This is a genomic window from Paraburkholderia phenoliruptrix (genome assembly GCF_019511605.1).
GTDB classification, from domain to species: domain Bacteria; phylum Pseudomonadota; class Gammaproteobacteria; order Burkholderiales; family Burkholderiaceae; genus Paraburkholderia; species Paraburkholderia phenoliruptrix_A.
Genome location: NZ_JAEUAV010000011.1, coordinates 115,344 through 173,014, shown reverse-complemented (window position 1 = coordinate 173,014; position 57,671 = coordinate 115,344). Strand labels below are relative to the sequence as shown.

Here is a 57,671-nt window from a genome sequence, read left to right as displayed (position 1 = left end):
CGCGGCTCGCCCATCTTCAAGGGACGCGTTCCCGGCGCCGACGCAACCAGCGTTGCCCGGCTAAAAAATGCCGGCGCCATCCTGCTGGCGAAAACGAACTTGCCGGAGTTCTCGTACTGGATCGAGAGCGACAACCTGCTCAGCGGTCGATCGAATAATCCGTGGGATCTCGAGCGCACGCCGGGCGGCTCGAGCGGCGGCGAATCGGCGGCGATCGCAGCGGGTATGTCGCCGCTCGGGCTGGGCACTGATCTGGCCATCTCCGTACGGGGACCTGCTGCGCAGACAGGCATCGTTTCGCTCAAGGCTACGCACGGTCGCGTGCCGATGACAGGGATCTGGCCGCGAGCGCCGCGCCGTTTCTGGCACGTGGGGCCAATGGCTCGCAGCATCCACGATCTCGCACTCGCGTTCTCGCAACTGGCGGGTCCTGATGGCCACGACGCTTTTGCGAGCAGCACCGTCGCCTTCGATGCCGGAGTCGGCCCCTCGCCCGATCGGCCACTGCGCGTGGGCTGGATGGTCGAGCCCGGGTTCGGACCGGTGGACCCTGAAGTTGCCGCCACGGTGCAGGCGGCGGCCGAAGCGCTCAGCGGCCGGGGCATGCTGGTGGAGCCCGTGCGCATTGCTGCGCTAGAGCGCGACTTTGCTCTCGATGTGTTCAACCGCCTGCACGTCATGGAAATGAAGCCGGCGTTCCAGGAAGCGACGGCCGGGCGCCATCAGGACGAACTCTACAAAATGGCGAGGACCATGCTTGCTCTGCCCGATACCTCGATGAAGGACTACATCGAGGCTGAACAGGCGGCCGAGCGTCTGCGCGACGGATACGCCGACTATTTCCGCACATACGACGCGCTAATCACCCATGTGCTGCCGATCCCCGCTCACAAGCATGGCGTGGACACGTTCACGATCAATGGCCGCACCGTGGATGCAACCTATCTCCAAGGCGCAACCGTACCGCTCAACGTCACCGGCTTGCCCGGCATCTCGATGCGATTCGGCACCAGCAAGGAGGGCTTGCCTATCAACGTGCAGATTGTCGGTAGTTGGCACGCAGAGTCGACCATTCTTCACGTGGCGTCGCTGCTCGAATCGGTCAGCCCTGTGCGCGGTCTGCATCCGAATCTTTGATGCGGCCGGCGGTTCGTGGGTTCGTCGAAAAAATGCGCCGCAGGGTCATGGACCGTTCCGCGCCAACTTCAGAGTACGAACAACCAGCCTCTTCCAGTCGTTGCCAGCCACTCGAAAACAAATCGAAAAACGCAGTAGACGATTGGTCTACGATTGTTCTTGATTCACTCTTTTGGAGAACGACATGAAAGTACTGATGGTTTTGACCTCGCACGATCAGTTGGGCAACACTGGCCGTAAGACCGGCTTCTGGCTGGAAGAACTGGCCGCGCCGTACTATACGTTCAAGGACGCAGGCGCCGAGATCGTGCTGGCCTCGCCGCAAGGCGGTCAGCCGCCGCTCGACCCAAAGAGCAACGAGCCGGCCAATCAGACGGAGACGACGCATCGCTTTGACAAGGACGCAGCGGCCAAGGCACAACTCGCAACCACGGTGCGCCTCGACAGCGTTTCACAGGACGACTTCCACACGGTGTTTTACCCCGGCGGTCATGGCCCGCTGTGGGACCTTGCCGAAGACGCGAATTCGATCGCGTTGATCGAGTCGTCTCTCGCGGCAGGCAAGCCCGTTGCGCTGGTATGTCATGCGCCGGGCGTGCTGCGCCACGTCAAGACGCCCGACGGCAGGCCGCTCGTCGAAGGCAGGAAGGTCACGGGCTTCACGAATTCGGAAGAAGCCGCGGTCGGTCTCACCGAGGTCGTGCCGTTTCTCGTCGAAGACGAGCTCAAGGCTCGGGGCGGCATCTATTCGAAAGCCGACGACTGGGCGCCGTACGTTGTCACCGACGGCCTTCTGATCACCGGGCAAAACCCGGCTTCGTCCTCTTCGGTTGCTGCCGCCCTGATCAAGCATCCGGCGCTCGCCGCACAATAGAAGCGCAGATCCGCCAACGGGCAGTGCCCTGCGGAGGTCGCGCGGCGTTTTCAGCAAAGAGCCGTTTGGCGGCTTGCATACGAAAAGGAGAAGGCGCAGCCGGCCAGGCCATCGACCCACCGCGATGCCTTCATGTCGCCCGGCCGTCCAGAGAACCCGACGGTTCGTGAGCCGAAATATTCGACGCTTGATGCAGCTCATCGCCAATCATCGCGATCAGCGCTTCAGCGGCCGCGCTCAACGGTCTTCGCGGATGGCTCACGCAGACCACATGTCGCACGATGCGCGGCGCGAGGATCGGGCACGCGCGCAACGTGCCATGCCGCGCCGCGCGCTCGACAACGATGCGCGGCAGGATCGTCGCAAAGCGAGTGCTTTCCACCAGTTTGAGGATGGTGGAAAGGACGTCGATTTCAAAGCGCGGCGCGAGCAGCACGTCTTCATGCTGCGCAGCGCTGTCGAGCACGCCACGCAGGCCGTGACGCTTGGTCGGCAGCACCAGCTCCAGTTCTGACAACTGCGCGAGTTCTATCGCGTGCGGCAGATCCGGGCCGTGCGCGGCGCTGGTTGCCAGCACCATTTCTTCGTCGAGCAATGCGCGCGAGTCGAGCGACAGACGCGCCCGCGGCTTGTTGATGATCGCCGCATCCAGCTGACCGCCGGCTACCCAGTCGATGAAAGTCGCGCTGTAGCCGTCGGCGATCGTCACTTCGACATCGGGATATTGCGCATGAAAGCGAGACAGCGAATCGGCGAGCACGCTTTCCGTGACGGACGCAATCAGCCCGATGTTCACGTGTCCCGTCACGACTTCGTCGCGCTGAACCAGTTGCTGCCGGGCGTGGGCGAGGTCGCGCATGATGGGCAGAAAGAGGCGATACATGAGCCGCCCCGCCGCGGTTGGCGCCATGCCGTGCGCGCCGCGCTCGAAGAGTTGCTGATGCAATTCGTCCTCGAGCTTGGCGATCTGCATGCTGAGCGCCGGCTGCACGATATTCAGCCGCTTGGCCGCCCGCGTCACCGAGCCGTCCTCGAACAGCGCGATGAAGTACTGGATTTGCCTGAGGTCCATTTCACCCTTAGTTGGTATCAGCGGCGCTAATAGCGGCGCCCAACCGTATCACGGCCGGCGCTGCGTTTTGTCGTTCGCGTGGCTGCGCATTCTTGCCGCGCGCATCGACCTGTTCGCGCCGCAGGACCTGGTCAATTGATACGCAACTATCAAAAACCTGTCATCGGGGCTAACACCGATATAAGAGCCAATGATCCGGCGCATCAAAAAACGGTATTAGAAGTTATGGCGCGATGTCGCTACGCTTGGGCCATCTCTCGCTACCGCGTCACGCGGCGAGGTACAGAACAGATGGAGACGTTGATGAACATTCGCGATGCCGCACAGCACGGCATGTCCTCACTATCATCGGCTGCAGACAGCCCGGACGCAGGCTCGCTCTCGCTGCGCGACTGGCTCGCGCATCTTGCGAAGACGGAACGCCTCGCGACCATCGACAAGCCGGTTGCGCTCGAACACGAACTGGCCGCTGTCGCCAAACGCCTCGACGGCAGGCAGGCCGCCTTTTTCACGCGCCCCGGCGGGCATGCGGTTCCGGTGGTGAGCGGCTTCATGTCGAAGCGCGCGTGGATTGCCGAAGCCATGGGCGTGGAAGAGGCCGCCTTGCTTGCACGCTTTTCCGCCGCTGCAGCCGCGCCGCTTGCGTCCAAGGTGGTTGCGCGCGAGGACGCGCCGTGTCAACAAGTGGTGCATACAAACGGAATCGATCTGCACGCGCTTTTGCCCATTCCCACGCACAGCGAGCATGACAACGGCCCGTACATTACCGCGGGTCTTGTGATTGCCCGCAATCCGCGCACCGGCGTGCAGAACGTGTCGATCAACCGCATCCAGGTGCATGGCCGCGATCGCATGGCGATCCTGCTGCTGCCGCGCCATCTGCATGCGTTCCAGCGCAGTGCCGAGGAAGCGGGCGAGGCGCTCGACGTGGCCGTTGCCATTGGCGTCGATCCGCTGACGATGCTCGCTTCGCAAGCCATTACACCGATCAATCACGACGAGCTGGAAATTGCGGGCGCGCTGCACGGTGCGCCGTTGCCGGTCGCGCAATGCGTGACAAGCGGCGTGCATGTGCCCGCGTTCGCGGAGATCGTCATAGAAGGGCGCATTCTGCCCAACGTGCGCGAACCGGAAGGCCCGTTCGGAGAGTTCCCGAAGTACTACAGCGCGCAGGAAGCGCGCGAAGTGATCGAAGTGACGGCGGTGACGCATCGGCGCAACCCGATCTTTCATACGATTGTGCCGGCCGAAATGGAGCATTTGCTGCTCGGCGCGATTCCGCGCGAAGCGACGCTCCTCGCGCACCTTCAGCGTAGCCATCCCGCGGTGAACGACGTGCATCTGTCGGTGGGCGGCGTGTGCCGCTATCACCTCTGGGTGCAGTTCGACAAGAAGCGCGAAGGCGAAGCCAAGAACGTGATTCTGTGTGCGTTCGGCGCGCACTATGACATCAAGCAGGTGGTCGTCGTGGACATGGACGTGAACGTGCACGATCCGGCGGAGATCGAGTGGGCGATCGCGACGCGCTTTCAGGCCGACCGCGATCTGGTGGTCGTGGCGGGCGCGCAAGGCTCGACGCTCGATCCTTCGACAACGGTCGGCCAGCCCGCCGACGCGCCGCCGCATCTGCAAGGTGTCAGCGCGAAGATGGGACTGGACGCGACGCGTCCGGTGGTCTACCCGGCGCATGTGTTCACACGCGTGCGCATTCCGGGTCAGGACACAGCAGATCTGACCACCCTCGTTGCCGCTGATAACAGCGCGCTCGACGCCTACCTGGCCCGCGATCATGGCTGAGCGGAAGAAGCGCATTGTCGTGGGCCTATCCGGCGCGAGCGGGGCAGTGATCGGCGTGCGGCTACTCGCTGCGCTGGGGCGCCTCGGCACGCACGAGACGCATCTGATCGCGTCGGCGTCGGGCGCGGTCACGGCGGCGCAGGAGCTCGGCCTCGCGCGCGGCGACCTCGACAGGCTCGCGGACGTCGTGCACAACGTGCGCGATATCGGCGCTGCCGTGGCGAGCGGTTCGTTCCTCTCTGAAGGCATGGTGATCGCGCCGTGTTCGATGAAAACGCTTGCGGGTGTCGCGAACGGCTTCGCGGACAACCTGCTGACCCGCGCCGCCGACGTCATGCTCAAAGAGCGCCGCCGCCTCGTGCTGGTCGCGCGCGAGACGCCGCTCAATCTCGCGCATCTGCGCAACATGACGTTGGCAACCGAAATGGGCGCCATTGTGATGCCGCCGGTGCCGGCCTTCTATGCGCATCCGCGGACCATCGACGAGGTTGTCGATCATACGGTCGGACGCATTCTGGATCTGTTTGGTATCGAGCACGGCGAGATTGCGCGCCGCTGGAGCGGTCTCGCCGTCGAATTCGGCAGCCGCGGTGAAGATGCAGGAGTGACGCCATGAACCAGCGCGAAACTGGTTTTGCCGATCTGAACGCACGCGTGGCCGACAGCGATGCCGCGCAGCCGCAGCGCCACGTGGGCCAGCCGATGCAGCGGCTCGAAGACCCCGCGATTCTCACGGGCCGCGGCCGCTATGGCGACGACATCGCCGTGAAGCCAGGCACGCTGCACGCAGCGATTCTGCGCTCGCCGCACGCGCACGCGGAACTCGTTTCTATCGACACCGAGGCCGCTTCGAAGCTGCACGGCGTGCGCGCCGTGCTCACGCGCGACGATCTGCGCCCGTGGTCGCGACCGTTCGTCGTCGGCGTGAAGTCGCCGATGGAGCAGTGGGCGCTCGCGATGGACCGCGTGCGCTACGTGGGCGAGCCGGTCGCGGTGGTGATGGCCGAATCCCGCGCATTGGCAGAAGACGCGCTCGAGCTCATCAAGGTCGAATACGCGATGCTCGATCCGGTCACCTCCATCGAACAGTCCGTGCAAGACGATGCGCCGTTGCTGCACGAACGCGTCGGCAGCAACGTCATCAGCGACCGGCATTTCCGCTATGGCGAACCGGAAGCTGCATTCGACAACGCGCCGCACCGCGTGAAGCTCGTCGCGCACTATCCGCGCAATACGTGCGCGCCAATCGAATGCGGCGTGGTGATCGCCGAGTATCTGTCCGGCGACGAAGGCTATGACGTCACCTCGAATTTCATGGGACCGTTCTCGCTGCATGCCGTCATGGCGATGGCGCTCAACGTTCCCGCGAACCGTCTGCGTCACAAAGCCCCGCGCGATTCCGGCGGCAGCTTCGGCGTGAAGCAGGCGGTGTTCCCCTATGTCGTGCTGATGTGCCTCGCTTCGCGCAAGGCCGGCGCGCCGGTGAAATGGGTCGAAGACCGGCTAGAACATCTGAGCGCGGCCACTTCCGCGACCGCACGACTTTCGACCATCGAAGCGGCCGTTCAAGCCGATGGCCGCATCGTGGCGCTTTCCTATGACCAGTTGGAAGATGTCGGCGGCTACGTGCGCGCTCCTGAACCCGCGACCTTCTACCGGATGCACGGGTGCCTCACGGGCGCATACGCGATCGAGAATCTCGTCGTGCGCAACCGCGTCGTGCTGACCAACAAGACGCCGACCGGCCTCGTGCGCGGCTTTGGCGGACCGCAGGTCTACTTCGCACTGGAGCGGCTCATTCAGCGTATCGCCGTCGAATTGAATCTCGACGTGCTCGACGTGTACCGCCGCAACTTCGTTCCCGCCGATGCCTTTCCGTACCGCGCAACGGCGGGTGCGCTGCTCGATTCCGGCAATTATCAGGAAGCGCTGCGCCGCTCGATCAGCGAAGGCGGCTACGACGAACTCGTCGCGCGGCGCGACGCGGCCCGCAAGGCGGGGCGTCTGTATGGCATTGGCTTCGCGGCGATCGTGGAGCCTTCGGTATCGAACATGGGATACATCACGACCGTCATGCCGCCCGACGCCCGCAAGAAGGCCGGCCCGAAAAACGGCGCGATTGCCAGCGCGACCGTGAGCGTCGATCTGCTCGGCGGCGTGGTCGTCACCATTGCGTCGACGCCGGCGGGCCAGGGCCATATGACGGTGTGCGCGCAAGTCGTCGCGGACGTGCTCGGGCTCGATCCCAAGGACATTGTCGTCAATGTCGAATTCGATACGCACAAGGACGCGTGGTCCGTCGCCGCGGGCAATTATTCGAGCCGGTTCGCGGGCGCGGTGGCCGGCACCGTGCATCTGGCCGCCACGCGCGTGCGCGACAAGCTCGCGCGTATTCTCGCGAAGCAGTTCGGCTGTGCGCCCGGCGACGTGCGCTTCGAAGGCGCGCGCGTGTTTCCGTCTGGTGTTGAAGAGCGTGCATTGCCGTTCGCGCGCGCGGCGAGCAATGCGCCGCACTGGGCGCCCGCGTTGTTGCCGGAGGGCGAGGAGCCGGGCCTGCGCGAGAGCGTCTTCTGGTCGCCGCCGCACATGGACGCGCCGGACGAGCAGGATCGCATCAACACATCGGCGGCCTATGGCTTTGCGTTCGACATGTGCGGCGTGGAAGTGGACCGCGCAACGGGGCGCGTGCGCATAGACCGTTACGTGACGACGCATGACGCCGGCACGCTGCTCAATCCAGCGCTTGCCGATGGCCAGATTCGCGGCGCCTTCGCCCAAGGCGTCGGCGCGGCGCTGATGGAAGAGTTCCGCTACGGCGCGGACGGCAGCTTCCAGTCCGGCACGCTCGCCGACTATCTGATGCCGACGACCTGCGAAGTGCCCGATCCGGTGATCGTCCATCTGGAGACGCCGTCGCCATTCACACCGCTCGGCGCGAAGGGGCTCGGCGAAGGCAACAACATGAGCACGCCGCCGTGCATCGCGAATGCGGTGGCCGATGCCCTTGGCGTCGACGATATTCGCCTGCCGCTCACGCCGTCCAGGGTAATGGCGCTGATCGGCATCGACGATCCCGAACCGTCGCGGCCCGAACTGCGCGAAGCGCCGCCGGCCACGCCCGCGACGCCGGGCGGCAAGGCGCTTACGGCGCGCGGCACGGTCGATCTGCCCGCGACGCCTGAAGCCGTGTTCGGCGTGCTGCTCGACCCGAAGGCGCTCGCGAAAGTCATCCCCGGCTGTCACGCGCTCGACGAGACCGCGCCGAACCAGTATCGCGCGGACGTAACGGTGGGCGTTGGCATGATCAAGGCGCGTTTCGAGGCGCGCATCGGTCTGTCGGAGATCGACGCGCCGCACCGGCTGCGGCTCGCGGGCGCGGGTATTTCGCCGCTTGGCAGCGCGCGTGGCAACGGGCTCGTCGAACTCACGCCGCAGGCAAGCGGCACGCGTCTCACTTACGACTACGAGGCGCAGGTGTCGGGGAAAGTGGCGGCAGTCGGCGGGCGCATGCTCGAAGGCGCGGCCAAGGTCGTGTTGAAGCAATTGTTCGAATCGCTCGGACGGCAGGCCGCCGGCCAGTCTGTCGAAGCGCCCAGGTCGTGGGTCGTTCGGCTTATCGAGCGCTTCAGGAGGTCAGCATGAAGCCCGCCCCGTTCGATTATCTGCGCGCGCTGACGGCGCAAGACGCCCTCGACGCGCTCGCGCAAACCGGCGACGACGCGCGCGTGCTGGCAGGCGGTCAATCGCTGATGGCGGTGCTCAACATGCGGCTCGCGCAGCCGCGCGTGCTGGTCGACATCTCGCGCACGGCCGAACTCGACGCGGTGCGCGTGGATGAGAAAGCGGACCAACTCGTCGTAAGCGCGGCGGCGACGCAAGGCAGCGTCGAATGGCGCTCCACGCTGCGCAGCGAAGTGCCGATGCTCGCGATGGCGTTCCCGCATATCTCGCACTTTCAGATCCGCAATCGCGGCACGGTGTGCGGCTCCATTGCGCATGCCGACCCGAGCGCAGAACTGCCGCTCGTGCTGGCCGCGCTCGGCGGCGACGTCATGCTGCGCTCGAAAAAGAAACGCCGCACGCTTGCGGCGCAGGACTTCTTTCAGGGAATGCTGATGACCGCGCGCGAGCCGGACGAACTTGTGGAGGCCGTGCGCTTTCCGCTCAGGAAGCCCGGCGAGCGTTATGCGTTTAGCGAGTTTTCAGCGCGGCACGGCGATTTCGCGATTGTCGCGTGTGCGGCTGTGGTGACCGACGAGTCGATCCGTATCGCGGTAGGCGGCGTCGCGGACCGGCCGGTGGTGCAAAGCTGGCCGCGTCTGACGGGCGACGACCTGCGCGGCGCACTGAACGACCTCAGTTGGCAACTGAACGCACAGGACGACGCGCACATCAGCGCGAAGTATCGGCGCAATCTCGTCCGGCAACTCGGATGGCGCGTGATCGAGGAGGCTACATGAGCAGCAACATATCGGAGAACATCATGCGGCAAGGGGAGCAGCGGCGCATCACGCTGACGCTCAATGGACGGAAGCGCAGCGGCCATTGCGAGCCGCGCGAACTGCTGTCGGATTTCATCCGCCACGAACTGGGCGCGACCGGCACGCATGTCGGCTGCGAGCATGGCGTGTGCGGTGCATGCACGGTGCAGGTGGACGGTGTGGCCGCGCGCTCGTGCCTGATGCTCGCGGTGCAGGCCGAAGGGCGGCGCATCGGCACAGTCGAAGGTCTTGCGCCCGAGCAGACACTCGGCGATCTCCAGCAGGCGTTCCAGCGCCATCACGCATTGCAATGCGGCTTCTGCACGGCAGGCATTCTCATGTCGTGCGCGGACTATCTGCAACGCGTGCCCGATCCGACCGAGGCGCAGGTGCGCGAAATGCTGTCGGGCCATATCTGCCGCTGCACCGGCTATACGCCGATCGTCGCGGCCGTGCTCGACGTCGCAGCGCGTCGCCGGTCCGACGCGCGCGCTGCGAAGGAGGGCGGACATGCTTGATCTCGGCCGCACCTTTCTGCAGAGCGTCGAGCGCAGCCCCGACGCGCTCGCGCTCGTCGATGGCGAACTGCAACTGACGTATGCGCAGTGGCATCGCATGATTCTGAATGTCGCCGATGCTCTTCGCGAACTTGGACTGCAACGCGGCGACCGCCTGCTCGTCGTGCTGCAAAACCGCTGGGAAATGGCGACGCTGCACTGGGCGGGGCAGTTTCTCGGCGTCGTGATCGTGCCGCTCAACTGGCGCGCGAAGCCGGACGAAGTCGAGTACTGCGTGACGGATGCGGGCGTGAAGGCGATCGTGTACGAACCTGTTTGCGCCGATGCCGTGGTGAACAGCGCCGCCGCGCAGCAGTTGCCGCGCATTGGTGTGGACGCCGCCGCGGGTAGCACGATGAGCTTCGACGCGCTGTTAGCCGACCGTGAACGCGCGCGCGGCGCCGACACCACTCACGCGAGCGCCGACGATATCTCGCTGATCCTCTACACGTCCGGCACGACCGGCAAGCCGAAGGGCGTGCCGCGCCGCCACCGGCACGAGCGCGCGGGTGCGCTCGCGCACGTTGCGCAGAACCTGTACCGGCGCGGCGAGCGCACGCTCGGTGTCATGCCGCTTTATCACACGATGGGCGTGCGCTCGCTGTTGTCAATGGCGCTCGTTGATGGTGTTTTCGTGTGCGTGCGTCGCTGGAACGCGAAACTCGCGCTCGAATCCATTGCGAAGTACCGCCTCACGTGCCTCTATCTCGTGCCGACGCTTTATCACGATCTGCTCGCGGACAGCGCGTTTGCCGACACCGATACGTCGTCGGTCAGAAAGCTCGGCTTCGCGGGGGCACCAATGAACGATGGGTTGCTCAAGCGCCTGTCGGCAGCGTTTCAGCCGGAACTGTTCGTCAACCACTATGGCTCGTCGGAGATCTACACGGTCAGCATCGACCAGGACGCAACGCGCAAGCCGGGCAGTGCAGGACGCGCGGGTCTGAACACGCGGCTGCGTGTCGTCAGGCTCGACGCCGAATCGCCCGACGAGATCGCACCGGCTGGCGAGGAAGGCCAGATCATTGCGGATCTGCTCGGCGACGAAGCCTTCGAAGGCTACTGGAACCGCCCGGACGCGAACGGCAAGTCGCTGCGCGAGGGCTGGTATTTCACCGGCGACACGGGCTATTTCGACCGCGACGGCGACCTGTATGTGACCGGCCGCGTCGACGACATGATTATCAGCGGCGGCGAAAACATCTCGCCGGTGGACATCGAGTCGGTACTTTCGCTGCATCCGGCCGTCGACGAAGTCGCGGTGGCGGGCGTCAGGGACGAACGCTGGGGCCAGCGCGTGGTTGCGTTCATCAAGCGCCGCGATCACGTGGATGCCGAGGCGCTCGACGCATGGTGCCGCCAGTCCGACCTCGTCAACTTCAAGCGCCCGCGCGACTACGTGTTCGTCGACGACATTCCGAAGTCGCCGGTCGGCAAGATTCTGCGCCGCAAGCTCTCCGCCGGCGAATACGCATCCGACGGCCACGCTCAACCTACACAGACCACCAAGGAGTAACCGATATGAGCGATCTGAACCATCGCGCCCAGACGCTGCTGCAAGACCTCGACGGCTTTTCGGTCGAGATCGACGCCGAACGCGAGCGTGCCGACATCATCCTGCACCGGCCGCCGTTCAACGTCATTTCGATGCATGCGCGCGACCAGTTGCGCACCGTCTTCGAGGCGCTGGACGACGACGAGCGCGTGCGCGTCATCGTGGTGCGCGCGACGGGCGAGCACTTTTCGAGCGGCGGCGACATCAAGGGCTTTCTGGAAGCGTCGCCGGAGCACGTTTCGAAGCTCGCCTGGAACATCGCGGCGCCCGCCCGTTGCTCGAAGCCGGTGATCGCGGCCAATCGTGGCTTCTGCTTCGGCGTGGGATTCGAGCTGTCGCTCGCGTGCGATTTCCGCATCGTCACCGACACGACTTTCTATGCGCTGCCGGAACAGAAGCTCGGGCAGATTCCCGGCTCGGGCGGCTCCGCGCGTCTTCAGGCGATGGTCGGCATCGGGCGGACCAAGGACATCGTAATGCGCTCGCGGCGCATTCCGGGCAAACAGGCGTACGAGTGGGGTATCGCGGTGGAGTGCGTCGCCGACGCGGAACTGGAAAACGCCACCAATGCACTCGTCGACGAACTGCGCGCGTTTTCGCCGCTCGCGCAGCGCACCGCGAAAAAGCTGCTGAACGATTCCGAAGACGCGCCGCTGTCCATTGCAATCGAACTCGAAGGGCATTGCTATAGCCGGCTGCGCACCTCGGACGATTTCCGCGAAGGCGTCGAGGCTTTCCACGGCAAGCGCAAGCCCGTGTTTCGCGGAAGTTGATAAGCACTGCCACAAGACACCAGGAGACAGGGAATGGAACGCTTCGATTACGTGATCGTGGGCGGCGGCTCGGCGGGATGCGTGCTCGCGCACCGGTTGTCGGCCGTGGCCTCGCTGCGCGTCGCGCTGATCGAAGCAGGCGCCGATACGCCGCCGGGCGCGGTGCCCGCGGCCATCCTGGACAGCTATCCGATGCCGGTCTTCTGCGGCGAGACGTATATCTGGCCGGACCTCAAGGCGAAAGCCACGAGGCACGCCGCGCCGCGCGTCTACGAGCAGGGCCGCGTGATGGGCGGTGGCTCGAGCATCAACGTGCAGTCGGCTAATCGCGGCCTGCCGCGCGACTACGACGAATGGGCCGCAAACGGTGCGCATGGGTGGGCATGGCGCGACGTGCTGCCGTACTTTCGCAAGCTCGAACGCGACGTCGATTTTCCGGGCGGCGAACTGCACGGCAGCGACGGCCCCGTGCCGATTCGCCGCATCATGCCCAACGACTGGCCGCCGTTCTGCCATGCGTTCGCAAAGGGCCTGCGGGCGAACGGCCTCGCGCAGTTGCAGGATCAGAACGGCGAGTTCGGCGACGGCTTCTTCCCCGGCGCGTTTTCCAACATCGACGACAAGCGTGTGTCCACGGCTATCGCCTATCTCGACGAAGCCACGCGCAAACGCCCGAATCTCACCGTGTATTCGAAGCTGCGAGTCGAGCGGATCGTGATGGAAGGCGGCGCGGCGCGCGGTGTGGTCGCGGTCACGGCAGGCGGCGAACGCGTGCGTTTCGAAGCGGGCGAAGTGGTGCTGAGTGCGGGCGCGTTGCAGTCGCCCGCGCTCCTGATGCGCGCGGGAATTGGCGACGCATGCGAACTTCAGGCGCTCGGCATTGCGTGTGCAGTGGAACGGCCGGGCGTCGGACGCAACCTGCAGGACCATCCGGCGCTCACGTTCTGTCATTTTCTCGAACCGCGCTTTCGCATGCCGCTCACGCGGCGCCGCGCCAGCATGATGGCGGCGCGCATGAGTTCGGGCGTCGCGGGCTGCGACGAGTCGGACCTGTATCTGTCGAGCGCGACCCGCGCGGCCTGGCACGCGCTGGGCAATCGGCTCGGTCTTTTCTTCCTGTGGTGCAACCGGCCGCACTCGCGCGGCCGCGTGCAACTGCTGTCCGCCGATAGCGACGCCGCGCCGCGCGTCGACCTGAATCTGCTCGACGACGAACGCGATCTGCAACGGCTCACCACCGGCGTGCGGATGCTCGCGCGCGTGGTGCAGGCGTCGGGGCTTGGGCGCGATTCGCGCGATTTCTTTCCCGCGGCGTTTTCACCGCGCGTGAAGGCATTGAGCCAGGTCAGCGAGCGTAACGCGCGTTTGACGGCAGTGCTCGGCACGCTGCTGGACACGCCTGCGCCGCTGCGTCGTTTCATGCTCGAGCGCTTCTTCACGCGTGGGCTGAATGTGGCTGCACTGGTTGCCGACGATCGCGCGCTCGCCGAGTTCATCCGCGCAAACGTGTTCGGCGTGTGGCATGCGAGCGGCACGTGCCGCATGGGCGATGTGCGGGACCGCGACGCCGTTACGGATGCCGAAGGGCGCGTGCATGGCGCGAAGGGACTGCGCGTAGTGGATGCCTCGCTGATGCCGAGACTGCCATCGGCCAATACGAACATACCGACCATCATGATCGCCGAGAAGATCGCCGACGCGATGATCGCCGCGCGGCGCGCGAGCGCGGCATCGGGCACGTGGAGCGCGGATGGCGCCCCGAGTGCATCCGGGCCCTCGCCGCTTGCCGCCGCGCACTGACGATTTTTTAACCTCGACAAGAGCACGTGAAAGACAAACGTGCCTACGACACCGGAACGATCGGAAGACGGCCCGGTGACACACAAGGAGATGCAAATGTCCGTAGCAGCGCAAGAAAGTGCCGCCGCGCTTGCCGTCAATCAACGGCAAGTCATGGGTGCGGTGTTGGCCTCGTGCATGGGTTGGGCGCTCGACCTGTTCGACCTGTTCGTCCTGCTGTACGTCGCGCCCGTCGTCGGGCGTCTGTTTTTCCCATCGCAACACGCGATGCTTTCGCTTGCGGCCGTCTACGCGTCCTTTGCCGTGACGCTGCTGATGCGCCCGCTGGGCTCGGCGCTGTTCGGCTCCTACGCGGACCGTCATGGCCGCAAAGGGGCAATGATCATTGCGGTCGTGGGCGTCGGCCTCTCGACGGCGGCCTTCGGCGTGCTGCCGACGGTTGCGCAGGTGGGCCTTGCCGCGCCGATCGCGTTCCTGCTGCTGCGGCTCGTGCAGGGCGTGTTCGTCGGCGGCGTGGTGGCGTCCACGCATACCATCGGCACGGAATCCGTTGCGCCCAGGTATCGCGGCGCGGTGTCGGGGCTGATCGGCGGTGGCGGCGCGGGTTTTGGCGCGTTGCTCGCGTCGCTCACGTATCTCGCGATGTCGGCGCTTTTCCCTGGCGATCTGTTCGACGTGTGGGGCTGGCGCTGCATGTTCTTCACCGGCATTCTGAGTTCGGTGCTCGGGCTCTTCGTATTCAATAGCCTCGAAGAATCGCCGCTGTGGAAGAAGCTCGCCGCGGAGAAGGCCGCCCGCGCCGCTGCCCAGCTCAAAAGCGGGAAAGTCGAAGTGGTGCGCTCGCCGATCCGCACGCTGTTTTCGCGCGATTATCGCAACGTGCTGTTCGTGAACCTGCTGCTGACCATCGGCGGCGGCAGCGGCTATTACCTCACCTCGGGCTATCTGCCGACCTTCCTCAAGATCGTGAGCCACGCACCCAATGGCGCGGCGGCAGCAATCCTGATGATCTGCAGTGTGGCGGTGGTCGTCGCCTCCGTTGCGGCGGGGCATTTGAGCACATTCATCGGACGCAAGAGCGCATTCCTGTGGCTCGGCATCATCCGGCTGATCGCGCTGCCCGCGCTCTTCTTACTGCTGCCGGGCGCGCAGAGCATCACGATGATCGGCGTGTATGCGGTGCTGCTTTCCGCGCTCGGCAGCGCGGGTTATGCGCCGATCCTGATCTTCCTGAACGAGCGCTTTCCGACTGCAATCCGTGCTACCGGTACGGGGCTTTCATGGAACATCGGCTTTGCCATTGGCGGGATGATGCCGACCTTCGTCTCGCTCGTCGCGAAGGACGCGAGCCAGTTGCCGTCGACGCTCGCGATTTTCGTCGGCACGATCAGCGTGATCTTCCTGATCGGTGCGTTCGTCGTGCCGGAGACGCTCGGCAAGCTCGACAACGCAGCGGCAGGCAATCGTTCCTGAAGCATGCAGGCAGAGGCGGGCGCGCAAAAGCGCGCGCCCGCGCATCGTCCGATAAAGGAGTGTTGAACGCGTCGTCATCAAGCATGGCGACAGCATCCGCGCATTTGCGATGAGCACGCGCGGCGCGTGAATTTTTCATTAAACCCGCGCGCCCGTGGTTACGCGACGGATCTCCTCGGTGATGATCGCAATCAGCGCTTGCGAAGCCGGCCCGAGAGGCCGCTTCGGATGCGTGACCTGAATGATGTGGCGAACGATTGGCGGCGACACGATGGTGCGCGCCTGTAGCAGACCTTTGTCCACCTTCTCCTGCACCACGACGCGCGGCAGGATGGTCGCGATGCTGGTCTGCTCGACGAATTGCACGATAGTGCTGAGCAGATCGATCTCGAACTTCGGCTGAAGAACGACGTCGGCAGCCATCAACGCGGCATCGAGCGCGCCGCGCAGACCGTTGCGGCGCGTCGGAAGCACGAACTCGATATCGGACTGCGTGATGAGATCGATCGCTTCGGGCAGAGGCGGACCGTGGGTCGCGCTCGTTACCAGCACCATTTCTTCCACCAGCAGCGGCTCTACGTCGAGCGTGAGCCGCCCGCGCGGCTTGTTGATGATCGCGGCGTCGAGCCGGCCCGCTTCGACGGCGTCGATCAGTTGCGCGCTGAAGCCGTCCGCGACGGACACCTCCACCTGCGGAAAGAGGGCGTCGAACCGCGCGAGCGATTCAGGCAGCACGCTTTGCGCTTCCGACGACACCATCCCGAGCGACACGCGCCCCGTGACGATCACGTCGCGCCGGCTCAGATGCTCGCGCGCATGTTCGATGTCGCGCATGATGGGCGTGTAGAGGCGATACATGAGCCGGGCCGCTTCTGTCGGGGCCATGCCATGCGGGCCGCGCGCGAAAAGCGTCTGCCGCACTTCGCTCTCCAGCTTCGAAATCTGCATGCTGAGCGCGGGCTGCGCGATGTTCAGCCGCTTCGCGGCGCGCGTCACCGTACCCTCCTCGAAGAGAGCGATGAAATACTGGATCTGCTTCAATTCCATGGGGCGGCGCTCGGGCGGGAAGGATCGGCTGTCGCTTCAAAGCAGTTATCGTAACGCCCGGTGCGATCGGCAACCAACTGGAGCGGCCTCGCGACGCAACGGGCACCGCAGCGCAGTGCGGCGCGCTGATGCTCAGTGACGAGGGTGCTCCAGAAAAAACCGCACCATCTCGGCGCTGGCGTCGGGGCCGGACGGATCGGTATAGCTTCCTCTTGAAGAGCCCCCTGCCCACGCATGAGGCGCGCCGTGGATGATCCACAGTTCGGCCTCTACGCCGGCTACCGATGTCATGTGTCGAACCGTATGCTGGCGCGAGCCGCCGCTCGCACCCGGCGCACGAGTGGCTGTCGCCTCACTCGCCGCGAAGCCGTGTACCAGTGCGTTGGCGTTGGCAGGATGCACGGTTGCATCCGCATCGCCGTGAAAGACGATGAGCGGGCATGGCGACGGCCGTGCGTCCAGCGTGTCCGCCCGGCCGGCTTTCTGTGCTTTGAATCGGGTCTTGCCGCCGCGCATCGCCGCGAGCGCGGAGGGCAAGTCGTGCGCGCATCCGACCGGCAGGCCGGAATGGACCCCCGCTGCTGCGTACAGATCGGGATAGGCCTGCGCTGCGATGGCCGCCATCGCGCCGCCGGCCGACAGACCCGCAACGAAGACACGCTTCGGATCGACGTTGTAATTCACCATGACTTCGCGCGTGATGCCGGCGATCAGCGACGGCTCGCCACGGTCGCGCTGCTGGTCCGCTGGTCTGAACCAGTTCCAGCATTTCGACGTGTTGGCGCCTTGCGGCTGGGTCGGATAAGCGACGATCAAGCCGTGCGTTTCGGCAAGGGCGTTCATCCGCGTGCCGGCTGCGAAGTCGTCGGCGTCCTGCGTGCAGCCGTGCAGCATGACGATGAGCGGCAGCGCATCCCCACGGTAATGGCTGGGCACGTAAAGCTTGTAACTTCGCTCGCCCGCGGCATTCGCATAGCGCCGCATGCTGAAGTGCCCGCAATCCTGTACGTCGGGTTCGCTGCGCGTCGTGTGGGCGCGTTGCCGGGGTTGCGCAAAATCGGGGGCGGGTGGTGTCGTCGCATGGTCGCGCGGGTCGGCATGCACGTTTGCGCCCCTTTTCGGCTCGCCACGCATGGCACGCCTGACGATTTCCGCGGCCGCGGCGGGGTCGTTGTGACGAAAGCGGGCGAACGCCTCTTTCATCGAGTCCAGAAAGCCTTCATTGAGTTTCATGTTTTTTCCGTTAGCGGGAAACAGGCCGGCACGTCAGCGGATTCGATCTGCCAGCGCCGCCTTCACCGCGGGTGACGCATGGAGCGCGCCTCGAACCAGAATCGAGTCGATCGCTGCCAATGCAAGTTCGGGTGAGACGTCCGTCGCGATGCTCGCCAGCCCGAGCACCTGGATTCTCAGTCGTTGATTCGCCGCGCAGGCTGCCTCGAGGTCCTGTCTCGAGAAATGCTGAAGACCCAGTACGAACTCGCGGCGCGTCACCGTATCTTTGACGGCCGGAGCGTGGATCGCCAGCTGATTGCGAATGGCTGTACGGATCAGGTCAGTGCGGTTCGAGTAAAAACCTTCTTCAACGAGAAGATCGATTTGACCTAGATCGACTGGGCCCAGGTTGATCGTGATTTTTTCAGTCTCGCTGCCTCGCGAGCGGTCCGGCACTTCTTTCGGCATATGCAGGTTTTCTCCGGTTTCCTTCTGATAACCATCCATATGGATGGTTATAGGCTGTTTTTGGCTCGGCGTCAATGCGGCCGTTTGCGTTTGCGTTTGTGCTTGCGCATGTGCTTTAGCGGCTCCAGGCGCGCGCGGCGTTCGGCGCCTGCGCGACAGGGCGCTGACGGACCAGGTCTGGCGCACGTCACCGCTGGGCATAGGGTTTGCGCACGCTATCGGCTTCCGAGTCGAACAACGGAGCGTCGCCATGAGCCACGAACTGAAGGTCAACGACCGCGTCAGCTGGAATACGCCGCAGGGCGAAACGCACGGGCACGTGACGCGCGTCATTACCGAGCGCGCGAAGGTGGACGGACATGTCGTCGCGGCATCGCCGTCGGACCCGTCGTATGAAGTCGAGAGCGACAAGAGCGGCAAGCGCGCGGTGCACAAGGCAAGCGCGCTGCACAAGTCGCGGGGTTAGGTTCGAGCGCTTGGGATTTATCGCTGAGGTTCGACCGCTCAGCTTCGACCGCCGCTGCTGCGCGTGTCGGGCAGAGCGACGGTCTCATGGTCGCGAGTGGGGCCGCGCGAACGCCGGCCCGCGATTATCAGAAGTCGAATTGGGCCGACAGCAGCACCGTGCGCGGCGCGGCGTTCGTCAGATACGTGCCTTGTTGAATCCAGTAGCGGCTGCCAAACAGATTCTCGATGTTGGCGCGCAGCACCACGTCCTTCGTCGCAATCCGCGTGGCGTAGCGCAGGCCCACGTCGTATCGGGTCCACGAAGGCAGGCGCAAGGTGTCGCTCGAGTCGTAATACTGCGCGCCAGTGTGGATGATGCGACCGTTCACGCTCAGGCCCTGCACCCACGGCAGATCGTAGTCCGCGCCCAGGTTGAAGGCGAACTTCGGAACCCCGCCAGCAGTGTTGCCGTCCTGCGCCCCGCCCGCCGTGCCCGATACCTTAGGATCGTAGAACGTTGCGCTCGCCATCAGTCGCAGGCTGCGAAACACCTGTCCGTACGCGGCGAGTTCGAGGCCGCGCACGCGGGTCTTGCCGTTGTAGCCGTACAGGTTCGTGGTCGGATCGGTGACGGCGTTTGGCTGCGTAATCTGGAAGATCGCCGCCGACGTCATGACGCGGCCCCAGTCCGCTTTGACGCCCGCTTCATATTGGTTGGACTTGTACGGGGCGAAGGCTTGCCCCGCGTTCGCCGTGCCGGCCGGCGCGGTGCCGCCGTTGGACAGCCCGGACGTGAAGTTGCCGTAGATGGAGACGTTCGACAGCGGCTTCACGACAATGCCCGCGAGTGGGGTGATGGCTTGCTGGTCGATGGAGCTTTGCCGCGCCCCGGTGGTCGGGTCGTAGTTGTCCTGGCCGATTGTCTGTCGACGGAACCCGCCGGTAATGAGCAGACGGTCGTTGAAGAACGACATCGTGTCGATCACCTGCTGGCTGTTCAGGCGAGTCTGGCTGCTGCGCTGCATGTCGCCGCGCGGCGAGTCGACCGGCAGCAGCGCCGACGGTGTGTACAGGTTCGACGGCACCGCAGTGGAGCCGAGCGCATAGAAGTAGCCGATTTCCTGATTCAGGCTCGTGATGCCGGTGACGAGCGTGTGCTTGACGCCGAACGTGTCGAAGTGGAACCGCAAACCCGCGTCGACGGTTTTCGTCCGCGTGTACTGATCGTAGTAGCCGTTATAGACGTTGAATGTGCCCGCCGACGTCATGTCGGTCGCATACGGGAAGGTCTGCTGCGAGGTGCCATAGTGCTCGCCCGCTGCGCCGTACACCGTCACGTACTGGTTGATGTCGTACTCGGCGCGCGTGGTTACGGCGGTATCGCGCAGCTTCAGCTTCGAGCCCGGATACAGATTGTTGTAGCCGGATGGCACCGCAGGTATGGCCGTGGCGGTGCCCAGGCCGATTTGCGAGCGTAGCTCGTCCGTGTTCTCCGAGACGTTGTATGCGTCGAAAGACCAACGGAACTGCTTGCCGCGGTAGTCGAGCCCGATTGCGCTGTCGCCCTGAAGCTGATTGCCGTGCGCGATACCTGTTTGTCCGTCCTTGATCTGCCCGTTAAAGCGAATGCCGAATTGACCTTCATCGCCGAAGCGGCGGCCAATGTCGGCTGCGACACCGAATTGCCCCTTCGACTGATACAGCGCGGTGAGGCGCGTGAGCGGCGTATCGTCCGCGCGCTTCGTGACGATGTTGATAGCGCCGCCGACGCTGCCGCCCGGTCCCATGCCGTACATCAACGCGCCCGGACCTTCGAGCACTTCCACGCGCTCCAGCAGGTTCACCGGCACGCGCGCTGCCGAAACCATGCCGTACAAGCCGTTTAACGCGACATCGGTCGCCTGCACGTCGAAGCCGCGAATCTGGAAGACATCGCCAAAGCCGCCCGCGCTTTGCTCCGCGCGCACGGAGGCGTTGTTGACGACCACATCCGCGATGGTTCGCGCCTGTGTGTCGCGAATCAGTTCGTCGGTGTAGTTGGTGGTATCGAACGGCTGGTTCATGACGTTCGACGTTCCGAGCACGCCGATGCTGCCACCTCGCGCCACTTGTCCGCCCGCGTAGGGCGCAGGCAGCTCGCCCGGCGCGGCCTTGCTGCTCACGACGACGGTCGGCAATGCGGTGGGTTCCGATGCGGTAGCGCCGCTGCAAACGGTCCCGGCTTCCGTGTTCCCAATTCGCGTGGTTCGCGTGGCGGACGTGCCGTCCGTGGTGGTGATGTCGTGCGTCTCGGCCTGAGCCTGCGCCTGCGCGGCCTGCAACGCAGTTGCTGCGACGAGACCGACGAACAAGGTTTCGACGGCTCGCGAAAGCGTCGTGCGCCGAGTGTTTTTCTGTTGATGCTTGCGGTGTGGCATGTGCTTTCGTTCTTTTCTGGAGGAGGGAGGATCCATGCTGCGTGAATGAGAACCATTCGCAATTCTAGGGTATTCCCTCGCACGAAAAGTAAAAAGCCGGTGTTTTCGTCGCAGAACTGTTGTCATTCGGCGACGCGAGCGGTGTTTTTCGCCGGATTCGCGAGCCGACGGCTAGTGACGGAGCACGCTCGACGGTCGCTCCAGTGCCGCCGCGGTCAGTGCGCCCAGCGGTAGACGGCACAAGGCGGCGTTCGCGCATGTGAGTAGAATCGTCAGCAGTCAGCCCCGCCGTTGACGGGCATTTTCGATTTCCGGGACCAGGTGATGAAGGTAACGATTGCGTACATCGAAGAACCTCCGTTCGGCTGGACCGAAGCGGATGGCACCGCGAACGGTGCTGATATCGAACTCGCCGACACGATCCTGCGGCAGATCGGTGTCACCCGGATCGAGCATTGCCTGACCACCTTCGGCGAATTGCTGCCCGGCGTCGCGGCGGGTCGCTGGGACATGAATGTTCCTCTCTTTGTGACGCCGGAGCGTGCCAGTAAAGTTGCGTTTAGCCAACCGGTGTGGGGAATGGAGGACGGTTTCCTGGTCAGGCTGGGCAATCCAAAGGCGCTCACCAGCTACTCGTCGATCGCCGAACGTCACGATGCGCGTCTCGGCATTATTGCCGGACAGGTACAGCGAGATTCGGCAATCTCGTCAGGTGTATCCGAGAAACAAATTGCGATCTTTGAGCATCAAGCCGATGCGATTGCGGCCGTTCTCTCTGGCGAGATTGACGCATATGCGAGCACTGCGTTGGGAAATCGTATTGTCGCGAGCCGGGTTGGCAGTTCGGTGATCGAGGCCGTCGCGCTTGAGCGACATACAGATGACACACAGCGGACGCCGCCGCTGGGCGCGTTCTCATTCAACCGGGAGAACGTCGATCTGCTTAGAGCGGTAAATCAGGCACTTCGTTTATATCTGGGCTCGCCGGATCATCGCGCTCGCATGGCGAAATTCGGTCTGACGGATAAAGAGATCGATCCCGCTGTGATGAGAGCGGGATAGGTCGGCGTCAGCATTTTCGCGAGCCAACCCGCGCACTGAGACGTTCCGGCTGCGGGCTTCGGCAGCGTGTCTGTGAACGCCGACCAATCCCGATCAATTGGCCCGGCGTCCATTATCGCAGTGACATTTGAGGGCTTCGCTGCGCCGTTGATGGCTGGCGTTGCACTAGTGAACGACGGTCACGACGTATGTGCCAATCTGTGACTCAATAAGCCGGCGGACGTTTGTTCTGTCTGCTCCGTGCGGAACACCGCGACGGCCGCGGCCAGTTGCTTCGCCTGGTCTTTCATTGAACCCGCTGCTGCTGCGGCTTCTTCAACCAGGGCCGCGTTCTGCTGGGTGACTTCGTCCATCTGGGAGATAGCCTGATTCACCTGCTCGATGCCGCGGCTCTGTTCGTTGGAAGCGGATGCAATCTCGCCCATCACGTCGGTTACCCTTTGGATCGCAATCCCGACGCGCTGCATCGTCTCTCTCGCCTGCGTGACAAGTGCGCTTCCCTCGTCGACCCGGCTGCCAGATGTCTCGATGAGCTCCTTGATTTCCCTGGCGGCAGTAGATGAGCGTTGCGCGAGGTTGCGCACTTCGCTAGCAACGACTGCGAAGCCACGACCCTGTTCGCCCGCGCGCGCTGCTTCCACCGCTGCGTTGAGTGCCAGGATGTTGGTCTGGAATGCGATGCCTTCGATGATCCCGATGATTTCGGTGATCTTGCCTGAACTCTGCTGGATGGCATCCATCGTCTGGATGACCTGACCCATGATAGCGCTTCCTTCATTGGCCACGGCATTCGCGTTGTTAGCCAGACCACTCGCCTGCTGGGCGTTCTCCGAATTGTGCTTAACCGTTGCGGTCAGTTCCTCCATGCTCGCCGCGGTTTGCTGCAGCGAAGCCGCTTGTTGCTCGGTGCGACTCGAGAGGTCGGTATTGCCCGCGGCAATCTGGACAGCACCCGATGAAACGGATTCCGAGCTCGTGCGGATCTGGATCACCATGTCTTGCAGACCACGACGCATCTGCTCCACTGCGGCAACAAGACTGTGATTGTCGCCGTCCTTAACTGCCGCTGGAGAACTGAGATCGCCAGCTGCAATGCCTTGAACGACGCGGGCTGCGAACTGCGGTTCGCCGCCAAGCGCTCCTGTGACGCTGCGTATGATCTTCCACGCCATTACGCCAATCAGGGCAACCGCGAGGGCTATCAAGCCACCGATCTTCAGGATGGTGTTCAAGAAACCGGCACTCACGTCGTCCGTGAAGAATCCTGTACCGATCCACCAGCCCCACGGCTTGAACTCCACAATGCCGTTCATCTTTCCGGTCATCACGCCGGTCCCGGGGTGGGTCGTTACTACCATCATCACAGGAATGTGCTCTTTCGCGAGCATCTCGCGATAAAGGTCCGTGTCTGGCCGTCCGTCCGGCGCCTTGCCGAGCAGAACCTTGCCGACGTTTTCCCGCTTCCGATGCACAAGCGAGGTCCCGTCCGGCAGGCGCGCCCAGAAGTAACTCTGATCGGAATAGTTCATATTGCTTAGCGCGGTCTTCGTCGCGGACTGCGCCTGCTCCCTCGTCATTGCACCGGCAACTTCCTGCTCGTAGTAATAGTTCGCGAGGTGCTCGGCCATACTCAACAGATTGACGATCTGCGCCTGCTTGGCGTCGAGCATGGAGCGTCGCATGCTGTAGGCGCTGTATCCTCCCACTGCAAGCAACGCGATAAGCGCTGTCATGGCTAGCAGCGCTAACCGGGTAGAGACTTTCATTTGAGATTCCGAACGGATGGTTGTCATTGCCGCAAATCGCGACGTCTTCGGTATAACGACACAAACGGCGACCGCTTGAATTAGGGAAAACTGCAACTTCAGCAAGCGTTCCCGGCTGTCGGACCGGAGTGAGTCCGATGTGCACCACCAGATTACCGCCGCCTCTTGCGGCTTCGCGGCCGTGCATGCTTGCCACTTCTGCTACGCCTAAGAGCGTTGCCGCGTGGCCTCACTCGTCGATAGATTCCCGCGCCAAAGCGGACGAAGCGCTCGCGAGGGTTTCCGCAAGAAAGTCGCTTACTGCCTTTACCCTCGCGGAGCTGCTGATATCCGGGTGCACGACGAGCCACACATGGTTTGAAAACACCCTGGCTGGCGGCAAGACCTGTACGAGATCGTCGTTTGCAACGAGAAAGTCGGGAATGATCGCAAGCCCGAGTCCTGCACGGACAGCCGCGATCTGCGTCGGCAAGCTCGACGTCAGCAGCGCAATATCGCTGTCGGCTATACGCTCGGCTGCCCAGACGGCCGCCGGCAGATGAGCGTGCGCGCCGTCCCACGCGATGAACGATCGTCCCTTGAGCGGGTCGCCATCCTTAGCCGGATGAGCCTGAAGATAGTCGCGGCGGCCATAAACGGAGTACGTCATTCGCCCGAGCCGCCTCACTTTGAGGTTGCCGCGATTCGGTCGCACCATCCTCAGCGCAATGTCCGCCTCCTGTGTGTCGAGTTCCGCAGTCAAGGTGCTCGTCACTATCTCCAGGCGAATAAGCGGATACTGCTCGCGAAATTGCGGGAGCGCTGGTATCACGAGGTCGGTCGCAATGTTTTCGGAGGTGGCGAGGCGCACGGTGCCGGACGGTTGTTCGGCGAGCCCGTAAGCGCTGCGCTCGACTGCAAATACACCGGCCTCGGCCATCTCAGCGCCTTCGAGAACCCGCTCGCCTTCACGAGTCAAGCTGTAGCCAGTCGGGCTGCGCGTGAAAAGGGTGACGCGCAGGCTCGCCTCCAGTTCGCTGATGCGACGGCTGACTGTCGAAACACCCACGCCCAGATCGCCAGCGGCCTTGCTGAGGCTGCCCGTTCTGGCCACGCAAAGGAAATATCGCAGGTCGTTCCAGTCCATCGATGTGTCTCTCAACAGGCAATCAGATTCACGTGCACCCGATTCACGTGCACCCGATTCACGTGCACCCGATTCACGTACACCCTTTCGCAGGCAGCAAGCGGATGCGCCCCTGGTCGGGTTGCCAGTATGCCAGTCTCGGTCGAATAGCAGCATCGCGGCGCGACGTCCGTCCATACGTGACGATAGCCGCGAGTAGAAGAGCAGCGGGAGATGCCGCGCGGGCATCTCCTTGCACATCGCCCGGCGAAAAGCCGTGGCGACGGTGCGCGCTCAGGATGCGGCCGTCATCTTTCTGGCCCAGAGATCGACCGGACCCAGACGGTCGGCGCCCTGGGTCTCGAGCATCCAGCCTGGATATTCAGGCGGAAGCGCACTCACGTTGTCGAGCGCGGCAATTTCTTCGTCGGACAGGGTGATGTCCACCGCGGCAATGTTGTCTTCGAGCTGGCTAAGACGCTTGGCCCCCACGATCACCGACGTCACGACCGGCCTCGACAGAAGCCACGCCAGTGCGATCCGTGCCGGACTGCAACCGTGGGCGTCGGCGATCGGGCGCATCACATCGATCACGTCCCACGCTCTTTCCTTGTTCACGAGCGGAAAATCGAAACCCGAACGACGCGAACCTTCAGCCGACTGATTCTCGCGGCTGAACTTACCCGACAGCAGCCCGCCGGCCAGCGGGCTCCAGACGAGCAGCCCCAGCTTCTCCGCTTCCAGCAGCGGCGTGAGTTCGCGCTCGACATCGCGACCCGCGATGGAGTAATAAGCCTGCAACGTGTTGAACCTTGCGAGATTCAGTCGTGCAGAAGCGCCGAGCGCTGTCGCGATCCGCCAAGCCTGCCAGTTCGACACGCCGATATAGCGGACCTTGCCTTGGTGGACCAGATCATCCAGCGCACGCAACGTTTCTTCGAGCGGCGTGACGGTGTCCGTCGCATGGATCTGGTAGAGGTCGATATGATCGGTTTGCAGCCGCTTCAAACTGGCTTCGACTGCATCCATGATGTGGCCGCGAGAAGCGCCCACATCGTTGCGGCCGGGGCCCATCCGGCTATACACCTTGGTTGCCAGCACCACGTCCTTTCGCGCGATCCCGAGGTTCTTCAGCGCCTGGCCCAACGTGGCCTCGCTTTCGCCGCCCGAGTAGACATCCGCTGTATCGAAGAAATTGATACCGGCGTCGATGCTCGCCTTGACGAGTTCATCCGCGCCGGCCTGGTCGACGTTGCCGATATGCTCGTAGACGCCCTTGCCACCGCCGAACGTCATCGTGCCAAGACACAACTGCGAAACCAGCAAGCCAGTATTTCCCAAGGTCTTGTATTTCATTATGGACTCCTGTTGGTATGGGATAAAGGTTTAGCGTCGTTGATGGAGACGTCTGCTCCATCAGTCACGCAGCTCCACGACAATGACCGCTGCCGACCTGCTCGAATGCGCGCCGGCAAATGGTGCAGTCGCAGTTTCTGTTTGCTTATTGTGGGTCTTCGCCGAGCACAGTTGAATACGAAAAAGCGGCGAGCCGCTTTCCGTTTTTGGAAAGCCGCCCGGGCTCATGCCCATAAAGATGACTGCCGCTTTGCAGTCCGGAGTGCTCCGGGACAACCTGAAATGGGCCGCGTCTTGAATGTGTCCTGTCTGAGCGACAGATACGCCAGCCCGGCCGCGCATGACGCGGCGGCTCTTGGCATGCGCGGTTATCTCGGCGGCAACACCTAGATCACTATCGCAGCGATTCGTAGGGGAATCGACGTGCAGCCAGACCCCGGCGCAAGTGCATGCAGCCGCGCGCAGTTGCATGCTCTACGTCATGACGACCGTAGGCCGCCCGTCACGCGCGGCCGGATGGCAGTGCTTCGGGCGTTGACGCCACGGCACGCAGCCGCGCCTGCAGTTGCGGAATGCCGTGATACATGGCCACCGAGCCGCCGACCGCCAGCATCAATGGGAACAGTAAATCGTGATTGGCGTGCGTGAACTCGACGATCAGCACCACCGCGGTGAGCGGCATCTGCATCGAAGCAGCCAGGAACGCTCCGGCACCGATGATTGCAGCCGCGCCCGCCGGCACGCCGGGCAGCAGATGATTCCACGCGCCCGCCAGCACGACCGCGAGTAGCGCGCCATTGGTAAGCCCGGGCGTGAGCAGGCCGCCTTCCGCGCCGGCACGCAGGCTCGATGCTTCGATGCTGACTTTCAGCACGAGCAACATGGCCGCGAGCGAGATGTTCACGTCGCCGCCGAACGACAACGCAGCCGCGCCTTTGCCGTTGCCGGCGAGCTGCGGAAAGTGGCCGACCAGCACGCCAATCACCAGGAAATTGAGCAGCGAAAGAACGATGAGACGCGATCCGCGCGGCGCGTTCGCACGTGCGCTCGACGTGAGCATGACGAAGCATCGCGCGGCCAGTCCGAACAGGGGACCGCACAGCGCGGCCCACACAATCAGCGCCATGCTGCTGTGAAATGCTGGGACGACATACTGTTGTTCGTTGCCGAGTCCGATCCACGCGACCACGGCGGCGATGGCCGACGTGAAAATCGCAGCGACTATCGCGCGCGGTGCGAACGTGCCGAGTAGAACCTCGATCACGAATACGGCGCCGCCCAGCGGCACGTTGTAGACAGCGGCAAGGCCCGCGCCTGCGCCGCACGCCACTAGCAGGCGGCAATCATCCACCGAGAGGCCCGCGCGAGCGGCAATACGGCCTGCCACGAGCGAGCCGATCTCGCGCGGAGCGACTTCGCGTCCCAGCGGCGAGCCGAGCGCAACGGTGATGATCTGCAGCAGCGCATGTGCGACCGTGCTGACGACCGGCATACGGGGATCAGACGATGCGACCGCTTTGCGTATGCTGACCAGCGGCTTGCCGAAGCGATACAACGCTGCCCACCCCGCGCCCGCGATCAGTCCACAAGCGGCCAGAACAGCGAGGCGCCTTTCGGGCGAAGCAGCGCTCACGCCTTGCAGGAACGACTCGGGTCCGATCAGGTGCGCGGTCGAATAGCCATAGGCAATGTGTTGCACGCCATGCAGCAGGAGCGCAAGCGCCGCACCGCCTAGCCCCGCCCCGACGCCTGCACAAGCCAGCGCGACGATGAAAGCGGGCAGGGAACTGCGGGAGTCCGTGTGAGGAGGCGAGGTCATGATCGTCACGCGATTAGGGATTTCCCTAATAATACGTCGCTAACAGAATGCGCGCAGTGAATTGTTTGAATCTACTCATGTACGCAGCGCATGAATGGCACGTTCTGCTGCCGCTCGCTCATCCATGACCTCAACCCGCCTGTGTCTTCGCCTCTCGAGACGATACGCGTGGCGCGGACGTCTGCGACCGGGCAGTCGTTGCGGGCGCAACCAGTGCATTCTGTTTGATGATCCGCTCGATTGCGGCATCCGCCTGATCCTCGTAGCCGGTAAACACGTCGGTCCGATAGCGCGTGTTTTGCGCGGCGCCGAGTTGCGAGCCGGATTCGTCGCGGGTATCGACATCGACCACCATCGACAAGCCGATGCGCAGAGGATGCGCGGCCAGCTCGGCGGGATCGAGTGCGATGCGTACCGGCAACCGCTGCACGATCTTGATCCAGTTGCCGGTGGCGTTCTGCGCGGGCAGCGTGGCGAACGCACTGCCCGTGCCGGCTGAGAATCCTTCGATATGGCCGTGGTAACGAATGCTGCTGCCGTAGACATCGGAGGTCAGGGTGACGGGCTGACCGATGCGCATGTGCTTGAGCTGCACTTCCTTGAAATTGGCATCGACCCACACGCCGTCGAGCGGCACGATCGCCATGAGCGGCGTGCCGGGAGCCACGCGCTGGCCAACCTGTACCTGACGCTGAGCGACATAGCCGGTTACCGGCGCGGGCAGGGTGTCGCGCGCGTACGCAAGCCACGCGGTGCGCACCTTGGCGGCGGCAGCCTGCACGTCCGGATGCTGCTCGACGGTGGTGCGATCGGTGAGCGCCTGGTTGGCGTCGCCCTGTTGGCGCGCCGCGTCGAGTGCGGCCTGCGCGACGCTGACCGCGTCGCGGGCATGCGCGATGTCCTCGGCCGAAACCGCGCCCGTGTCGGCGACCGCTTGACGTCGGCGCAGGTCGTCGCGGGCGCGGGCAAGGTCCGCTTCGCGCTGGGCGACGTTCGCGGCGTAGAAGCCGTTGTTCGCATAGAGCCCGCTCACGCGTCGCACGGTCTGGCCCAACTGCGCTTCTGCATCGGCGAGCGCGAGCTTTGCGTCGGCCGGATCGAGCGCAACGACAGGCGCGCCCGCTTTGACGATCTGCGTGTCGTCCGTGTTGACGGCGATCACCGTACCGGTGACCTGCGGCGTCAGTTGCACAAGGTTGCCATTGACGTATGCGTCGTCGGTCTCCTGGTGAAAGCGGCCCTCGGTGAAATAGTAGGCGCCATACGCCACGCCGGCGATGGCAACAGCGGCGGCGAGCAGCGCAATCAGACGCTTGCGGCGTGCCGGAGGGGTGGCGGACGCCTGCCCCTTGCTCTCTTGTTCGTCATTCGGATCGTCCAGCTTGCGGCCGGATGTGATGGAATCGCTCATTGCAGTTCTCCTGAAGTGTTGCGCGTGTCAGTCAATGTTCAGCCGATGCGGTGACAACGCCTGCGGTCGCGTCACGGTGCGGCAACGCGGCGTCGGTCTTGGGTTGGCGATCTGCTTGTGGCGGGGCAGGAAGACTCGCAGCAGCATCGGACGAAGAGCTCGCCGGGTCATCGACGTAGCCGCCGCCCAGCGAGGACGCCAGTTCGATCTGCTGATCACGGCGCGTCATCTGAAGATTGACGATTGCTTCGTCGGCATTGAACGCAGTCACGTCCGCGTTGAGTACGGTCAGCTGGTTGGTCAGGCCCGCCTGGTACTGCACAGTCGCCAGCCGGTCGGCATCGCGAGCGGCCTGTTGAGCCGCCTGCGCGTCGCCGAGCTGGGCATCACTCGAACGGATCTGTGCGAGTTGGGTAGCGACGCCGCTCAGCGCGCTGATCAGCGTCTGGTTGTAGGTCGCAACCGCATAGTCGAAATCGGCGTAACGGCCCTTCAACTGTGCGCGCAGCGCGCCCGCGTCGAAGATAGGCAGATGTATCGCCGGCCCGACAGACGCCGTGCGACTCGCCGCGGTCAGGAAACGGCCGAAGCCGAACGCGTCGAGGCCGATTGCGGCGCTCAGATTGATGTCAGGGTAAAACTCCGCTTTCGCTTCGTTGATTCCATGCGCGATCGCGTCGACACGCCAGCGCGCTGCCACGATGTCGGGCCGCCGGCTCAGCAGGTCGGCAGGCAGATTGTCCGGCAGACGCACCTCGTCACCCGCGCCAAGCGCGGGCTTCGCGATCGCGAGGCCGCGATCCGGTCCTTTGCCGAGCAGCGCGGCCAGTTGATAGCGCGTGGTGAGAATGCTGCCGTCGAGGGCGCTCACATTCGCACGGCTGGTGGCAAGGTTGGCCTGCGCCGTCTTGCGCTCGACCTCGGTATCGAGGCCGGTGGCAATGCGGCCCGCGGTGATGCGATCGATCTGTTCGCGCCGCGCCACTTCCTGCTGCGCGATGTCGCGCAGCGCGTAGAGCCTCGCCAGCTCGTTGTAGGTACGCGCAATCGAGGTTTCCAACGTGAGCTTGACGACCTCCGCGTCTGCTTTGCTGGCCGCCTGTTGCGATACGGCCTCGCGCAGCGCCTCGCGGTTCTTGCCCCACAGGTCGAGATCGTATGAAGCGCTCAGCAGCCCCTTGTTTTCGGTCTGCCATGAGCCTGCATACGGCGGCGGGACCAGCGCTGTGCTGCTGTATTGCTGACGTGTCAGCGTGTAGTCCGCATCGATGCGCGGCAGCGTGCGCGACTTCGCGGTCTCGCTGTAGGCTTGCGCCGCCGCCACCCGCGCGCGAGCCTGGTCTAGCGTGGGGCTGCTCTGCAGCGCTTCGGCGACTAGCGCTTTCAGCTGTGTGTCGCCGAACTGTTCGAACCAGTCCGCGGATGGCCAGCGCCCTTGCTCCTGCGGGAGGCTCCGCGCGGTGCCAAGCTGTTGCGCTTCTACCATTTGCTGGTCGCCGTGAATGCCCGCGTAGTTCGCACACGCCGCCAACAAGCCGATGGCAGCCACCGAAATTGCGCGCTTCAGTGAAGCGGCAGCAACGCCTGCGTTAGAAGTCTGCGTTTTCATCTTCTGCTCTGTCAGATAAATAGTGGAAAGTAGGCGGCGTGAGGTTCAATGTCCGCCGGCAGCAACCGCGCCCGCGGCCGCGCTCTTCGTCGGCCTGGTGATCCAGATGAGGGGAATGATCACGACGAAGATCACTGCCGAAATCCAGAAAATGTCGTTGAGTCCCAACATCGTGGCCTGCGCGTTCAGCGAACTTTCGTAAAAGGCAGTGGCCTTTGGAACGCTTGCGTGCAGCGTCGTTTGCAGATTTGCTATCGCACCGGTGAAACGTGGGTTGTCCACGCTCGTCTGCTCGACGAGCCGCGCATGATGCAGAATCGTGCGGTCATTCCACGCATTGCTCATGAGCGATGTACCCACGGCGCCGGCAAAAATGCGCGCGAAGTTGGACAGGCCCGCGGCCGCCGGAATCTCCTCAGGAGAAAGTCCCGAAAGAATGATCGCGGTGAGCGGCGTAAAGAACAGCGCTGTAGGAATGCCTTGTAGCAGCGTCGGTAAAACCAGCGTCCACGCGTCGACACCAGTGGTGTAATTGGAGCGCAGAAAGAACACCCCGGCGAATCCGAGAAATGCGAGCGTGGCCAGCACGCGCATGTCGGAGCGCGGCATGACTTTGCCCATCACCGGGGCAAGGATCACGGCGAAAATGCCGAGCGGCGCGGTCACGAGTCCGGCGTCGACCGCAGGGTATCCGAGGAAGCCCTGAATCCACTGCGGAAGAATCACGAGGTTGGCGAAGAAGATTGCGTAGGCAACCGAGATGGCAATGGTGCCGCCGAAAAAATTGCGTTTGGTGAAAAGACGCAGGTTCACAATCGGTCTGTCTTCGGTCAGTTCCCAGATGAGGAAGAACAGGAAGCTGACCACGGCAACGATGGTGAGTACCCAGATGGTCGTGGAATTGAACCAGTCGAGGTCGCGGCCCTTGTCCAGCATGATCTGCAACGGGGCGACCCAGGCGATCAAAGAAATCAGACCGACCTTGTCGACCGGGAGCTTGCGGGCGGGCGTTTCGCGGTCGCGATAGATTGCCCAGATCGCGCCGGCTGCAAACAGACCGACGGGCACGTTGATGTAGAAAATCCACGACCAGCTATAGCTGTCGGTAATCCAGCCGCCGAGCGCGGGTCCAGCAATTGGGCCGACTGTCGCCGTCATTGCCCACAACGCCAACGCGCCTGAACTCTTGTCCTTGGGAAAAGACGCGAGCAGCAGGGCCTGCGAAAGCGGAACCAGCGGCCCGGCGACGGCGCCCTGAACGACGCGTGCCGCAAGCAGTACCAGCAGGTTCGGCGCGAGTCCGCAGGCCGCCGAAGACAGCACGAACAACATGATCGCCCAGACGAACAGCTTGACCTGCCCGATGCGCTGCGTAAGCCACCCAGTCAACGGAATGGACACAGCGTTAGCTGCCGCAAAAAGTGTGATGACCCACGTTCCTTCGTCGATCGACACACCGAGGTTGCCCGACAGCGTCGGAATCGCGACATTGGCGATCGACGAATCGAGCACGTTCATGAACGTGGCGAGCGCCACGGCAAATGTGCCGATGGCGAACCGCGCGCCCGTCAGCGGAACCGGCGCACCGGTATTGCCGGGTGAGTTCATGTCACGTTCTCCCTTAATCTGTGAAGCGCCTTCAGAGCGCGGTTTTATCTGACAAGTCAGATACAAGTTGATAAAAAAGGCCGATCGGTTAATCAGCCGCTTTCATGCATGCCAGGTGCTGGATGTCAGGACCGAACTATATTTGACTTTGCAGATAGTTGCCAACGGATTTACGTGCTTTATGCCGTGGCTCGCGTGAAAACAGTGTTGCACTGCTGGCAACTATCAGCGCGCCGTTTTCCCATGTCGCCCCGCGCCTGTGACGGTCAACTGCGCTCGGCCGTGTTCTGGATCGTCAATGGCACGCGCGGCGGCGCGTAGACGCGTCTTAGCTGCGGTTGGTACGTGACCATACGTGCCCCTCGGCTGAAAACCTGGCGGCACGAGGAAGCACTGCGGTCGGAATTCGCGGTGAAGCCGCGATGACAGGGCAGGAGAGTGGTAGAAACGTCGGCGCGCTCACGCGCGGGCACGGCACGGAAATGCGGCCATGGGGCATGAACAGCAGAGGGTCCGGCCAGCGTGCGTTCCAGGCTTTTCACCTGGCTGGAAGGACCGCCCACGCACCTATGCGGACGATGCTGCGGAGGCGAACGCGCCTTCAGTCGCCGAGAAACTTGCGAAGCAGCCGATCGAACTCAGCGAACTCGGCCTTCGAAAAATTGCGCAGGCGTGCATTCAGCACATGTGGTGCGACTTCCCGCATTCGCTCGGCGACTTTCTGTCCGGCGGCCGTCAACGTTAAATTGACCACGCGGCGGTCGCCCGGGTCACGCGAGCGCTGCAGCAGCCCGTTCGACTCGAGCTTGTCCAACATTCGCGTCATCAGGCCCGTGTCGATTCCCAGCATTTTGGACAACTCGAAAGGCGTATTCGCGATGCCTTGCTTCATCGAAAGCAGAATGCCCATTTGCGGGCCTGTTATATCCAGGTCCTTGAGCGCCGCGTCCATTTCGGCGGACAACAGATTTCTTGCCTTGACGAGTTTCAGGCCAATGCTGTTCGTGATTATGAAGTTGCGGGGCGTGTAGTGATTCATCGTGACGTCCTCCAGATCGCAACCGACAATATCTGCGTGGTCAGATATTGTCAATAGACGGGGACGTAGCGGGTCTAGTTTGCTAGTCGCGCTGGTATAGTCGTCATGGCCCGTTATGGCCAACTAGTCAGTTGGCAGGCCGCTCAGCAATACGCTCACGCGCTGGCTCTTCGGCAGATGGGCATCCAGATTCCTCAATTCCCGAAAAGCCCTGCAAAAGCAGGTCGAACCCACACCTCGTGCGGTGGCGTGGTGTCCTGGCAGGTGTAGGTGCCGCGCGAGACGTCATCCGGCACGTCTTCGGTCATACCCGATTCCTCTCGGGTGCCGGAAGTCGCTCGGCCATCGTCAGTGACGATCCTACGACAATCGAGCGAAGCTCAATATGTCCTGATTGAGGCGATCCTTATGCGTGTAGTAGAGAGCATGATAGGCGCCCTCGTAGACGACAAATTTCGCACCCGGAATGAGCGAGGCGGACTTTTTGCCTGAAAGCTCAATTGGCACAACAGGGTCTGCGCCCCCGTGAATGACCAACGTAGGAATGTCGAACTTTGCCAGGTCTGGACGCAGGTCGGTTTCCGAAAACGAGGCAATGCAGTCATGGGTCGCCTTGATGCTTGCTTTAATTGCCATATCGAAGGTCATGTCCAGCATCGCCTGCGTGACCGCGGACGGGTCACGATCGGCCCCGGTAAAAGCGCGGCCGAAATTAATCAGAAATTCGGCGCGATCTTTAACTACGCCGGCCCGCAGCCCATCGAAAACGTCTCGAGGTACGCCCGCCGGATTATCGGCCCGCGTCACTAGTAAAGGGGTGGTCGCGCTGAGCAGAACAACCTTGGCGATACGCTTCGATCCACGAGTACCGATGTATCGAGCAACTTCTCCACCGCCCATCGAGTAGCCGACCAGGATGGCGTCGGTGAGGTCGAGCTGCTTGATCAGCTCGTCCAGATCATTGGTAAGAGTATCGTAGTCGTAGCCCGACCACGGCTGACTGGAACGTCCGAAACCTCGACGATCATAGGCGATCACCCGGAATCCATTGTTGGCGAGAAAAAGCGCCTGGTACTCCCACATGTCGGCGCTCACAAGCCACCCGCTGACCAGGATGATTGGCTGACCGGTACCCCAGTCGTTGTAAAAAATCTCCGTACCGTCAGGTGTAGTGATCCGGCTCATCTGCGAGTTCCTTATGATGATAGATGGACATTGTCGTCACGTCGCTGCTGTCGGCGTATCGGTTCATGAGGAGCGTCGCGCCACGCTTCCAGCCACTGCGCCAATGATAGTTTTGGTGGCAGCTTCAGGTTCTGAAATGTTCTTAAGGGTTCTAGCGCATTGCGAGCGAGCCAGGCGCTAGCTGCCTGTCCCTCCTCGCTTCGCCACACTTTTTTCAAAGGGTTGCAGTGCCGGGCGTTTGTGTTAGTTGGCGGCTGACGCCTTGCCGGACGCAATTTCGCAACAAGCCGTTTTGAGCTAACTGGGTGTTAGTCCGCGCGGAGGGATGCGACTTCGTCGAGGTGAGCTACAACGAACGCATCGGTGTTCAAGAGACGCACGAGGCGATCGCGATGCTATTGCCCGGCATTGAGCCGCAACTCGGCTCGATCAACTCGTCGTCAGGATAATTTTCCCCACGTTCGCCGCCGATTCCATGCGTCGATGTGCGTCGGCTGCGCGCGCCAGAGGAAACGTACTGTCGACAACGGGCTCGAGGCGCCGCCCACCAGAGAAGCGCTTGAGCCAACGTTCACTGAAACGCCGGACCATAGCGTGCTTTTCAGCCTGGGAGCGCGACTTCATGACGGTGCCGATAATCTGGATGTGGTGGTACAGGATAGTCTCCAGGTCAACGCTCACCTGACCGCCGCCACCCAGAATCCCCACTTGCACCAGACGTCCGCCGTGCGCGAGGGACGCGATATTGCGTGCAAAATACGGCTCCCCGACGAAATCGATTACAACATCCACGCCGCGCCCACCCGTCTTTTGAGCCACCACAGCCGCAAAATCCTGCGTGCGGTAATCGATGACATGGTCGGCGCCGAGTTGAACCACACGTTCGAGCTTCGTCGCCTCGGCGGTCGCAAATACGGTTGCTCCGCTCGCGTAGGCAAGCTGGACCGCGGCGGAACCAACGCCGCCCGCCGCCGCGTGAATGAGTACGGAATCGCCTTGCTCAAGGCGTCCGAGATGCATCATCGCTTCATGCGCCGTGACGAATACTTCGGGAATGGCAGCCGCGTGCACGTAGTCGAGCTGCTCCGGAATCGGCATTGCCATGCGCCAGTCGATGCGCGCGAGTTCGGCATACGCGCCGCCGCCGACCACGCCCATCACGCGGTCGCCCGCCTTATAGCCTTCGACGGACGCGCCGACCTCCACCACCTCGCCCGCGATTTCCAGCCCCATGATGGTCGAGTCGCCAAAGTTCGGCCGTCCGTATCCGCCGCGTCGATGCGTGAGGTCAGCGCGGTTCACGCCTGCTGCGTGAACACGGACCAGCAGGTCGTCGGGGCGCAGTTCCGGGTCCGGAACGTCGGCGAGTTTGAGAACATCGGCGTCGCCGAATTCGTTGAATGTGATCGCTTTCATGATTGCGTGTCCTGTTATGCCTGTACATCGCCGAGCGTCGCTTGCGCGGCGGCGGAAGCCGAGATGGCGGCTGGAAACCCTGCGTAGAACGCAAGGTGCGTAATGGCTGCTGCGAGTTCCTCACGCGTGACGCCGTTACTCACGGCACGTCGCAGGTGGGCGGGCAATTCGTCATGGTGACCGCCGACAATCAGCGCGGCGACGGTCACGAGGCTTCTGTCGCGCGGCGAAAGAGCCGGGTCGGCCCAGACCTGCGGGAACAGCACGTCGTCGACGAGTGCTGCGAGCTTCGGTGTGAAGCTGCGCGCGGCTTCGCGCGGGCTGTCGAAATTGGCTTTTGACATGATTGGGCTCTCCTCAAACCTGGCTGATGAATTTGTTGGTCAGATAGAACTCGATGCCTTCGGCGCCACCTTCTGAACCGATGCCGCTTTCCTTGAGGCCGCCAAACGGAAGCTCGGTGGCTACGATGCGGTACTGGTTGATGCCAATCATGCCGGCCTCCAGCCCGTCGCCAACGTCGATGGCTGTGCGCGCGTTGTTAGTGAACGCGTAAGCCGAGAGGCCGTAGGGCAGGCGGTTCGCTTCGGCGAGGCCGTCTTCCAGCTGGTCAAAACGCATCAGCACTGCAATGGGACCGAACGGCTCTTCGTGCATTACGCGAGCGTCCATCGGTACGTCGGCGAGCACGGTCGGTTCGAAGAAGTAGCCATCGCTCGCAATGCGCTTGCCGCCGGTGAGTACTTTCGCGCCGCGCGCCACGGCATCGGCGACGAGTTCTTCCATCTTGGCGATCTGGCGCGGATTCGCGAGCGGGCCGACCTGCGTGCCAGGCAGCATGCCGTCGCCTACCTTGAGCGCCTGCGTAGCGGATACGAAATGGCCAACAAACTCGTCGTAGACCTCGCGCTGAATCAGGAAGCGCGTCGACGAAATGCAGACCTGGCCGGTGCCGCGAAAGCGGTTCGCCGCGCCTTCGACGGCGGCTCTCTCGACGTCTGCGTCCTTGAACACGAGCACGGGGCCATGGCCGCCAAGTTCCAGCGTAATTGGCTTCACGCCTTCGGCGGCGCGCGCGGCAAGCAGCCGGCCGATGGGAACGGAGCCCGTAAACGTAACCTTGCGGATAATCGGTGACGCAATCAGTGTCTTCGACACCTCGTCCGGTACGCCGAAGACGACTTGCAGCACGCCCTTGGGCAAACCTGCGTCGTCGAGTGCGCGGGCAAGCGCGAGCGCCGTCGCGGGGCTTTCCTCGCCCGGCTTGATGATGACGCTACAGCCAGCAGCCAGCGCCGCGGAGAGCTTGCGGGCGGGTGTGATAGCCGGGAAGTTCCACGGCGTGAAGGCGGCGACCGGTCCGATGGCCTGCTTCTTGACCAGTTGCTGCACGCCAGGACGGTTCGACGGCACAACGCGACCGTCGATACGACGCGCTTCTTCCGCGAACCATTCGAAGTATTCGGCTGCACGCAGCACTTCGTCCCTGCTCTCGGCAAGCGGCTTGCCCTCCTCGAGCGTCAGCAGTTCGGCAATGTGAGCGGCGCGCTCACGAATCAGGTCTGCGCCGCCTTTCAGAATACGTGCGCGCTCGGCAGGCACCGTATTGCGCCATACGTCGAACGCGCGCTTTGCCGTACGCAATGCCTGGTCGAGGTCGGCTGCCGTTGCAAGCGGTACGCGGCCCAGTTCCTGCAGCGTAGCGGGATTGACGACCGGGGCAGTGTCGCGTTCGCCGGCAGAAATCCATTCTCCGTTGATGAAAAGATAAAGGGAGTCGTAGTGAGCGTTCATTTTCACAGATATAGTTAGTAATTCAAATCAATAGGAATTGATGTCCAGGCCGATAAGCGAATTCACACCGGCGTTGCCAGGCCCGGCGATCCTGGGGAAAGCGGTCCGCGCTTGCGGCTTTCAGTAAATGTCTGTCTGCGGAACCCAGTGTAGGCGGGAAGGCCGGGCGGTTTTAGCCAGGGCAGAAAGAATGATTCTTTCCGTGAGAGGGAAAATCGGCGGGCTCCGACCGGTTACGCTTACCGGCACGCAAGGCGGCGCTCGCCTATGATGGCCGTACGCCCGTGCAGCGCGGGCGCCGATTCAGTGAAATCAGACGAATGGAAAAGGTGGGATGGACAAGTTATATAACATGTCGGTTTTTGCAAAAGTCGTCGAAATGGGGAGCTTCACTGCGGTCGCGAACCACCTGGACACGACGGTAGGGAACATCTCGCGCGCCGTTTCGGTGCTCGAGGAGTCGCTGGACACCCGGCTCATGCAGCGCTCGACGCGCCGTCTAGTCATTACCGACGCGGGACGGCGGTTCTACGACCGGTGCGTGGCCATCCTGACCGACGTGGAGCTTGCCGAGGCCGAGGCGCGGGACGCCCTGCTGGAGCCGCGCGGCAGGTTGCGCGTTCACTCGGTGCCCGGACTCGGGCGCAATCTGGTGACCCGTGCCGTCATGGCCTACCGCAACTCGTATCCGGAGGTGTCGGTCGACCTTCTGCTGTCGCAGCGCATGCCGAATCTGCTTGAAGAGCAACTAGATATTGGTATTGTGATTACACGAACGCTACCCGACTCGGCCTACGTCAGTCAGAACATAGGCAGCAGCCATTGCATCCTCGCGGCTTCACCCAAGTATCTGGCAGCGCATCCGGCGCCGACGTGCCCGGAAGACCTTATCGACCATCAGTGCGTTCTGCTCGGCACAGTCGACTATGCGCCCGACGAGTGGCATCTGGAGAGCGCTGCTGGCGGGGCTATTTTCCGCCCAGCCGGCCCACATTTCAGCGTCAACGATATGGACTCGATGTCACAAGCCCTTCGGGATGGCGCAGGCATCGGCCTCCTTGCGGCGTTCTCAGCGATAGATGACCTGCACAGCGGCGCGCTCGTTCGCGTACTGCCCGGGTATCACACACAGGTGCGCAACGTCTATGCGGTTTATCCATCTCGACAGTTCGTCGACGCGAAAATCAAACGGTTCGTCGAGATGTTGAAGACCCACGTGGGAGAGCATCTGGACGCTTACGCGAGAGAGCTCGACCTCGCTCCGGCCACTGTTGCGCCACTGGATCGCTAGTTTCAGATCGTTGCGCGTAGCATGCGATACGGCGCAAAACTGCGGGCGAATCGGTTCATCTCGCGTGCCACGTGATCTGGACTTCGAGCCCGCCGAGGGCGCTGGACCGGCGCACGTTGACCACCGCCGCGTGAAGGTCCACGATTCGCTGCACGATGGACCAACCCAGGCCACTGCCGCTTTCGGCGGTACCCGACACGCGGAAGAAACGCTCGCCTAGCTTCAACCGATCTGCGTCTGCGACCCCTGGCCCGCTGTCCTCGACTGACAGCATGGTCAGGTCGCGGTTCGTTTCGGTCCTGATCAGCACCGATGCGCCAGGCGGGCTGTAGCGGATGGCATTGTCCACGAGGTTGCGCACAAGTGCGGCGAGCAGCGTTTCGTCGCCTGTGATGTGGCAGTTCTCTTCGCCCTCGAATTCCAATGACTGGCGCTTGGCTATCGCCGCTGGCGCCAGTTCTGCGGCCACCCGTTGCGCAAGCGCGCTGAGATCGACCCTCGTCAACTCGAGGGTCGCTCCGGATTCGGGCAACATGCCGGGCGGATAGGCGATATGGCATGACGCGCATTCCTGCCGATACTTCGGCAGGAGGTTCACCTGGTTACGCGTCTCATCAGGATCGGCCGTCACGCTGGAAACCGCCAGCGACGTCAGCAAAGCGACAACCCAAACTGCCGGAGAACGGGGCACGAGATTGAATGGCATCGGGAACAGTCCTGTCGGGAAGAGGTTCGTTCGAAGAGAGAAGCCGCTTACGGTTTGAGCGTCAGGAGCCATGCCAGCAGATCGGCCTTTTCGGCTGCAGTGCACTCCCGTCCGACCACGTCGTTGCAATTGCGACGGAACCACTTTTCGGTCTTCGCTGCGTCGGTGAATCGCTCTGGGTTGAACGCGGGAGCGAGAGGACTGATTGCCTTGCCTGTCGCCGCATGCTTGCCGGTCTGTGTGGGGATTGCGCCGTGGCATGTGGCGCAAGTCCACTCATGACCATGCGAAGCGTTGAAGAACTGCTGTCCCCTCGAAGGGACGGGTTGTGTGCCGCCCGACTGCGTCTGGTAGGAGCCAAGCAGCTCCGAAGGAGGAGCAGCGTTGGCTGTCGGCATTGCGGTTGCGGTCGGAATCAGCAACAGTGTCGCGCGCAAGCGCCGCAACGAAAGAAGTGATCTGCTCATTAGATCCTCCAGTGGATACCGACCATGATGTTCGGCGTTCCTTACCGGAGTCTTAAGTGCGGTTCCCTCGCTGGTGGCGCTGGCGGTTCACTGTCACGCGGCTGCGCTGCGCGCCGGGCCAGCAGCCGGGGGATTGGGGCGGCGACCGAAAAAAAGGCGCCGCAGTTTTCGATGCGCACGAAGCGCTTCAGCGTGTCGCCGAGCCTAATTCCGAAACCGATTCCACTGAACTGGCGCGAGAGAGAACGAAGTCGAGGCGGCTCGTCTCCCGATTACCCAAAGTGAGCTGCCGCAACGCATTCAAAGCGTCCTGCGGAATCTTTTCGTGCGCCGCTTTGCGCAAAATCAGAGTCGCATCGTCGGTGCCCCCAAGAAGTCCCTTGGGGTCTTTCAATTCACGAATGCTGTACTGCTCGTGCAGGTATTGCGGGCTCCACAATGGGACGACGACCCAACGCCGCTCTTTGACGGCGGCTTCAAAGGCGCGCGTGCAATCGTCGAGCGTGCCGTTCTCGAAGTAATAGCCGGCCTCCTGCAAACCGTACTGAATGATCATTTCCCGAGAAAATCGACTGATCCCGGCCCCGGGATTGATCCCCTGAACGAGTTTCGTCATTTTCGCGGCCACGTCCGGCCTCTTCAGGTCGGCCACACTGCTCACCGCACTCTCCGGCACATAGTCGGGCACGCCCCACAACGCGTACGGACGATAAAGCACGGTGATCTTGTCTACCTCATGCTCGAACGGTGCCAGATAGATACTGTGGCTGCTCGGCAGCCAGGCACTGCTGAGCATATCGGCCTTGCCGTTGCGCAGCAATTCAAAGGCCTGCTCGTGCGCAGCGAAGACCTCATCGACCGCAACACCATACTCATGCAACAGGCTTCGAACCACGCCGGATGCAGCGCGATGAAACGAGAGATCGATAGTGACCAGTGTGATGCGAGGATAGGCTGAAGCAGCTCCGGTCATGATCACTCTCTCTTTCAGATGAAGGTGAAGATCTGTTCGCGCGGCAAACGCGACTTGGGCAGATCGGCGTTGAAGTCTTCGCTACTGCGGTGTCCCAGTGCGACAAGCACCACGCTCGTCAGCCCATTTTCGCGCAAGCCGAGACTTGCATCGAGCGCCCGGCTGTCGAAGCCTTCCATTGGTGTCGCATCGACGCCGAGTATCGCCGCACCGAGAAGCAGCCCACCCAGTGCGAGATAAACCTGCTTCTCCATCCACTGCGAGGTGTCGCGCAACTCGTACTTGTGCATGTCCACGTATGAGCGGCGGCTCTTGTCCTGACCTGCCTGCATTTGCGGTGTCCTGAAACGACCGTCCGCAGCTTCGCGCTCAAGAATGCTTTGCAGATGGCGCTCATCCATTGACTCGCGTATGCACATGGCGATGACGTGCGACGCGTTGAGCACTTTCGGTTCGTTGTACGCGTACGCGTTAGTGGTCGATTGAGCGATGCGGGCGCGACCTTCAGGCGTCGAGGCAACGACGAAATGCCAGGGTTGCGAATTGACCGACGAGGGCGACTGGTGCAGGACGGTGAGCAACGTCTCAATCTGCTCAGCGGGTACTGGCGTGCCTGCTTCGAAGGCTTTCACGGTGTGGCGAATGCGAACTGCGTCAGCGAGATTCATGATTGACTCCAGGGATGGATAGGTGAATGTGTCAGAACGTTGGTGCGGGGCCGGCGCCAATGCGCACGCGGAAGAGGGCGTACGGCTTCTTGCGCTCGTCCTTGCCGCCGTGGAAGACGGGTTGGCGATGAAGCTGATTCGCTGTGAAGTACAGGTACCCGTCGGTGCCGACTGACAGCGTGTCAGGCCACAGCACGCGCGGATCATGCACGATGGTCTGCCACTCGCCGCCCGGTTCGAGCTTGCGGATGGAGTCGTGCTCGTAGTCGCCTGCATAGACGGTGCCGTTTGCATCGCTTTCGAGGCCGTCAGAAGCACCTTTCTCGCCGAGGTCTTTTACAGCGGCCGAGAGTTGTGCTTCGCTGATTGACGGGTCGCGCAGCATTGCGGTGGGCACCGAATACAAGTGCCGGCTGGAAAGCGGGCAGTAGTAGAGCGTCTTGCCGTCCGGCGAAAGCGCGATGCCGTCCGAGGCAACGGTGAATGGCGCGCTCTTGCCGTTGGCGTCCCGTACTTTGAGGGTTTCGCCTTCCACTACGGGCACGAAGCCCGGGTCGGCGGAGGTCGAAACGTCACCGGTAAGGCGTCGCAATGCGTTGCCGGAATCGAGATCGATCACGATCAATCCACCGTTGCCGCTCAACGACGAGTCGGTCACATACGCGACGCCCGCTTTACCCACGCGAAAGTCGAACCGCACGTCATTCACATAGGTTCGTTCGCGCATGACATTGGCCGGAAAAACCAGCGTCTTCACCACGCTGTTCGTCGCGAGGTCGATGGCGACCAGCTTTGCACCTCCCGCTACCGGACTCGAGAAGTTGGGCGCGGCCGTATCAAGCACCCATAGCCGTCCGCGGCCGTCCGCAATCACGCTTTGAACGCTCAGAAAGTGCGTGGCTGGATGCGATGCGTCGGCGCGATTGATCTCCGTGTTCGGATACGCGACCACCTTGCCGTCGCGCAACTCCGCAACGGTGGCCTGCACGTCGTCGCCCCAGCGCGGAAAGTTGACGAAGATCCGGCCGGTCTCAGTGACGCTCACGCCGGTGGGCATTGGACCGGTGAATGTGGCGACTGTTTCGATGGAACCGATGGTACGTTCCGTGGCCTGGTTCGAGGACGGCCGATCCGACGACGCCCGAGCGAGCGCGGGATGCGCGACCACGCCGGCGAAGCTCAGCGCCGCTGCAAATGCAATCGCTGCACGGCGTATCAGATGGCTGTTCGTGCTTGGTCGATGGATGGAATGCATGGATATTCTCCGTTTGTAGTGATGTTGCAAGTGACCTATGCGAGAAGTCCGGACACACTAGAAGCCTTCCAGCACGATCTTTCCGCGAGCACGTCCGCTTTCGATGAGCGCATGAGCGCGGCGCAGGTTTGTTGCATTGATGGCTCCGAAGTGCTCGGCCATGGTGGTGCGCAGCGTGCCGTCGTCGATGAGTGCCGACACGCGGTTGAGAATTTCGTGTTGCCTGATCATGTCGCTGGTATCGAACAGCGACCGTGTGAACATCAACTCCCAATGCAGCGAAATGGACTTGCGCTTGAGCGGGACCGCATCGAGTGTGTCCGGGTCGTCGATCACGCCGAGCCGGCCCTGGGGCGCGAGTGCCTCGACGAGCTGCGGATAGTGAAGATCCGTCTGAGTCAGGCTCGCCACGTAACGCACCTGCGGCGAGCCGATACGGCAAAGGCCTTCCAGCAACGGTTGCGAGTGGTCGATTACCTCGTGCGCGCCAAGTGCTTCGACCCATTCACGCGTTTCTGGCCGGGAAGCGGTGCCAATCACGCGCAGATTGGTAAGACGACGTGAAAGTTGTGTGAGCATCGAACCGACACCGCCGGCAGCGCCGACGATCAGAAGCGTGTCCCCCGAGCCTGCGTTCTCGGCCACGCCGAGCCGGTCGAAGAGCAGTTCCCACGCGGTCAGCGACGTCAACGGAAGCGCCGCGGCTTGCGCATCCGAAAGCGTGGCAGGCTTGCGGCCGGCAATGCGCTCGTCCACGAGCGCGTATTGCGCATACGCGCCGGGGCGGGCAATGCTTCCCGCGTAGAACACCTTGTCGCCTCGCGCGAACATCGACACCTTGTCGCCCACGGCCTCGACGGTTCCTACGGCGTCCCAGCCGAGCACGCGCGGAGTTTCGGTCGGCGAGCCCATGCGGACTTTCGTGTCCACTGGATTGACGGCAATCGCGTCGATTTTCACCAGCAGGTCGTGCGATGCGGGTTCAGGCGTGGGCAGGTCGAAATCGACGAGCGAATCGGGATGGTCGGCGGGAAGGCCATGCTGCGTATAGACCACTGCTTTCATGCGCATGCTCCAGGTACGTGATAAAGGATCACAGCGATTGCCAAGCTCATGTGCCGCTGTTGTGTGGCTGAATTCTGGCGCGACCGCATAGGTGTGAAAAAGCAGTTAAATTAGGCAGGACTTTCACTCCTGGAATGAAAATGGTCCGCCTGGAAGACCTTCAACTATTTATAAGGACCGCGGCTCTTGGTAGCTTTTCAAATGCGGCGAGAGAGGCAGACCTTCTCCCGGGCCAGGTCAGCGCGGCGATCTTGCGGCTCGAGCGCGAGCTCGACGTCCGTCTCTTTGCGCGCTCAACCCGCAGTCTCAAACTCACTGCAGAAGGCGAGCAGTACCTTCCCTACGCGCAAGAAGTCCTCTCCATGCTTCATGAAGGCCGCGAACGTTTGCATGGAGAAAGACATGCGCTACAAGGCACATTGCGTATTGCGGCTCCATCCGACCTGGGCCGCAATAAGCTGCTGCAATGGCTGGGGGCATTTCGCGATCTGCATCCGAAGCTGACCTTGCGGCTGTCACTATCGGATCATGTGACCGACGTCTTTCGCGATCCGGTGGATCTTGCAATCCGGTATGGTTCTGTAGAACAGGCGAGCTACGTTGCGCTTGCCCTTGCCGTGAACAATCGAAGAGTGTTGGTGGCTTCGCCGGAGTATCTCAAGCGACGCGGCGCGCCGGCTTCGCTCGATGAACTCGTATTGCACGATTGCCTGCCCTATGTGCTGGGTGGACGGGTGTATGACCGCTGGTCGTTTCCGTCCAACGGCGTGCGGAGGCAGGTTACGGTAAAAGGCACGCTGCTTTGCGACGACGCGGAAATTGCAAGGCGATGGGCGGTGGAAGGTCGGGGCATCGCTTATAAATCATGGCTCGACGTCCACGACGACGTGATAGCCGGCCGCTTGCAAGTTCTATTGCCCGACCAACCAGGGGAAACGGCGCCGCTGAACCTCGTGTGTCCTCACCGCCGCCAGTTCTCGCCGGCGGTGAGATATCTTCATGCTCATCTCAGCGAACGGGTGCTGCCAATGAGCGCAGCCATGCTCGAGTACGCGAGCGCGCGCGTGGAGTGACGACAAAGCGTTTCAGCACGGCCCAAAGGCCGGTTCCCGTGGCACGCTCTCAATTCTTCGGCACCTTGTCGATGCCCGCGCCCGGATTGCTCGCGTTGACCAGGTCGGGCGATTTAACCGCGCGCAATGTCTCGCGTTGCGCTTCGGTATCAATGCGACGCGTGCGCTCAAACGGTTCGAGCTTCACAGGACCACCAGTCTTCAGCGCCTCGACGATGCCTTCCAGCACGCGCACATCGGCGTAACCTTCTTCGACGTCGGGCTCCGGCTGCCGGTCGTTCAGGATGCAGTCGGAGAAGTACTTCATCTCGCCGCCGAAGTGATCGGTGTTCCTGAACGAATGCGATTCTTCATCCTGGCCGATGGTCACCATCTGCTGCGTGGGCTTGCCATACATGTAGCAGGGCTGCATGGCGATACTGCCTTTCGTGCCCACCGCGAAAAACGAATCCAGCGTGTTGAGCGCATACGACAGCACGAACTGCGCGAGCCGGTCGCCGGGGAACCGGAGTGTGACCGACACGGTATCGTCGAAGTCGCCCAGACCGGTGCCGGGCGTGCGGACGCCGACGGCCGAGACCACCTCGGTCGGCTCCGCTTCGAACACGTAGCGCGCGGCATTCACCGGATAGGGACCCATGTCGAAGACCGGCCCGGCTGCAATGCCGCTTTTCGCGCGATGATTGTCCGGGTCGACCTTCTGCACGAACGTCGACGAGAACACTCGCACGTCGCCCAGGTCTGCGGAACGAATGCGCTCGATCGTGGCAAGCGTGCCCGGCTCGAAGTGCAGACGGTAAGCGACCATGAGCTTTGCGGTCGATGCCTTGACCGCTTCGCGAATCGCGTTGCATTGCTGCGTGGATATCTCCAGCGGCTTTTCAACCAGCACATGCACGCCGGCCGCGAGCGCGGGAATCGCAAACTCGGCATGGCGCCAGTTGGGCGTGGCGAGATAGATCGCATCGACCTTACCGGACTGCAGCATCTCGTCGAACTGCTCGTAGCTGTAGGTATCGGCAACACCGTATTGCTTGCCGACTTCGCGCGCCTTCTCCGGGTCGCCCGTGACCAGTGCGGTAATTTCGGAGTTATCGGTATGCCTGACGCCCGGCATCATCGCTTCCTGCGAGATGTCGCCAACGCCGACAATCGCATAACGTACTTTCTTGCCGTCGCCAAGACCGATTGCTGAAAGAATGCTCATGACGTAATCCTCGTGAAGGGTGGTCGCGCCGGCCCCTGTGCGCCGGCGCATGGCTTCACGATTCATCTGCGCAATCTTTATTCCAGGCAGTTCAACGGCCCCCTTACGCTTACTGACTTACGCACTGGTAGCTCGCGGCCGCGTTCACATCGCGGCCCACGTACTTCGGCCACGACGGATAACGGCACAGTGGCCGCGTTCTCCCCAGCGTGGCCGCGTTGAGGTCGCTCATGGTCAGCGTCTCCGGGGCCTTGCCGCTCTGCACCCATTGATCGAGCGCGGATAACGAGTCGATGGCCGGATGGAACGGCCCGGTGCCGTGACCCACGCCCGGCATCAGATAAAAGCGCACGAAACCGTCCACCGTGTTTTGCCCGAAGCGCTGCACGAGGCCGTTGTAGTAATCGGTGCTCACGATCTCATCTGCGAGTCCGTGCGTCATGATGAGCTTGCCGCCCTTCGCGACATAGGCGCTCAGGTCCGTGCTGGTCGCATCGGTTAGCGCGGACACCGCCTGCACACGCGACTCATAGGCCGCAGGATTGAGCGGATCGAACGTCAACGAATTGAAGGTCGGCACGCGCGTGACGAAATACTTGACCCATTGGTCGCCGGTCACCCATTGATTTGCGTCCTTCTTTCCCGCCGGATTTGCAGGCACTTTCGACTCGCCGAGGTCACGCGTCGTGTAAGGTCCTGCGAATACCGAGCCCGCAAGAATGTTGTAGCCCGCATACCGGGTCACGCCGTTGGCGAGCGGATACGGCAACTGCAATGGCGCTGCGATGGTCTGCACAGTTGCGATCTGCGCATCGGAGAGGCACGTATCGCCTGTGTCCACACCGTTCGCGCAGCGGACCGACCCGAGCACCGTCGCCGATTGCGCCTTGCACGCGGCCACGTTAGAGATGATGCCGTCGGCGACACCGTCGAGCGCATCGCACGTACTCATCACAGCGTTTTGCAGCAGGACGGTCTTGGCGACGTCGAGCCAGCCCGCTCCGTTGTTCAGATACAGCGCACGCCCGAGCACCACGTTGCTGAGCCGCAGCCCCGTATAGTTGAGCGCCGGACGGTTGACCACAATGCCGTCGTAGTCCGAGGGCCAGCGCTGCGCTTCGCTCAAGCCGTCGCGGCCGCCTGTCGAACTGCCGAAGAAATACACCTTGTCGGGCGCGCTCGAGTAGCGCTTTCTGATGAGCGCCATCGCGACGTCATGCGTTTTCTTCAGGCTCAGGCCGCCGTAATTTGCGAGCGCTTCATCGTTGGCGGCGAACTTGCCGTCCGTGATGCTCGAACTCTGATGCCCGGAGTCGTCGCCGAAGGTCGCATAACCGTTGGCAAGCGGCGTTGCCGATCCGGCCGGCGCCATGTCGAGCGGTTCGACGCCGGTAATCAAGGTGCCGTCGAAGCCGCCGCCTCCGTAGTGCAGCGCCTTGCGATTCCAGTTGGTCGGCAGATTGACCTGGAAGTTGATTGACGGCGCGGCCGGATCGACGGGTGCAATCGCACCGTTGACCTTGCAATATTCACCGCTCGTCTCGGTCAGTGTCGCGCTGGTAATGGTCGCGCCGCTGGTCGGCGCGCCGATCGACGATGCCGGTATCGACAGCCCATTCAACGACGCGCATTGCGTAGCTGCCGTGGGCGCAGGCGTCGAGCTCGTCGAACTGCCGCCGCCCGATGTATTACCGCCGCATCCGCTGATGCAAAAGCTGAGGGCGAGCGCCCACCACAACGGTCTGTTGTTCAATGTCGTCTCCTGTTTGAATTGACTGCTATTCGAGCGCGCCGCCTTGCTGAACGACGTCAGTTTCAACAAGCCGCGCGGCTGTGCCGAACAATGCGCGTACGCCCGGCTGCGATACGAACATCGCGTCGCCGCTGTGCCCAGCGCCCTGTACTTCATGCAACTCATGCCGCAACTGCGGACGCCGTGCTTGCAAATATGCGTAGTAGGCCCGGCCTCGCGCGAGCCGATGCGGACCTTGCAGCATCGCTTCGCATGAACGGTCGAGCGCCGGATGCGCCGGATCGTTGTCATGGGTGCCGAGCAGATACGTCACGTCGTGATCCATGTAGCGGCGCTCGAGCGATTGCGGATCGCGTCCATCCGCATAGCGAGGCAGCCGCTGTGTGCCGTATTTCCAGTCATTGAAGCCGGCGCAAGCAACGCTATGATCCTGCGGACGCCACGCGTCGAAATACACATACGAAGAAGGATTGGCGATCACATAACGCACGTGCACATTGCGAACCGCGCATCGCGCTGCAGCGTCGCTCAGTATCGCGTGACGATGGGCGACCTGCGCGCCGCCGGAATGGCCAGCAATCACGATCTCGCGTACGTTCGGAAAGCGGCCGGTGTGCACGTCATGCGCGTAGTGTTCGATCAGCGCGTCGAGCACATCGAACGAACTGAGCGGTGCCGGGCCTATTGCGTCGAGCCCGCCCATCCACGAAGTCCATTCCCAATGCAGCATGTCGTCGCCCAAACGGTGGTGCTCCACGTCGGCCGTCGCGAGAAACTGCGGCACTGCGAGAATCACATTGTTCGCTTCCACCGTGGACGAGGCGAGCGCACGCTGCGTCGAAAGAAGATAGGCGTCGGCATCACGCAGCCTGCCGTGCAACATGACCACGACTTGTGTCGCTTCGACCGGCGTCGTGCTGCCTCCCGTGAAAAGCGGCACTTTGGCTTCGCCGCGTGACGTCGACACGATCAGCCGTTCATCCGCGACGACCTTGACGGGCACCTCGTTGCGCGGCCGCACCTGGTTATTCATGAGAGCATTCATCCCGACACTCATGCTCCGTCGCCCGGCCAGCGGTCAGGCTCGCGGCGCAAACGCCGCCCCGAAGCCGTCAAGCCGACCAGCAGCAACGAGACGATGCCCGCAAAGATGAGGTACCACGCGGGCACGATGCGCGAGCCGGTAACGTCGATCAACGTGGACACCGTGAGCGGCGCAAGACCGCCGAATAGCGTGACCGCGAGGTTGTAAGAGAGCGCAACGCCCGTCGAACGCGTAGCCGTGGGGAACAACTGCGTGAGCATGCCGGGATGCGCGCCGGACATGAAACTGAGCACGACAGTCGCAATCATTTGCGCGGCGAACACACGTTCAGGCGTCGGCGCGGCGAGCACCCACGCGAAGAGCGGCCGCGCGGCGAGCACCCAGACGATCGTCACGGGAAAGAACAGCCGGTAGGCGCCGTAGCGGTCGGCGAGACGCCCGGCTAGCGGATAACCGACAATGCCGATCAAGCCTGAAATGGCCGTGCCAAATAGCGCATTCTTCAGCGGCAGATGCAACTGACGCTCGACATAGAGCGGCATGTACGAGTGCCACAAATAATTGGTTGCGGCCCCAACGATAATCACGCCCATCGCACACAGCGCCGCATCGCCGTGCTCGCGAGCGAAGGTGCGCAGCGACTGGCGCGGTGCATGCCCGAGGCGCTCGCGCAATTGCACGAATTCCGGCGACTCCCCGACTTTGTGCCGGATGTAGAAGCCCACCGGCCCCACCAGCGCGCCGAGCAGGAACGGCACGCGCCAGCCCCACGCCACGAGCGATGCGTGCGAAAGCTGTGTAGTGAGCACGAACGAGCACAGCGACGACAGCAGCAACGCCACGGCCTGCGAGGTCATCTGAAAGCTGCCGAAAAACATCTTGCGCCCGGGCGGTGCGTATTCCGTCAGCATCGCGGCGGCAGTCGCGAACTCGCCGCCGACGGAGAGCCCTTGCAGTACGCGCGCGACGATCACGAGCAGCGGCGCCGCGATCCCAATGCTCGCGTAACCTGGTGTGAGGCCCATCATCAGCGTGCTTGCCGCCATCAGAAGAATCAGCAGCGACAGGGTCTTGCGCCGCCCATAGCGATCCGCGCATGCGCCGATCACGACGCCGCCGAGCGGCCTCACCACAAAGCCGACGGCAAAAGTGGCGAGCGTCAGCGTGATCGACACGAAGCCGTTGCCGACCGGGAAAAACACCTGCGCGATGGTTTTGGCGAAATAGCCGTAGATAAGAAAGTCGAACCACTCCAGACCATTGCCGATGACCGACGCGAGCACCGCCCGGCGCATCTGCGAACGGCTGAGCGGCGCTGTGCCCGACGCGGGGATGCCGGCTTGCAAAACGGTTTGCATGTGTCTCCTTTGCCTGTCTTCTGCTTGTGGATCAAGACTACGTGCCCATATCCCCAATGTAAAATACATATGAGGCACGGTTGCCATATTTAACACATATAGCGGACGAAGCATGGAATTGAGACATCTGCGTTATTTCCTCGCGGTTGCCGAAGAAGGCCAGTTCACGCGCGCCGCCGCCCGGCTGCATATCCAGCAACCGCCGTTATCCCAACAGATTCAGGAGCTCGAACAGGAACTGGGCTTCGCGCTCTTCATGCGGCAACCGCGCGGCGTTACGTTGACGGCGCCCGGCGAAACCTTTGCCGCGCGCGCACGCTCAGTGCTGCTTGAACTCGATAACGCCGTTGTTCATGCGCGCCGGGTGGCGCAAGGACAGATCGGCACGGTGCGCGTCGCGCTCACGAGTTCGGCGGCGTTTCACCCGCTCACGCCCACCGCTATCCGCAACTTTCGCGAGATGTACCCCGAGATTGCGATCGAAATGAATGAGGTGAATGCGGCCGAGATTATCGAAATGATGTTGAACGATCGCGCGGACGCGGCGATTCTTCGCAAACCTGTCGACACGCCCACTGAATTGCGTTTCGAACTGCTGGCCGAGGAGCGCATGTTGCTCGTGCTGCCCGTCGGGCATCGGTTGATCGGTAACCGTGCAGTGCCGCTCAAACAGCTGGCCAAGGAATCGTTCATCTTCGTGCGGCGGCCCGGCGCACCGGGCATGTATGCGGACTTTATTCGCGCTTGCGAAGCGAAAGGGTTCGAGCCTCACGTCGTGGAAGAAGTGCCACGCATGGTGACGGCAATCAATCTCGTCGCGGCGGGCGGTGGCGTGTCGCTCGTTCCGGCTTCCATGCACCGTTACCATCAGGAAAGCGTGCGTTATTGCCGCGTAGCCGGCGACCATACATTCCGCGCGCCGTTGCATCTCGTCACTCGGCGGGAACTGCAGAGCCCGGCCGCTTCGCACTTTCGCGAGACCTTGCTCGAGTTCGTCAGCCAGCACCCTTATCGCGAGTGATACCTTCGATCATCAGCAGGCGCGAGGGCAACGCGTCGGGATGGCCCGGCTTGAACCAGTTCATCTCGGGAATTCGCGAGTCGGTCAGATAGATGGAACCGTCGGGACCTTCGGCCATCGTGTCCGGCCAGATCAGGCCGGGCTCGTGCAAGAGTGTGGCAAGGGTCTCGCCGTCCCAGACCTTGATTGCATGTTGCTCGACCGCGGTAATGAGCAGCCGCCCGTGGCGGTCGAAATGCAGCCCGTCCGCAGGGCCATGCTCGAGCACTTTTTCGACATGATTGCCGGCCTCGTCCGCAGAAAGCGATGCATCGTCGAGAACCTCGGTCGGCACGCGGTAGATCGTCTTTCCTTTCACCGCTTGCCAGTACAGGTAGCGTCCGTCGCGACTCAACGCAATGCCGTCGGCCGAGAATTCGACGCCGCGGCCATCGGGCCGCCTGAGCGGAACCCCGCCTGCGTGAACGGTGACAGTCGCGTCCATCTGCGTGGAGGGATGACCGTCTAGCACGCGGCGCGCGTTTCCTGTCACGAGATCGACCACGACAATTGCGCCTTGCGTCCCCGAGTCGGTAATGTAGCCGACTCGGCCGTCCGCGCTTACGCGGATGTCGTTGAGGTAACTGCCTTGAGGCGCGATGTCGAAGTCGAATGCAATGCACTGCGCAACGCGGTCGGTGGCCAGGTCGATGCGAACCAGCTTCGGCGCGGACGGCACGACGAACGACTGCGCGGGCGCGCCCGGATCGAGCACCCACAGATTGCCCTGCGTGTCGCACAACATCGCCTGCACGCAGACCCAGTGCTGGGCCGCGTCCATCTGATCGCGCTTCGCGTTGCGCCAGCTGTTCCAGCGGTCGTCCGGATACGGGCGGACGTCGCCATCCGGGGTAAGTACGCCGACGGAGATCGGGGCGTCCTCGGTCCAGCGTGGAAAATTGACGAATACGCGCCCATCGTCTGCAACGGCGACGCCGGTCACCTGGTGCGCGAACGAGGCAATCTCCCGCAGATGCACGCCGGGCCCCTCGCCACCGGCTGAAACAGGCGCGGCGGTCAGCGGCACGCTGTCCGCTGACGCACGCTGCTCGACTTCCTTCATATCGGCCTCCAATGGGTGAACCGTGATCGACACCGGAGTCGATGCCGGCCGTTCAAGTCCAGCACACGCTGTTCCCGAATTTCAGCGCCAGGGAGTGCGTGCCGTTAATGCAGAGGTACCGGTTTGCATGTGTGGGCCGCGCGGCGCAACGGCGCCACGACAGTCAGCGAAGTGTAAGCGGCGCAAACCCAAAATCGGGCATGACACTGTCCCAGAACTGCGAGACGAAAAAAAATCCGTATGGCCTGTAAGGCGGACGGCGTTCGCGCGACTAACTCCGACTGCTTCAGCTTGTTGCCACGCAACGAGAGGGCGGACGCGCTCCCAGGCGCCGACCGGCCATGAAGCAACACAACTGGACCGCGTCGCGCGACGCAAGGGCTATGAGACATGGATATCGATTTCAAGTGCACGATGTGCGGCAAGTGTTGCCACGATCTGCGTTTGCCGCTGACGGCAAGCGAGGCGGTTGCCTGGCTCGAAGCCGGCAACGACGTGGAGATTCTCTGCGAGGCCTTGCCGTGGCCGGAAGAGCCGCCCGCCGACAATCTTCAGGCTGCGCAAAAGCGTCGCCGTTCGTTTGCCGCGATGAGCGGGTCGTTGCCGGCGAGAGTAGTGGTCATTTTCGCGGGCACGCATGCGGGCCCATGCCCGAACCTTCGCCCCGACATGCGCTGCGGTATCTACCAGAAAAGGCCGCTGGTATGCCGCATCTATCCGGCGGAAATCAATCCATTCATCGCGCTCGTGCCGGAGCACAAGATGTGTCCGCCTGAATCCTGGACGCCGGGGTCGTCGCCACTGCTGCGCGCCGGCAAGCTGGTCGATTCCGACATGCTCGCTCTGATCCAGCAATCGCGCGATGCCGACGCGAGTGACGTCCCCATCAAGCAGCAGGTGTGTGCGTTGCTGGGTATCAGTCATGCCGGGGTGTCGAACGAGGGTTTTGTCGCACATTCGCCTGATCGCGTTGAGCTGCTGGCGGCGCTGCGTCAGGCGAGCAGCGGGCCCACCGTGCCCGCGCTGCAGCCGACGTGGCGTTTCGTATCACAGCGTCGAAACACGGTGGATGTGCTCGAGTCGGTGGGCGCGCTGGGTACTCTCGTCGATGCGAACAGTACTTTCGGGTTCCAATATCTGGGGCTTTCGGCGGGCTCTGATTGAAGGCCGGCGCGGCGCAGTAGGCACGGGTCAAGCGGCCGCTTGACTTCGCAACAGACGGTGGCAGACAGCGGGCGCATCGAAATGCACCACCCCATGTCTATCAGAACTTGTGTCGCATACCGACGCGAACCACAGCCAGATTGTTCGAAGACGACGGGGTGAGCACATTTATCGCTGCGACCGCTGGCTTGTTGGTTGAGTCCGTACCGGAAGCGTGCTGCCAGATTCCAGAGAGATAGACATCAGTGCGTTTGGAGAGAAAGTAGTGGGTACTCGCCTCGACCTGGTGATATGTCGCTCCTTCGTTCACGTTGTTCGCGTGTCCCTTCGTGTAGTCGTATGCGATGCCGGCCATCCACGCGGGAGTCAGCTTATAGTTGAAGTTGACTTCGGCGTTGTCGAAAGTTGCATTGCCCGTATACCCGAAGGGGTTGGGGCCTGACGAGAGGTCGCCCATTCCGCGAAAGCTGATGTTCGAATAGGTCGCGCCAAAGGTTGCAGCACCGAGCGTATAGGATGCGCCCACACCGATATCCCGGTACGAGTGCGCCGAAAGAAACCCGCGGAAAACGGGCGAAGACGCATTCGCCGCTGCCGCGGTCGCTGTTGTCGACGAGTTTGCGCCGAACAGGCTCGTGTTCGGATTTCTCACGCTGAGCCATGCTGCGCCAATCGAAAACGGCCCATGGTTATAGCCCGCACCGAGTGACCAGATCTGGTTGCGCGTGAAATCACCGGCAGCGCCGCCGAGGCTATAAAGCGTCCCGAACGAGAATCCGCCGTAGTTTTCCGATGTGAACTTGACCGAATTGTTGCTGCGGAAACTGTAGTTGAAATTGTCGAGGTCGCCAGGGTGCGCGGAGATATAGCCACCCCACTGGTTGCTCACCGAATATTGGCCCACAAAGTCGATCAACGTGTCGTATTGCCGGCCGAAGGTGAGCGTGCCATAGCGTCCGGAGAGCCCCACATACGCTTGCCGGCCGAAGAGTAACCCCCCTTGCCCGAGCTTGCCGTTCGTCACGTCGAAGCCGTTTTCGAGCCGGAAGATTGCCTTGAGGCCGCTGCCAAGATCCTCGCTGCCAACCAGGCCGAACCGGCTGCCCTGGTTCACACCGCTCGTCATGGCGAAAAGGCGCCCACCTGATGCGTTTGATTGATAGTTCAATCCAACGTCGATGATGCCGTAGAGCGTCACGCTGCTTTGCGCATGCGCGCTCGAACACAGCATCCCCGCTGAGGTGAGCACGATAAGCGCTGACAGGTTCTTTTTCATGATTTGTCTCCGTTATAGGTCATGTTTCGGCGAGCACGGACGCGACCGTGCCTGTGGCGCGGCCGCGTGGCGGTCGAACGATAGAAGTGGTGCTACGAAATGGGCGTACCGAGCGCGCTCTCAGGGATCGCGGGGGTAGCCGGACTTGGGGTCAGGCGATGTGATTGCGATGTACCTTGTCATGTCGACCAACCGCGATGACGGTTACAGCGCCGAACAGCATCAGCGCGGCGAGATAGTACTGGCCGGCGGCGAGCGTATGTGTGGTCTGATTGAGCCAGCCAACGATTGCCGGGCTCACGAGGCTGCCCAATCCGGCGAGCGTGCTGATCAACGCAATGCCCCCGGCGGCCGCCTGTTTGCTGAGGTAGAGCGCCGGCATCGACCAGAACGGGCCCATTGCCGCGAAAGTGCCGGCTGCGGTGAGCGTGAGGGCGGCCACAGAGAGGGCCGGGCTCGACGCGACAAGCGGCAACGTTGCCCAACCGATAGCCGCCGCAATGGCCGGAATGGCCGCATGCCAGCGCCGCTCATTGCGCGCGTCGGAGTGACGCGCGACCCAGTACTGGCAGACAAAGCCGATCGCGAACGGCAGCGCCGACAGTGCGCCCACGGTCCACAAGTCGCTCACGCCGGTCTTGTTGATGATGGTAGGCAGCCAGAAGAACACGTTGGCCGTACCGGCAAGCAGCGCTACGCCCATGCCCGTCAGCAGATAGAAACGCGGGGACCGCAGCGCTGCTCCGAACGACTTGTGGGCGTGCGGCGTTTGCGCTTCGCGATCGGCACGCAAGTCACGTTCGATGATGGCGACTTCTTCAGCCGAGAGCCACGATACCTTCGACGGACTGTCGTGAAGCCAGCGCAGCACCGCGAAAATGAGCAGAAGCGGTGGCATCCCTTCGATCAGAAACAGCCAGCGCCAGTTGCGCAAGCCATAGACGCCATCCAGTGTGTGCATGATCAAACCGGAAAGCGGCGCGCCGATCGCGCCCGCAATCGGAATCGAAGCCATGAAAAGCGCGGTGAAGCGCGCGCGACGTGCGCTCGGCACCCAGTACGTCAGATACAGCAGGATGCCGGGGAACAGTCCGGCCTCCGATGCGCCCAGCAGAAAACGCCAGAGATAGTACGAATTCTGCCCCGTCATGCCAGCGAGTCCCGCCGAACAGATCGCCCAGAGCACCATGATGCGAACGAAGGTTTTGCGCGCGCCGACCTTCGCGAGCATGAGGTTGCTCGGGATCTCGAACAGCATGTAGCCCGCATAGAAGATGCCCGCGCCCAAGCCGAAAACCGCATCCGACAGCTGCAGATCGTGCAGGAAGCTCAGCTTGGCGAAGCCCACGTTCGAGCGGTCGATGAACGCGACCACATAAAGCGCCATCAGCAGAGGCATCAAGCGCCACAACAGCTTGCGATAGACCGCGCCCTTGTCAGGACGTATGTGCGAAAGCGTGCACGAGGGCGCTGAGGTCGGGGTGGTCACTAACTGTCTCCTGTCTTCCGAATAATTGTAATGGGCGGCCTGGCATGCTCGAGGCCGCGACAGCTGCATTAAAGATTCACGCGACTTAAAAGTCAATAACATGACCTATAGGGTTTTTACGGGCAGCGCCGCGCCGGTCGACGGTCCAAAATGCGACGCGTGAATGCAGGACAGGGGCATGACGGATGGATAGCGAAACGCAACAGGCCTTCAAAGACAGCGCGAGAGATCTCATTGCTCGCGGTGATGTGGCACGCCGGCGCGCGGCGTTGCTGGCGGGCAATGGCGCGCTTGACCGCGATGCATGGAAGCAAATGGCCGAAGCGGGTTGGACGGCAATGCTTATCCCCGAGCAGTCGGGTGGTCTCGGTCTCGGTGTACCAGAAGTCATTGCCATCGCGGAGGAAGCGGGCAGGGCCGCGTTGCCCGAACCATTCGTTGCGGCGGCAGTGCTCACGGGCGCGGTGCTGGCTGC

The 57,671-nt window shown here is 62.7% G+C and carries 49 protein-coding genes (2 of these 49 cut by a window edge); 18 read left to right on the top strand and 31 right to left on the bottom strand.

The genetic code is table 11. The annotated features are described in order from the left end of the window. On the top strand, positions 1-1,137 hold the 3' portion of the coding sequence (locus tag JNB89_RS16465) for an amidase (RefSeq protein WP_220362956.1). It extends 273 nt beyond the left edge of the window; the window shows 1,137 of its 1,410 coding nt (coding positions 274-1,410); the start codon falls outside the window, past its left edge; the stop codon is at positions 1,135-1,137. Positions 1,138-1,321: 184 nt separating this feature from the next. Beyond that, positions 1,322-2,011, top strand: coding sequence for a type 1 glutamine amidotransferase domain-containing protein (locus tag JNB89_RS16460; protein WP_220362955.1), 690 nt, complete (start codon positions 1,322-1,324; stop codon positions 2,009-2,011). A gap of 130 nt (positions 2,012-2,141) precedes the next feature. On the opposite strand, the gene JNB89_RS16455 is transcribed toward JNB89_RS16460, so the two are convergent. Further along, the gene (locus JNB89_RS16455; RefSeq protein ID WP_013338219.1) at positions 2,142-3,083 is read right to left on the bottom strand and encodes a LysR family transcriptional regulator; all 942 of its coding nucleotides are present in this window, start codon (positions 3,081-3,083) and stop codon (positions 2,142-2,144) included. A 303-nt stretch (positions 3,084-3,386) separates the two neighbouring features. Here JNB89_RS16455 and JNB89_RS16450 point away from each other — a divergent pair, with 303 nt between their 5' ends. The 9 genes from JNB89_RS16450 to JNB89_RS16410 all read left to right on the top strand — a co-directional run bounded on the left by JNB89_RS16450 (position 3,387) and on the right by JNB89_RS16410 (position 15,519). Then, positions 3,387-4,880, top strand: a complete 1,494-nt coding sequence (locus JNB89_RS16450; RefSeq protein ID WP_220362954.1) for a UbiD family decarboxylase — start codon at positions 3,387-3,389, stop codon at positions 4,878-4,880. After that, positions 4,873-5,496, top strand: coding sequence for a UbiX family flavin prenyltransferase (locus tag JNB89_RS16445; protein WP_220362953.1), 624 nt, complete (start codon positions 4,873-4,875; stop codon positions 5,494-5,496). The genes JNB89_RS16450 and JNB89_RS16445 overlap by 8 nt, the downstream gene beginning before the upstream one ends. Continuing rightward, positions 5,493-8,522, top strand: coding sequence for a xanthine dehydrogenase family protein molybdopterin-binding subunit (locus JNB89_RS16440; protein ID WP_220362952.1), 3,030 nt, complete (start codon positions 5,493-5,495; stop codon positions 8,520-8,522). Before JNB89_RS16445 ends, JNB89_RS16440 begins: the two co-directional genes overlap by 4 nt. Continuing rightward, positions 8,519-9,340 (top strand): FAD binding domain-containing protein, encoded by an 822-nt coding sequence (locus JNB89_RS16435; protein WP_135894321.1) that lies wholly within the window; start codon positions 8,519-8,521, stop codon positions 9,338-9,340. Before JNB89_RS16440 ends, JNB89_RS16435 begins: the two co-directional genes overlap by 4 nt. Continuing rightward, complete coding sequence (locus tag JNB89_RS16430; protein ID WP_220362951.1) at positions 9,337-9,879, top strand: (2Fe-2S)-binding protein; 543 nt, start codon at positions 9,337-9,339, stop codon at positions 9,877-9,879. The genes JNB89_RS16435 and JNB89_RS16430 overlap by 4 nt, the downstream gene beginning before the upstream one ends. Further along, positions 9,872-11,434, top strand: coding sequence for an AMP-binding protein (locus tag JNB89_RS16425; RefSeq protein WP_220362950.1), 1,563 nt, complete (start codon positions 9,872-9,874; stop codon positions 11,432-11,434). Before JNB89_RS16430 ends, JNB89_RS16425 begins: the two co-directional genes overlap by 8 nt. 5 nt (positions 11,435-11,439) lie before the next feature. Beyond that, a complete protein-coding gene (locus JNB89_RS16420; RefSeq protein WP_013338226.1) occupies positions 11,440-12,246 on the top strand; it encodes an enoyl-CoA hydratase/isomerase family protein in 807 nt (268 codons plus the stop codon). Between the two features lie 33 nt (positions 12,247-12,279). Then, positions 12,280-14,046 carry a GMC family oxidoreductase gene (locus tag JNB89_RS16415; protein ID WP_220362949.1) on the top strand — a complete coding sequence of 589 codons (1,767 nt, stop codon included), beginning with the start codon at positions 12,280-12,282 and terminating at the stop codon, positions 14,044-14,046. A 96-nt stretch (positions 14,047-14,142) separates the two neighbouring features. Continuing rightward, positions 14,143-15,519 (top strand): MFS transporter, encoded by a 1,377-nt coding sequence (locus JNB89_RS16410; protein ID WP_220362948.1) that lies wholly within the window; start codon positions 14,143-14,145, stop codon positions 15,517-15,519. Between the two features lie 138 nt (positions 15,520-15,657). On the opposite strand, the gene JNB89_RS16405 is transcribed toward JNB89_RS16410, so the two are convergent. The 3 genes from JNB89_RS16405 to JNB89_RS16395 all read right to left on the bottom strand — a co-directional run bounded on the left by JNB89_RS16405 (position 15,658) and on the right by JNB89_RS16395 (position 18,249). Further along, the gene (locus JNB89_RS16405; protein WP_220362947.1) at positions 15,658-16,566 is read right to left on the bottom strand and encodes a LysR family transcriptional regulator; all 909 of its coding nucleotides are present in this window, start codon (positions 16,564-16,566) and stop codon (positions 15,658-15,660) included. 132 nt (positions 16,567-16,698) lie between these two features. Then, entirely contained in the window at positions 16,699-17,799 is a 1,101-nt protein-coding gene (locus JNB89_RS16400) for an extracellular catalytic domain type 1 short-chain-length polyhydroxyalkanoate depolymerase (RefSeq protein ID WP_220362946.1), read from the bottom strand. A gap of 33 nt (positions 17,800-17,832) precedes the next feature. Next, a complete protein-coding gene (locus JNB89_RS16395; RefSeq protein WP_041728636.1) occupies positions 17,833-18,249 on the bottom strand; it encodes a CopG family transcriptional regulator in 417 nt (138 codons plus the stop codon). A gap of 250 nt (positions 18,250-18,499) precedes the next feature. Between JNB89_RS16395 and JNB89_RS16390 the strand changes: the two genes are divergently transcribed. Further along, entirely contained in the window at positions 18,500-18,715 is a 216-nt protein-coding gene (locus tag JNB89_RS16390) for a DUF2945 domain-containing protein (protein WP_013338232.1), read from the top strand. A 127-nt stretch (positions 18,716-18,842) separates the two neighbouring features. On the opposite strand, the gene JNB89_RS16385 is transcribed toward JNB89_RS16390, so the two are convergent. Next, positions 18,843-21,113, bottom strand: a complete 2,271-nt coding sequence (locus tag JNB89_RS16385; protein WP_220362945.1) for a TonB-dependent receptor — start codon at positions 21,111-21,113, stop codon at positions 18,843-18,845. Between the two features lie 324 nt (positions 21,114-21,437). Here JNB89_RS16385 and JNB89_RS16380 point away from each other — a divergent pair, with 324 nt between their 5' ends. Next, positions 21,438-22,175, top strand: a complete 738-nt coding sequence (locus tag JNB89_RS16380; RefSeq protein ID WP_220362944.1) for a transporter substrate-binding domain-containing protein — start codon at positions 21,438-21,440, stop codon at positions 22,173-22,175. 179 nt (positions 22,176-22,354) lie between these two features. Here JNB89_RS16380 and JNB89_RS16375 read toward each other — a convergent pair whose 3' ends face one another. From JNB89_RS16375 to JNB89_RS16315, 13 genes are all read right to left on the bottom strand, one after another. Beyond that, positions 22,355-23,941, bottom strand: a complete 1,587-nt coding sequence (locus JNB89_RS16375; RefSeq protein WP_220362943.1) for a methyl-accepting chemotaxis protein — start codon at positions 23,939-23,941, stop codon at positions 22,355-22,357. A gap of 229 nt (positions 23,942-24,170) precedes the next feature. After that, the gene (locus JNB89_RS16370; protein ID WP_220362942.1) at positions 24,171-25,067 is read right to left on the bottom strand and encodes a LysR family transcriptional regulator; all 897 of its coding nucleotides are present in this window, start codon (positions 25,065-25,067) and stop codon (positions 24,171-24,173) included. A gap of 273 nt (positions 25,068-25,340) precedes the next feature. Next, entirely contained in the window at positions 25,341-26,402 is a 1,062-nt protein-coding gene (locus tag JNB89_RS16365) for an aldo/keto reductase (protein WP_220362941.1), read from the bottom strand. 60 nt (positions 26,403-26,462) lie between these two features. Continuing rightward, positions 26,463-26,873 (bottom strand): hypothetical protein, encoded by a 411-nt coding sequence (locus JNB89_RS16360; protein WP_220362940.1) that lies wholly within the window; start codon positions 26,871-26,873, stop codon positions 26,463-26,465. Between the two features lie 31 nt (positions 26,874-26,904). Further along, complete coding sequence (locus tag JNB89_RS16355) at positions 26,905-28,221, bottom strand: chloride channel protein (protein WP_220362939.1); 1,317 nt, start codon at positions 28,219-28,221, stop codon at positions 26,905-26,907. 130 nt (positions 28,222-28,351) lie between these two features. Beyond that, positions 28,352-29,632 carry an HlyD family efflux transporter periplasmic adaptor subunit gene (locus JNB89_RS16350; protein WP_220362938.1) on the bottom strand — a complete coding sequence of 427 codons (1,281 nt, stop codon included), beginning with the start codon at positions 29,630-29,632 and terminating at the stop codon, positions 28,352-28,354. Positions 29,633-29,663: 31 nt separating this feature from the next. Further along, on the bottom strand, positions 29,664-31,241 hold the full coding sequence (locus JNB89_RS16345) for an efflux transporter outer membrane subunit (protein ID WP_220362937.1): 1,578 nt from the start codon (positions 31,239-31,241) through the stop codon (positions 29,664-29,666). A 45-nt stretch (positions 31,242-31,286) separates the two neighbouring features. Beyond that, complete coding sequence (locus tag JNB89_RS16340; RefSeq protein ID WP_220362936.1) at positions 31,287-32,849, bottom strand: DHA2 family efflux MFS transporter permease subunit; 1,563 nt, start codon at positions 32,847-32,849, stop codon at positions 31,287-31,289. 601 nt (positions 32,850-33,450) lie between these two features. Then, positions 33,451-33,888 carry a MarR family winged helix-turn-helix transcriptional regulator gene (locus JNB89_RS16335; protein WP_220362935.1) on the bottom strand — a complete coding sequence of 146 codons (438 nt, stop codon included), beginning with the start codon at positions 33,886-33,888 and terminating at the stop codon, positions 33,451-33,453. A gap of 360 nt (positions 33,889-34,248) precedes the next feature. After that, positions 34,249-35,073 (bottom strand): alpha/beta fold hydrolase, encoded by an 825-nt coding sequence (locus JNB89_RS16330; protein WP_220362934.1) that lies wholly within the window; start codon positions 35,071-35,073, stop codon positions 34,249-34,251. Between the two features lie 429 nt (positions 35,074-35,502). Then, the gene (locus JNB89_RS16325; RefSeq protein ID WP_220362933.1) at positions 35,503-36,489 is read right to left on the bottom strand and encodes an NAD(P)H-quinone oxidoreductase; all 987 of its coding nucleotides are present in this window, start codon (positions 36,487-36,489) and stop codon (positions 35,503-35,505) included. A gap of 14 nt (positions 36,490-36,503) precedes the next feature. After that, entirely contained in the window at positions 36,504-36,833 is a 330-nt protein-coding gene (locus JNB89_RS16320; protein WP_013338255.1) for a carboxymuconolactone decarboxylase family protein, read from the bottom strand. A 13-nt stretch (positions 36,834-36,846) separates the two neighbouring features. Further along, complete coding sequence (locus JNB89_RS16315) at positions 36,847-38,283, bottom strand: NAD-dependent succinate-semialdehyde dehydrogenase (protein WP_220362932.1); 1,437 nt, start codon at positions 38,281-38,283, stop codon at positions 36,847-36,849. A gap of 334 nt (positions 38,284-38,617) precedes the next feature. Here JNB89_RS16315 and JNB89_RS16310 point away from each other — a divergent pair, with 334 nt between their 5' ends. Continuing rightward, positions 38,618-39,574: a LysR family transcriptional regulator gene (locus JNB89_RS16310; RefSeq protein WP_220362931.1), complete on the top strand. Its 957-nt coding sequence runs from the start codon at positions 38,618-38,620 to the stop codon at positions 39,572-39,574. Positions 39,575-39,629: 55 nt separating this feature from the next. Here the strand turns inward: JNB89_RS16310 and JNB89_RS16305 are convergent, their stop codons facing one another. The 6 genes from JNB89_RS16305 to JNB89_RS16275 form a co-directional block, all read right to left on the bottom strand. Next, positions 39,630-40,280 (bottom strand): ATP-binding protein, encoded by a 651-nt coding sequence (locus JNB89_RS16305; RefSeq protein ID WP_223216778.1) that lies wholly within the window; start codon positions 40,278-40,280, stop codon positions 39,630-39,632. A 47-nt stretch (positions 40,281-40,327) separates the two neighbouring features. Next, complete coding sequence (locus JNB89_RS16295; protein WP_013338262.1) at positions 40,328-40,747, bottom strand: DUF1924 domain-containing protein; 420 nt, start codon at positions 40,745-40,747, stop codon at positions 40,328-40,330. Between the two features lie 187 nt (positions 40,748-40,934). Continuing rightward, positions 40,935-41,720, bottom strand: coding sequence for a glycine betaine ABC transporter substrate-binding protein (locus tag JNB89_RS16290; RefSeq protein ID WP_220362930.1), 786 nt, complete (start codon positions 41,718-41,720; stop codon positions 40,935-40,937). Positions 41,721-41,734: 14 nt separating this feature from the next. Further along, positions 41,735-42,388, bottom strand: a complete 654-nt coding sequence (nfsB, locus tag JNB89_RS16285; protein ID WP_220362929.1) for an oxygen-insensitive NAD(P)H nitroreductase — start codon at positions 42,386-42,388, stop codon at positions 41,735-41,737. A 31-nt stretch (positions 42,389-42,419) separates the two neighbouring features. Further along, positions 42,420-43,643, bottom strand: a complete 1,224-nt coding sequence (locus tag JNB89_RS16280) for an L-dopachrome tautomerase-related protein (protein ID WP_220362928.1) — start codon at positions 43,641-43,643, stop codon at positions 42,420-42,422. Between the two features lie 57 nt (positions 43,644-43,700). After that, positions 43,701-44,708 (bottom strand): zinc-binding alcohol dehydrogenase family protein, encoded by a 1,008-nt coding sequence (locus JNB89_RS16275; RefSeq protein ID WP_220362927.1) that lies wholly within the window; start codon positions 44,706-44,708, stop codon positions 43,701-43,703. A 140-nt stretch (positions 44,709-44,848) separates the two neighbouring features. On the opposite strand from JNB89_RS16275, the gene JNB89_RS16270 reads away from it, so the two are divergent. Continuing rightward, positions 44,849-45,781 (top strand): LysR family transcriptional regulator, encoded by a 933-nt coding sequence (locus tag JNB89_RS16270; protein WP_220362926.1) that lies wholly within the window; start codon positions 44,849-44,851, stop codon positions 45,779-45,781. A gap of 49 nt (positions 45,782-45,830) precedes the next feature. Here the strand turns inward: JNB89_RS16270 and JNB89_RS16265 are convergent, their stop codons facing one another. From JNB89_RS16265 to JNB89_RS16250, 4 genes are all read right to left on the bottom strand, one after another. Next, on the bottom strand, positions 45,831-46,988 hold the full coding sequence (locus tag JNB89_RS16265; RefSeq protein WP_220362925.1) for a Gfo/Idh/MocA family protein: 1,158 nt from the start codon (positions 46,986-46,988) through the stop codon (positions 45,831-45,833). 109 nt (positions 46,989-47,097) lie between these two features. Beyond that, a complete protein-coding gene (locus JNB89_RS16260) occupies positions 47,098-48,741 on the bottom strand; it encodes a tannase/feruloyl esterase family alpha/beta hydrolase (RefSeq protein WP_220362924.1) in 1,644 nt (547 codons plus the stop codon). 25 nt (positions 48,742-48,766) lie between these two features. Beyond that, positions 48,767-49,798, bottom strand: a complete 1,032-nt coding sequence (locus JNB89_RS16255) for a hypothetical protein (RefSeq protein WP_220362923.1) — start codon at positions 49,796-49,798, stop codon at positions 48,767-48,769. Next, on the bottom strand, positions 49,795-51,144 hold the full coding sequence (locus JNB89_RS16250) for an MFS transporter (RefSeq protein WP_220362922.1): 1,350 nt from the start codon (positions 51,142-51,144) through the stop codon (positions 49,795-49,797). Before JNB89_RS16250 ends, JNB89_RS16255 begins: the two co-directional genes overlap by 4 nt. Positions 51,145-51,256: 112 nt before the next feature. Here JNB89_RS16250 and JNB89_RS16245 point away from each other — a divergent pair, with 112 nt between their 5' ends. Continuing rightward, positions 51,257-52,165 carry a LysR family transcriptional regulator gene (locus JNB89_RS16245; protein WP_220362921.1) on the top strand — a complete coding sequence of 303 codons (909 nt, stop codon included), beginning with the start codon at positions 51,257-51,259 and terminating at the stop codon, positions 52,163-52,165. Here JNB89_RS16245 and JNB89_RS16240 read toward each other — a convergent pair. Next, positions 52,140-53,267, bottom strand: coding sequence for an L-dopachrome tautomerase-related protein (locus JNB89_RS16240; RefSeq protein WP_220362920.1), 1,128 nt, complete (start codon positions 53,265-53,267; stop codon positions 52,140-52,142). The two genes, JNB89_RS16245 and JNB89_RS16240, sit on opposite strands and share 26 nt — an antisense overlap. A gap of 390 nt (positions 53,268-53,657) precedes the next feature. Here JNB89_RS16240 and JNB89_RS16235 point away from each other — a divergent pair, with 390 nt between their 5' ends. Next, positions 53,658-54,431 carry a YkgJ family cysteine cluster protein gene (locus JNB89_RS16235; RefSeq protein ID WP_220362919.1) on the top strand — a complete coding sequence of 258 codons (774 nt, stop codon included), beginning with the start codon at positions 53,658-53,660 and terminating at the stop codon, positions 54,429-54,431. Between the two features lie 100 nt (positions 54,432-54,531). Here JNB89_RS16235 and JNB89_RS16230 read toward each other — a convergent pair whose 3' ends face one another. Beyond that, positions 54,532-55,707 (bottom strand): porin, encoded by a 1,176-nt coding sequence (locus tag JNB89_RS16230; RefSeq protein WP_220362918.1) that lies wholly within the window; start codon positions 55,705-55,707, stop codon positions 54,532-54,534. A gap of 151 nt (positions 55,708-55,858) precedes the next feature. Then, the gene (locus tag JNB89_RS16225) at positions 55,859-57,196 is read right to left on the bottom strand and encodes an MFS transporter (protein WP_220362917.1); all 1,338 of its coding nucleotides are present in this window, start codon (positions 57,194-57,196) and stop codon (positions 55,859-55,861) included. 185 nt (positions 57,197-57,381) lie between these two features. Here JNB89_RS16225 and JNB89_RS16220 point away from each other — a divergent pair, with 185 nt between their 5' ends. Continuing rightward, on the top strand, positions 57,382-57,671 hold the 5' portion of the coding sequence (locus JNB89_RS16220; RefSeq protein ID WP_220362916.1) for an acyl-CoA dehydrogenase. The gene runs 2,026 nt beyond the window's last position; the window shows 290 of its 2,316 coding nt (coding positions 1-290); the start codon lies at positions 57,382-57,384; its stop codon lies beyond the right edge, outside the window.

Bases quoted from the DNA above. Each gene is read 5' to 3' on its own strand.
- JNB89_RS16460 (WP_220362955.1), top strand. From the start codon at position 1,322: ATGAAAGTACTGATGGTTTTGACCTCGCACGATCAGTTGGGCAACACT.
- JNB89_RS16455 (WP_013338219.1), bottom strand. From the start codon at position 3,083: ATGGACCTCAGGCAAATCCAGTACTTCATCGCGCTGTTCGAGGACGGC.
- JNB89_RS16450 (WP_220362954.1), top strand. From the start codon at position 3,387: ATGAACATTCGCGATGCCGCACAGCACGGCATGTCCTCACTATCATCG.
- JNB89_RS16445 (WP_220362953.1), top strand. From the start codon at position 4,873: ATGGCTGAGCGGAAGAAGCGCATTGTCGTGGGCCTATCCGGCGCGAGC.
- JNB89_RS16440 (WP_220362952.1), top strand. From the start codon at position 5,493: ATGAACCAGCGCGAAACTGGTTTTGCCGATCTGAACGCACGCGTGGCC.
- JNB89_RS16435 (WP_135894321.1), top strand. From the start codon at position 8,519: ATGAAGCCCGCCCCGTTCGATTATCTGCGCGCGCTGACGGCGCAAGAC.
- JNB89_RS16430 (WP_220362951.1), top strand. From the start codon at position 9,337: ATGAGCAGCAACATATCGGAGAACATCATGCGGCAAGGGGAGCAGCGG.
- JNB89_RS16425 (WP_220362950.1), top strand. From the start codon at position 9,872: ATGCTTGATCTCGGCCGCACCTTTCTGCAGAGCGTCGAGCGCAGCCCC.
- JNB89_RS16420 (WP_013338226.1), top strand. From the start codon at position 11,440: ATGAGCGATCTGAACCATCGCGCCCAGACGCTGCTGCAAGACCTCGAC.
- JNB89_RS16415 (WP_220362949.1), top strand. From the start codon at position 12,280: ATGGAACGCTTCGATTACGTGATCGTGGGCGGCGGCTCGGCGGGATGC.
- JNB89_RS16410 (WP_220362948.1), top strand. From the start codon at position 14,143: ATGTCCGTAGCAGCGCAAGAAAGTGCCGCCGCGCTTGCCGTCAATCAA.
- JNB89_RS16405 (WP_220362947.1), bottom strand. From the start codon at position 16,566: ATGGAATTGAAGCAGATCCAGTATTTCATCGCTCTCTTCGAGGAGGGT.
- JNB89_RS16400 (WP_220362946.1), bottom strand. From the start codon at position 17,799: ATGAAACTCAATGAAGGCTTTCTGGACTCGATGAAAGAGGCGTTCGCC.
- JNB89_RS16395 (WP_041728636.1), bottom strand. From the start codon at position 18,249: ATGCCGAAAGAAGTGCCGGACCGCTCGCGAGGCAGCGAGACTGAAAAA.
- JNB89_RS16390 (WP_013338232.1), top strand. From the start codon at position 18,500: ATGAGCCACGAACTGAAGGTCAACGACCGCGTCAGCTGGAATACGCCG.
- JNB89_RS16385 (WP_220362945.1), bottom strand. From the start codon at position 21,113: ATGCCACACCGCAAGCATCAACAGAAAAACACTCGGCGCACGACGCTT.
- JNB89_RS16380 (WP_220362944.1), top strand. From the start codon at position 21,438: ATGAAGGTAACGATTGCGTACATCGAAGAACCTCCGTTCGGCTGGACC.
- JNB89_RS16375 (WP_220362943.1), bottom strand. From the start codon at position 23,941: ATGAAAGTCTCTACCCGGTTAGCGCTGCTAGCCATGACAGCGCTTATC.
- JNB89_RS16370 (WP_220362942.1), bottom strand. From the start codon at position 25,067: ATGGACTGGAACGACCTGCGATATTTCCTTTGCGTGGCCAGAACGGGC.
- JNB89_RS16365 (WP_220362941.1), bottom strand. From the start codon at position 26,402: ATGAAATACAAGACCTTGGGAAATACTGGCTTGCTGGTTTCGCAGTTG.
- JNB89_RS16360 (WP_220362940.1), bottom strand. From the start codon at position 26,873: ATGCAACTGCGCGCGGCTGCATGCACTTGCGCCGGGGTCTGGCTGCAC.
- JNB89_RS16355 (WP_220362939.1), bottom strand. From the start codon at position 28,221: ATGACCTCGCCTCCTCACACGGACTCCCGCAGTTCCCTGCCCGCTTTC.
- JNB89_RS16350 (WP_220362938.1), bottom strand. From the start codon at position 29,632: ATGAGCGATTCCATCACATCCGGCCGCAAGCTGGACGATCCGAATGAC.
- JNB89_RS16345 (WP_220362937.1), bottom strand. From the start codon at position 31,241: ATGAAAACGCAGACTTCTAACGCAGGCGTTGCTGCCGCTTCACTGAAG.
- JNB89_RS16340 (WP_220362936.1), bottom strand. From the start codon at position 32,849: ATGAACTCACCCGGCAATACCGGTGCGCCGGTTCCGCTGACGGGCGCG.
- JNB89_RS16335 (WP_220362935.1), bottom strand. From the start codon at position 33,888: ATGAATCACTACACGCCCCGCAACTTCATAATCACGAACAGCATTGGC.
- JNB89_RS16330 (WP_220362934.1), bottom strand. From the start codon at position 35,073: ATGAGCCGGATCACTACACCTGACGGTACGGAGATTTTTTACAACGAC.
- JNB89_RS16325 (WP_220362933.1), bottom strand. From the start codon at position 36,489: ATGAAAGCGATCACATTCAACGAATTCGGCGACGCCGATGTTCTCAAA.
- JNB89_RS16320 (WP_013338255.1), bottom strand. From the start codon at position 36,833: ATGTCAAAAGCCAATTTCGACAGCCCGCGCGAAGCCGCGCGCAGCTTC.
- JNB89_RS16315 (WP_220362932.1), bottom strand. From the start codon at position 38,283: ATGAACGCTCACTACGACTCCCTTTATCTTTTCATCAACGGAGAATGG.
- JNB89_RS16310 (WP_220362931.1), top strand. From the start codon at position 38,618: ATGGACAAGTTATATAACATGTCGGTTTTTGCAAAAGTCGTCGAAATG.
- JNB89_RS16305 (WP_223216778.1), bottom strand. From the start codon at position 40,280: ATGCCATTCAATCTCGTGCCCCGTTCTCCGGCAGTTTGGGTTGTCGCT.
- JNB89_RS16295 (WP_013338262.1), bottom strand. From the start codon at position 40,747: ATGAGCAGATCACTTCTTTCGTTGCGGCGCTTGCGCGCGACACTGTTG.
- JNB89_RS16290 (WP_220362930.1), bottom strand. From the start codon at position 41,720: ATGACCGGAGCTGCTTCAGCCTATCCTCGCATCACACTGGTCACTATC.
- nfsB (WP_220362929.1), bottom strand. From the start codon at position 42,388: ATGAATCTCGCTGACGCAGTTCGCATTCGCCACACCGTGAAAGCCTTC.
- JNB89_RS16280 (WP_220362928.1), bottom strand. From the start codon at position 43,643: ATGCATTCCATCCATCGACCAAGCACGAACAGCCATCTGATACGCCGT.
- JNB89_RS16275 (WP_220362927.1), bottom strand. From the start codon at position 44,708: ATGAAAGCAGTGGTCTATACGCAGCATGGCCTTCCCGCCGACCATCCC.
- JNB89_RS16270 (WP_220362926.1), top strand. From the start codon at position 44,849: ATGGTCCGCCTGGAAGACCTTCAACTATTTATAAGGACCGCGGCTCTT.
- JNB89_RS16265 (WP_220362925.1), bottom strand. From the start codon at position 46,988: ATGAGCATTCTTTCAGCAATCGGTCTTGGCGACGGCAAGAAAGTACGT.
- JNB89_RS16255 (WP_220362923.1), bottom strand. From the start codon at position 49,798: ATGAGTGTCGGGATGAATGCTCTCATGAATAACCAGGTGCGGCCGCGC.
- JNB89_RS16250 (WP_220362922.1), bottom strand. From the start codon at position 51,144: ATGCAAACCGTTTTGCAAGCCGGCATCCCCGCGTCGGGCACAGCGCCG.
- JNB89_RS16245 (WP_220362921.1), top strand. From the start codon at position 51,257: ATGGAATTGAGACATCTGCGTTATTTCCTCGCGGTTGCCGAAGAAGGC.
- JNB89_RS16240 (WP_220362920.1), bottom strand. From the start codon at position 53,267: ATGAAGGAAGTCGAGCAGCGTGCGTCAGCGGACAGCGTGCCGCTGACC.
- JNB89_RS16235 (WP_220362919.1), top strand. From the start codon at position 53,658: ATGGATATCGATTTCAAGTGCACGATGTGCGGCAAGTGTTGCCACGAT.
- JNB89_RS16230 (WP_220362918.1), bottom strand. From the start codon at position 55,707: ATGAAAAAGAACCTGTCAGCGCTTATCGTGCTCACCTCAGCGGGGATG.